Here is a 57,671-nt window from a genome sequence, read left to right as displayed (position 1 = left end):
ACAGCCTGTCCGTGGTCGAGGTGCCGACCCACATGCCGATGATCCGCAAGGACCACGACGACGAGATCTATCGCACCGTGCGCGAGAAATTTGATGCCATCGTGACGCAGATCGAGGACTGCCGAGAGCGCGAGCAGCCGGTGCTCGTCGGTACGACCAGTATCGCCAAGTCTGAAGAGCTTGCGGCAATGCTGAAGAAGCGCAAGATCCCGCATCAGGTGCTTAACGCGCGCTACCACGAACAAGAAGCCTTCATCATCGCCCAGGCCGGCTCGCCGGGCGCCGTCACCATCGCCACCAACATGGCCGGCCGCGGCACCGATATTCAGCTCGGCGGCAACATAGAGATGCGTCTTAGGAATGAGTTGCAAGATATTGAAGATAAACAAAAACAATGTGAGGAAGAAGATAGAATCCGAGGTGAGGTACAGGCTGGACACGACATTGCCATCTCGGGCGGTGGGCTGTTCGTGATCGGCTCCGAGCGCCACGAAAGCCGGCGCATCGACAACCAGCTACGCGGCCGCTCCGGCCGCCAGGGTGACCCCGGCGGTTCCAAGTTCTTCCTTTCGCTCGAAGATGACCTGATGCGCATTTTCGGCTCAGAGCGCATGGACCTGATGCTACGCAAGCTCGGCCTCAAAGACGGCGAAGCGATCATCCATCCGTGGATCAACAAGGCGTTGGAAAAGGCGCAACAAAAGGTCGAGGCACACAACTTCGACATCCGCAAGAACCTGCTGCGCTTCGACGACGTGATGAACGACCAGCGCAAAGTGATCTATGCCGAACGCATTGATTTGATGGCGTCCAACAGCGTTGCCGACGCGGTCACCGAGATGCGCGAGCAGGTGGTCGAGGACATGGTACCGCGCTTCATTCCCGAAAAGGCTTACGCCGAGGCCTGGGACACCAAGGGCCTGCACGACGAAGTGATGCGCCTGTTCGGGTTGGACCTGCCGATCGAGGCCTGGGCCAAGGAGGAAGGCATAGCGGACGAGGAGATCCGTACCCGGATTCTCGACTATGTGGAGCGGCGCATGGCAGAGAAAGCGACGCGCTTCGGCCCCGACCTGATGCGCCAGGCCGAGAAGAGCCTGATGCTGCAATTGCTGGACCAGCAATGGAAGGACCATCTGCTATCGCTTGATCATCTGCGCCAGGGCATCGGCCTGCGCGCGTACGCGCAGCGCGATCCGCTCAACGAGTACAAGCGCGAGGCCTTCGAGCTGTTTGACAACATGCTCTCGCACTTTCGCGAGGTGGTCACCGCCACCCTCTCCCATGTCGAGTTACGTGCAGAGCCCGCCACACTCGCGGCACCGAACGCGGCCCTACCAGAGCGAGAGCTCGCGAAGGCCGCAGCCGGCAGAGACGGCACACCGGCAAGGCGGCACAGTGCCGCGCTCGCCCGCAACCCGCGCGATCCCGCAGGCTGGGGCAAGGTCGGACGCAACGAACCCTGCCCCTGCGGCTCCGGCAAGAAATATAAGCACTGTCACGGCAAGGTTGCCTGAACGCACGAAGCCCATGCCCAGGTTCCTAATCGGCGTCTACGCTTTGCTCGCGCTCGGGGCCATCGGCTATACGGGCTATTGGTTTCATCTGGCGAGCCGCGCCGAGAGCAAGGTCAATGCCACAGTGGCCGATTGGCAAGAAGACGGCTGGGTCACGGCGTTCGACGAGAAGCGCACCTTCGGCTACCCCTATCGTCTCAGCACCGAGTTCAAGGCACCCGTCCTAGCACGGCCGCAGGCATCCCTGCCCTGGCAATGGCAGAGCGAGCTGATGCATATCCATGTCCAGCCATGGGACTTGCGCCATTATATCGCGGTGCTCGAAGGGCCGCATCGCATCACACTGTCGCCGCAAGCGTCGCAGCAGCTAGTCCTGGACGCGGACGCGGAGTCTGCCCGCGTCAGCCTGACACTCAATTCCCGCTACCAACCGGGCCAACTATCGGCCGATATCCGCAATCTGAAAATCGGCTTCGAAGGCACGATTGCCAGCGTTCTGGTCGCCGCCCTGCAGGCCCACGTCCGCACGCCAACAACACCCGGCACGCTGGACACAGTGATGATCGCCGACACCATCCTGCTGCCGGAAGGAGGCGGCGGTGCGTTGGGGCGGGAGATCCGGCTGCTGAGCGCCGATACGACCCTGGCCGGGCCCGTGCCGGAGCGACTTGACGGCGCCTCCGCCGCCCATTGGCGCGATGCCGGCGGCACCATCGAAGCCCATCGGCTGGTGCTCTACTGGGGCGCGCTGGAGATCGAGGCGGCCGGAACTCTGACACTCGACGGCGCGCTGCGGCCCCTAGTCACCTTGCAGTCCGACATTCGCGGCCTCGATGCGCTGATCGAGAGCTTCGAGGCCATCGGCGCCATGGACGGCGATGTCGCAACGGCCGCGAAGATCGCCCTGACCCTGTTCGCCGAGACCACCGCTGACGACCCGCGTCCACTCATCAAGGTGCCGCTCACCATCCGAGACGGTCTTCTCAGCGCCGGGCCGATTCCCCTGGTCAATGTTCCCCCGGTCTTCGAGGCCCCCGGTACATGAGCATCGTCAGCCACCATCGTGTCCGTGACATCGCCGACCGCTTCGACGCCCTTATCCTCGACCTCTGGGGGGTAGTGATGGATGGCACCACGCCATACGACGGCGCCCGCGAATGTCTGACCGAACTGCGTGCCCGCGGCAAGCGCATTATTTTTCTATCCAACGCACCGAGGCGCGAATGGATGGTGGCGGAGCGGCTCGCCGGCATGGGCATCGGAGAAGAGCTTTACGACCGTATCGTTTCCTCGGGCGAAGTTAGCCACCAGGCTCTGAAAGCGCGCGAGGGCGAGTTTGCCAATTTTGGACGCCGCTATCACTATCTCGGCCCCGCCCGCGATGCCAATCTGCTCGACGGTCTGGACTATCGGGCCGTGCCCTTAAACGAAGCGGACTTTCTGCTCAATATCGGCATAGAAGATGATGATGATACGCTCGATAAGTATCAGCTGGTCCTGTCCGATGCGGCGGCACGCGCACTGCCCATGGTCTGCACCAACCCGGACCGCGTGGTTGTGCGCCATTCGGGACAGCGGGTACTATGCGCAGGCGCGCTCGCTGACTCCTATGCGGCACTGGGTGGGCCCGTGCACTATTTTGGCAAGCCCCACGCCGCCGTTTACGTCGCATGCTTCGCTCTGCTTGACGGCACTCCGCGCGAGCGCGTAATGGCCATCGGCGACAGTCTCGAAACTGATATTTCCGGCGCCGCGGCCTTCGACCTCGAGACCGTGCTGGTGCTCGGCGGCATCCTGGCCGAGCCCCTCGGCGTCGCCTGGGGCGAGCTGGCGCCACCCGAACGCATCGAGAGCCTCTGCGCCGAGCGTGGTGTTATGCCCGACTGCGCCATCCCGGCACTCATTTGGTGAGGAGACACACATGAACCAGCCGATTAATCATCAGATCCTTCTTGCCGCACGCCCGCAAGGCCTGCCGAAGCCCGGCGACTGGCAGCATGCGGAGGAGCCTGTGGGCGAGCCAAGCCACGGCGAGGTTCTGGTAAGAAATACCTACATGTCGGTCGATCCCGCCATGCGCGGCTGGATGAATGACCGCCCTTCTTATGTGCCACCGCTCAAGCTCGGCGACGTGATGCGCGCGCTCACCGTGGGCGAGGTGGTGGAGTCTAAGAACCCGAACTTTACCGCCGGCGATCTCGTCGCGGGTATCGGCGGCGTACAGGAATATGCCATCAGCGACGGTGGCGACCTGATGAAGGCCGACCGCGATCTTGGCCCCGATCCACTCTGGCTTAACACGCTAGGCATTGCTGGGCTCACGGCCTATTGTGGGCTGATGGAGGTGGGCCAACCCAAAGCTGGCGAGACGGTTCTAGTTTCTGGTGCGGCAGGCTCGGTCGGTGCCCATGTAGGACAGATTGCGCGTATCCAGGACTGCCGAGTGGTGGGCGTTGCCGGCGGACCTGAGAAATGTCACTACCTCACGGACGAACTTGGCTTCGATGCTGCCATCGACTACAAGGACGAGGCTCTGCATGAGGGGCTTAAGCGCGCCTGCCCAGACGGCATCGACGTGTTCTTCGACAATGTCGGCGGTGAGATGCTCGACGCGACGCTCGCGCATATGAGGGAGTTCGGCCGCCTAGTGCTGTGTGGCGCCATCTCGCAATACAACGCCACCGGCCCGCTCGATGCGCTGCGTAACGTCATTTTTGCCGTGCCGCGACGCCTGCGCATCCAAGGCTTCATATATTTCGACTACCGCGACAAGTGGCCCGCCATGCTTAAGGACATGGCCGCCTGGCGCGCCGCGGGCCGCCTTACATGCCGCGAAGATATCGTCGAAGGCGGTATCGAAAAATTTCCCGAGACCCTGCTGCGCTTATTCAGCGGTGACAATTTGGGAAAATTGATGATCAAGCTGGCGTGACACTATCGATCACTATCATGGATCATATTTTGATGGACCGTGATCAATCTCGTCGCCGACGGCCACCCGGTCATTGCCGAGCGCGCCGACATCACGCGCATCGGTGACAAGCGTCGATCTTCCCTGCGTCGACGTCTTCAAGATACGCGGTAGCAAGATCGGTGTCTGACGCGACTACTTTGATATTGCCACCTACACCAGCGCCTTTCTGAAATAAGGCCTAAACCGTTGCCACCGCCGGCACAGGAGAACCCACGGCACCTGGCAGGCGCAGCGGCGAGGCAGTGAGCAAAAAGCGGGTGCGGCCATGCTCGCGCAGCCAGTGAGCAAGTGGGCCGAGGTGGAAAAGTTCGCCGAGATGCAGGCCGAGCTTGAACAGGCAGTGCTCGTGCAGCGGCAATGATGCATGAACGCCGGGCTCGGCCGGGGGCTTCGCAGGATGACCTTCAACGGCGTAGTTATCGGCGATGAGCACAGCAATGCCGCTGTCACTGACCCATTGCAGCAGCGCCGGGTCGCGACCGTCGAGCACCGCGCAGCTCTGGTGCACACGCTCGTCAGGCTCACCACCCATCTCCAGCAGCATGTCGGCGAAGCCCGTATAAAGGCAAACCATATCGCCGCTCTCGATCTCGACGCCGTCTTCCTCGAGAATCGCCATCAGACGCGCATGGCCGATCCATTCGCGGGCGCGTCCGACATGCTTCTCAAGATCGATTATTACGGCGCGGCCCTGTACGCCGCGCGCAGCCATGTTCTCGATGCCAAGACGCTCGGCCGCCACGCCTTCGATCATACCCTCGTCGGCCGGCGCCAGGATATGCTCGCCGCCACGCCAGCCATTGTAGAAGACGGGCTCAGGCGCACCGTCGCCATCCGCGTCGAACATGCCACCAACATGGGCGAGGCTATCAAACTGGGTCGAATACTGCAGGGTGAGCAGCACCGTGTCGTCGCAGATCACGTCGCTATGCTCGGAATTCTCCAGGCTCAGGGGATAGACGTAGTTTGCCCGGCCCTCGCGCACGGTGGCGGCAAGGCGCGGCGGCTTGCGCCTCGGGTTGAGGACGCTTCCGCCCGGATAGTCGAGCGGCAACGAGAGGCAAAAGGTGATGCCTTCGCGAACCTCATCAACACCCTGGCGCACCTTGACCGGCGTCAGCAAATTGAGCCGGCCGATCTGGTCATCGTCACCGAACTCGCCCCAGTTGGCCCCGTCAGGGCGGTTTCGCCAACGGCTGGTCATGAGCTGCCCCTAACTGAAAGTGACGGAGACCGAACCAAGATCTCCGAAATAGCCTTCGATGCGGTCGGTCGCCTCAGCCCAGCCCAGCGCATCGCAGGTCGAGCCGGTGGATATGATTTGGCCAGCACTGAGCTGACCGCCGCGGCGCGCACAGAGGTTGGCCAGCCAGGCGAGAGCTGCCAGCGGGTGCCCGATCACGGCCGCGCCGGAGCCGATGGTCACGCGCTCGCCGTTCATCCAGAGCTCGGTGCCAACCTCGGCCAGGTCGATACCGCGCCAGGCCTCGACACCTTCACCTAGCACCAAGCTGCCGTGACAGCCGTTGTCAGCGATCAGGCTCGGGGTATCGATGGTCAGCCAGTCGTCGAAATGCGAATCGACCACCTCGATGGCTGGGTGAACCGCGGCCACGGCATCGCCCACACTCTCCTGGTCCCATGGCGCACCACCAGCGTCCAGATCGCGGCCCAGGCGCAACGCGAATTCCACCTCGATGCCGCGCATGAAAAAGCTGTCGGCCGACAGCGTGGCCGGCGCATCGTGTCGCAAGGGCTCGAGCAGGTGGCCAGCGAAGGGCCCGCTGAGCTTGAGCATCTCCTGCGCCAGGGCGCTAGTGCCACCAATTTTCCAACCTGGCGATGGCTGAGCTAGGGCGGCGATGAGTGCGTCCTGGACCGCATAGCCCTCCTCCGGCGTCCGCGGCTGCAAGCCTTTGGGCAAGGCCGCCATGCGCCGATGCGTTGTGCGTGAGCTCAGCAGCGCATCCGCCGCACCTTGGATTTCACTCGCCCCCATGGGCTTCCCCCGGTGTCGATTTGCACCCGCAGTGAACAGCATGCGCGTCGCTGGCGCAATTACTCGTAGAAAAGCGCTGAAATTAACGCGAATCCAAGGCTATCCGCTTGCATTCTGCCCGCACCGACTCTAGGTATGGCTGTAGGCTCATATCGCGGGCACGAACACGGAACAGACATGGCAGCGATCGCCGAAGACACCGACGTTTCGCCGGTACCGACAGAAGAGACGTGGGGGTCAGCAGTAATCCGATTCGCCGGCGACTCCGGTGACGGCATGCAACTTACCGGCAGTCAGTTCATGTTAGCCAGCGCGGTGCAGGGTAACGCCCTTGCGACCTTCCCGGATTTTCCGGCCGAGATACGCGCGCCAGCGGGCACCACCTTTGGCGTCTCCGCCTATCAGATCAACTTCTCCGCCCAGAAGGTGCTCACCGCAGGTGACACGCCCGATGTGCTGGTGGCCATGAACCCGGCGGCCTTAAAGACCAACCTTGCCGACCTACCCAAAGGCAGCATGCTGGTGGTCGACACTGGCTCCTTCACCGAGCGCAACCTGCGCAAGGCAGGTTACAAAACAAACCCCATCGAGGATGACTCGCTGGAGGCCTACCATGTGATGGAAGTCGACATGTCGCAGGCCACCCTCAACGCGGTGGCAGAAAGCGGCCTCGGCCAGAAAGAAGGCCTGCGCTGTAAGAACATGTGGGCGCTCGGCCTGGTGATGTGGCTATTCGAACGCAAACGCGCACCAACGATCGATTGGCTGCGCAATAAGTTCTCCGGCCAGAAGGAGGTTGCCGAAGCGAACATTGCCGCGCTCAATGCCGGCCATGCCTGGGGCGAGACGGCAGAGCTGCCGCACGGCTTCACGCGCCACACCATTCCCCGTGCCGATATCGAGCCCGGCCTCTACCGCGCCGTCAGCGGCAGCGAGGCTCTAGCCTGGGGCCTGGCAATCGGCTGCGACCTGGCTGGGTTGAAGATGATGCTGGGCTCCTACCCCATCACCCCGGCCTCGCAGCTGCTACACATCCTAGCTGGCCTCAAGAGCCAGGGTGTAACGACCTTCCAAGCCGAGGATGAAATCGCCGCCGTCTGCTCGGCCATCGGTGCCTCCTATGCCGGAAAGCTTGGTGTGACCACGAGCTCGGGTCCGGGCGTGGCGCTTAAGACTGAGGCATTGGGTCTCGCTGTCATGGTAGAATTGCCGCTTATACTGGTGAACTCGCAGCGCGCCGGGCCTTCGACCGGTATGCCGACCAAGACTGAGCAATCGGACTTGATGCAAGCCGTCTATGGACGCAATGGCGATACGCCGCTGCCGGTGCTGGCGGCCTATTCGCCCGCCAATTGCTTCGACATGGCGATCGAGGCGGTGCGCATCGCGACGCGCTATATGACGCCGGTCATCCTACTGACCGACGGCTATCTCAGCAATGCGGCGGAGCCGTGGCGCATCCCCGATATCGATACCCTGCCACGCTTCCCAGTGACCTTCCATACCGAGGTGGAAGGCTTCGAGGCTTTTATGCGCGATCCCGAAACCCTGGCGCGGCCCTGGGCGATTCCCGGCACGCTGGGTCTCGAGCATCGCGTCGGCGGAATCGAAAAGGAGTTCGGCACAGGTAATATCTCCTACGATCCGGATAATCATCAACGCATGACCAACATTCGTGCCGCCAAGGTTACCGGTATCGCCAACGGTATCGCGCCGCAGAGCGTGGCCTATGGGCCTTCCGAGGGGGGCGAGTTAGCCGTGGTCGGCTGGGGCTCGACCTTCGGCGCCATCGACCAGGCGGTGCGTGGCGCGAACGATGCGGGAAAATCCGTTGCACATATTCACCTCACGCACCTCAACCCCTTCCCGACCAACCTCGAGAATTTGCTGAAGCGCTTTCGCCACGTGTTAGTGCCCGAGATGAATACCGGACAGCTCAGCCGCATGCTGCGCAGCGAGTTTCTGTTGCCCGTCAAGGAGCTCAACAAGGTGAACGGCCAGCCCTTCAAAGTGGCCGAGATCGCGGCCGCGATCGATGCGGCGCTGGAGAACAACAATGACCGTTGATGCGCCCGCCGCCAAGCTGAAAGCTGCGGATTTTACCTCCGACCAGGAGACCAGATGGTGCCCGGGCTGTGGCGACTACGCCATCCTCAAGGGCATCCAGAAGACCCTCGCCGATATCGGCGCTGAGCGCGCAAAAACAGTATTCGTCTCGGGCATCGGCTGCTCTTCGCGCCTACCCTATTATATGTCGACCTATGGCTTCCACACCATCCATGGCCGAGCGCCCGCTTTCGCCTCCGGCATCAAGCTAGCTAATCCGGAGCTCGATGTCTGGGTGGTTACCGGTGACGGCGACGGGCTATCGATTGGCGGCAACCATTTACTGCACGTGCTCAGACGTAACATCGATCTTCAGATCCTGCTTTTCAACAATGAGATCTATGGCCTGACCAAGGGGCAGTATTCACCCACTTCGCGAGTCGGCACGTGCTCGCCATCCACGCCCATGGGCTCGCTCGAGCTGCCGCTTTCGGCCTGCTCCATGGCACTCGGCTCAGGTGCCCGCTTCGTCGCCCGCGCGGTCGATACCGCTGTCAAGCATCTCGGAGGCGTGTTGAGCGCGGCACATGCTCATCGTGGCGCCTCCTTCATCGAGATCTACCAGAACTGCATCGTCTACAACGACGACGTCTTTGCCGACTTTACTGCCCGCGACGTCGCGGCTGAACGGCAATTGCTTGTGGAGCACGGCAAACCACTGATCTTCGGTGCCAAGCGGGACAAGGGATTGCGTTTCGCCCCGGGCACCATGACGCTTGAGGTCATGGCGGTCGGGAAAGATGGGCGAAGTCTTCCAGGATATCGGCGCCGAGACGACGAGGTGCTAGTGCACGACCAGACCAACCGCTCGCTCGCCATGCTGCTCGCTACCATGGAGGGCCCGAGCTTTCCTGTGGCGCTCGGCGTGCTCTACTGCGATCCACGCCCGACCTATGACAGGGATGTCCATGCCCAACTCGAGGCCACCCGAGGGGATGAGCCAATCGACTGGAACGCTGTTCTCAGGCGCGGCTACACCTGGACCATCTAATACTGCCGATCACGCAAAACTGAATCCAGCTAGCACCGACGGCGGCCCTGCAGCCAGATGTTTTCCTCACCTTTTTCGACGTTCTCGCGCTAAGCTGGCGCGGACGTCAGGATAGATTCTGGCTACGACGTAGAGATGACATAATAATCAGACAACTTAGGCCGGCTTGCGTAAAGCTCTGCCCGCACGTTAGGCTTCGGAACATTTGCATGGCAGTGGAGCCAAATAATGGCGGTAGGGGGATTCAGCGCTAGTAGCTTCACGGTCCGGTGGGCCGTGGCAATGGTGTTGGTGCTTGGCACCTTCAACCCAAGTGCTTTTTCGTACTACCACTGGGCAACCGCTGGCGAGAGTGACAGCATCCCGTTCAAGATTCTGGTCGGCTTGGCGTTGCTAATCATCTACATGGTCTTCCTGCGTGCTACCTGGCGCTCGATCGGCGCCATCGGTGTGACTCTCTCCGTGACCTTTTTCGGTGTCCTTATCTGGCTGATGATCGACAACAACTTACTCGATCTCGAAAGCCGCGAGGCCATGACCTATATCGCCCTCATCGTGTTAGCGACAATCCTCGCCATCGGTGTGTCCTGGTCACACATCCGCCGCCGCATCAGTGGCCAGATGGATACCGACGTCGTCGGCTAATAGCCCGGTGATGTGGCCACACGACAATCTGACCGCGTTTCTGGTCGGAGAGAGTCCGTGGAGCCTGCGGACGTTACGATGAGCGATAGCCGTGTCCCACCGCCGAGCCCGGTCCGCTTCACGCGGGCAGACGGCGTGCTGGCTGAGAGTGTACAAAGCCTGGAAGATACCGAGCAGCCGCCAGGTCTCACCATCGCGCCGCTTCTGGTGGGAGAGGATATGTTATTGATGCGTCTTGAGCGCAAGAAGGGGCTGGTCGATCCGCTGCACAGTCATGTAGACCACGAGTCGATCTGCTATCTGGTAAGCGGCCGGATGCGCATCGAAATCGACGGCGAAAGCTTCGTTGCCGAACCGGGCGATTCCTGGATCCATCCGGCCGGTGTACCCCATCGCCACGAAACGCTCGAAGATAGCGTGCAAATCGAAATAAAGTCGCCCCCGCGCAAGACCTGGAGCTGAGGTTTATCAAGATGAAAAGAGCTTTGTTCCTGTTGGCTCTCGTCTGGGCCCTTCCCGCCGACGCCAGGAGCCTAACGCCTGTCACCCCCGAATCAGTCGGCCTGTCAAGCGAGCGCCTGGCGCTTATTGGTACAACGCTACAAGCGGGCGTCGATGCCGATGAGATTCCTGGCGCCGTGGTGCTGGTAGCCCGGCGCGGCGGCATCGCCTACTACGAGGCCTTCGGCTATCGTGACAAGGCGACCGGAGACGCGATGCGGAAAGACACCATCTTCCGCATCTATTCCATGACCAAGCCCATCGTCAGCGTCGCCGCCATGACCCTGCACGAGGAGGCGAAGCTTTACCTATCGCAACCCATATCGGTTCATCTGCCGGCCTTCAAGGGGATGCGGGTCGGCCCACACTTCGAGCCTGCGGCGCGGGCGATCACGGTGCAGGACCTTTTGCGCCATACCTCCGGCCTGACCTACGCCTTCATCGGCTCAGGCGCAATCAAGAACCTCTACAAGCAAGCGGGCATGGCAGAGTTCGAGCTCGACATGAGCATCGCCGAGTACGCCGAGCGCTTGGCTGAGCTGCCTCTGCTTTACCAGCCGGGCACAGTTTGGGACTACGGCCGCTCCACCGATGTGCTTGGCGCACTCATCGAGGCGGTATCCGGCACGACATTGGATGCCTATATGCGTGAGCGCGTGCTAGTGCCGCTCGGCATGAGCGACAGCGGCTTCTGGGTTCCCGAAAGCGAGCGCCATCGCGTCGCCGAACCCCTCAGTGACACGCTGATAGACATCACGGCGCCGCCGGCCATGCTGGCCGGCGGCCACGGCATAGTCTCAACGGTGATGGACTATGCCCGCTTCTGCCAGATGATGCTGGAAGAGGGCAGCCTGGATGGCGTCCGGATTTTGGGTTCGGAAACGGTCGCCTACATGACCGCTGATCACCTCGGCGATATCAACCGCGACGGCACTGTCTACCTGCCAGGCCCAGGATATGGCTTCGGGTTGGGCTTCGCCGTCCGCACCCATGCCGGCCGCTCACGCTGGCCCGGCTCGGTTGGGGAGTATTTCTGGGGCGGCTATGCCGGAACCTATTTCTGGGTCGACCCAACCAAGGAAATGATAGTCGTCTATATGATGCAAAGCGTAAAGCAGCGCGGCCATTACCGCATGATACTGCGCAACCTGGTCAACCAAGCCATCATGGATTGAGACCATCCTAAACGGCGACTAAACTTGGGAGATCGGCCGTTGTTCGGGATGTCTCTTAATGTGAAACTGGATGGGGTCGATCGCAAACGCATATGGGCTTGACAGAAAGACCTGAAGCGAGCTTCTCGATCGCCCGCGGCACAGAGCGCGAATGCGAGACCAACCTGACCCTCAACCGCCGCAGATGAGCAGCGACATCTTGCTACGGACCTGAGGTGTGGCATACACCAGGACTCCCTTCCGCGTGCTTCCAGGAGTGCCAGATGCCCCGTTTCACTGCCGACGCCCTGCGTGCCATGTGCGCCGCCACGTTCGAGGCCGTGGGCTTTGCGCCGAACGATGCCGGGGTGATCGCGCGGCTGATGGTCGAAGCCAACCTGGTCGGTCATGACAGCCACGGGGTACGCCACATTCCCGTCTACGTGGAGCGTGTGCGCAATGGCCTGATCGTACCGGACGCCACGCTGTCCGTGAAGCAGGAGACAGCGGCCACCGCGGTGCTCGAAGGCGGCAACATCCTCGGCCATGTAGCGGCGGCGCGCGGCATGGAGATGGCGATCAAAAAGGCGCGCCACGGCCACATCGCCGCGGTCGCCGTGCGCCATCAGGAGCACGTCGGGCGAGTTGGCGCCTATCCTGAGCTGGCGGCTCAAGCCGGTCTCGTCGGCGTGACCTTCTGCAACGGTCAGGGCCGCGGAGTGCAGATCGCTCCCTTTGGCGGCATCAGCCGGCGCATGGGCGCCAACCCCATCGCCGCCGCCTTTCCCAACGCCGGCGGCCACCCGGTACTGCTCGACGTCTCGACCTCGCAGGTGGCGGTGAACAAGGTGCGCCAAGCGCGCGACCGCGAGGCGCAACTGCCGGACGGCACGCTAATTAGTCCGAGCGGCGAGCCCAGCGGCGATCCGGAAACCTTTCTGCGCGATGGCGGTGCAGTACTGCCGCTCGGCGGCGTCCTGTTCGGGCACAAGGGCTTTGGCCTCGCCGTCATGGTCGATCTCTTCGCCGGCCTACTCGGCGGCTCCGGCACCGCACTCAATCACGATCCCGAGCGTCTCAACAACGGCACCTTCCATATTGCTATTAACCCGCGAGCCTTTATGGACGAAGTTGAGTACAGCAAGACACTGCTCCAGTTCGCCAACTACTTACGTGACAGCCCGGTTGCCGACGGTGCCCCGGCGGTGCAGATGCCCGGCGATTTCGAGGCCGCCAACAGGGCCGAACGCGTGGCGAGTGGAATTCCTGTCGACGAGGCGGTGTGGGAGCGCATCTGCGCGACTCTTGCCGAGCTTAGCGTGGTCGCACCGAAGCCACTCTAACGCGCGGTATGCGGCTCCTCGGATAGCGAGCCAACATAGCCGTAAAAGATTTCGTTTGCCCAGCCCCTGGCGGCCAGTTTTCCATATTGCGACCCAGCGACTGACATTGGGATAGGTTGGCGAATCGACCTTGTCGGCAAGATCTTTAAGGATAGCCGAATACTCCGTCAGCCAGAAGCCGCCATTCTCTAGCACTGCTATCAGATCATTGGGTTTGACGTCGCCAAAGGTCTGGCCCATGTGCTAAGCGGCCATCAGATCGAAGCCGACGTGCTCCGCCTCGATCCCGTTGTCGGCCATGAACAGCTCGGTCGGCCGCGAAGTGGTGGACACAGGATACATGCAAAGCTTCATCAGTCTCCCTCCTCCGCTGCGTCAACTGCCGCCAGCGCATCACGTGCCACGGCAATCAACGGATGATCCGGCGCCAGCACCGCCACACGGATAGCCAGCGCCCTGGCATAGAGATCACGCGCCTCCCCGCGCTTGCCTTCGCCCTGGCGCGCGACAGCGAGGTTCGAGAGCGCTGTGGCGACATCAGCATGCTGAGCCCCGAGCGCATCTTCGAGAATCATCGCGGCGCGCGCCTGCAAGCTGGCCGCCTCGGCAAAGCGGGAGTCGGCAATATAGAGCTCGGCCAACCTGCCGAGCGTGCCAGCTACCGCCTGACTATCCGGCCCGAGAGCTGTTTCGAGCAGCGTCACCGCCTGGTTAAGCAGGTCTTCCGCTGTGGCCCGATCGCCGGCCTCAAGCTCGAGGCGACCAAGATCGCGCAAGGCCACGCCGACTTCGGGATGGGTTCCGCCGAGCGCCGCACGCTTGGCGGTCAAGCTGCGCTCGTAATAGGTCCGAGCGCGCTCAATATCCTGCTTATCACGATAGAGTGCAGCGAGATTACCGAGCGCCCGCCCAGTCAGCACCGCTTCCGGCCCGTAGGCGGCCTCCACAATGTAGTAGGCGCGCAAATAATAGGACTCGGCCTTGTCGTAAGCACGGACATTGTGGTGAATCAGAGCCAACTCACGCAACCGGTCGGCCACCAGCGGATGGCTTGGACCGAGGTTGACCTCGAACGTACGCAGGGCGACGAGCCCATGCTCTTCAGCCTCGGTAAAGCGGTCCTGCACGCGATAGAGTCGTGACAGCTCATCATGCACCTGGGCGACGGGAAACGTCTTGGGCGCGTGCAACCCCATGCGCAGGTCCAACGCCTCAAGCATCTGCGCTTCAGCATCCGCGTAATGGCCGCGGTTACGGTTCATCTGGCCGAGGGCGAGCAGGCTGTCGGCCACCGCCTCCTCTCCGCCGGGCAGCGCCCGCCGCGCAGCGAGCGCCTGTTTGTGCAGCTGCTCCGCCTCCTCGTAAGCGGTGGTGAGCGAGAGCACGATCGCCAAATTGAAACGCGCGGTCGCGGTCTGCTCGTGCCCGTCACCGAGTTGCGCGACATTGGCCTGTACGGCTTCACGCGCCGCCACCAGCGTGGCCACGGTATCGCCGCTCTCGAATAGTTGCAGAGTGGTCATGTTGCGTGCCTGAGCCAGCATCTCCGCCGGACTTAGCGACGCCTCCTCAGCCTGCCCCGCTGCGACAGATGCGAACATGAACAAGGCAAGTGTTACAATGAGAGGTTTGATCATGGTATTAGGTATAGCCTTCCACGAATCGTTGGTCACGCCAAGGCTAGACGCATGGCAAAGCCTTTTACAATCGAAGACATATCGCTACAGTGCGCGCCGCTTTCACCCTAGGGAGCCGAGTGCAGTGAGTGACACGGTCGAGACCCACAGCATTGCCTGCATCGTCGACAACGAGTTCGGCGTGCTGGCGCGCGTCGTCGGCCTGTTTTCCGGGCGCGGCTACAATATCGAGAGCCTGACCGTTGCCGAGGTAGATCCAGAGGAGAGCCGCTCGCGCATCACGCTCGTGACCTCGGGCACGCCGATGGTGATCGAGCAGATCAAGGCGCAGCTCAACCGTTTAGTGCCGGTCCACTCCGTCACCGACCTGACCGCAGAGGGCCCGCATGTCTCGCGCGAGCTAGCCTTGGTTAAAGTTGTGGGCACCGGCGAGACCCGTGTCGAAAGCCTGCGCACGGCGGACATTTTTCGGGCCCGCGTGGTCGATAGCACCACCGAGTCCTTCGTGTTCGAGATCACCGGCTCGACCGACAAGATCGATGCCTTCATCGCTCTGATGAAGCCGCTCGGGCTTACCGAGGTCTCGCGAACAGGCGCGGCCGCCATCGCGCGCGGCCCCAGCGGCCTCATCTAACGTTACCCAAACCGGCACCGGACCTTGCCCGATGTGCCATCAGCAGTCGAAGGGAAGACGACAATGCGTGTCTATTACGATCGCGATGCAGATGTGAATTTGATCAAGTCGCTGAAGGTGGTGGTCATCGGCTACGGCAGCCAGGGCCACGCCCATGCCGCCAACATGCGCGATTCCGGCGTCGAGGATGTGACCATCGCGCTGCGTCCCGGCTCGGCGTCAGCCGCCAAGGCGGAGGCCGCCGGCTTCAAGGTGATGAGCGTTCCGGAAGCGGCCGCCTGGGCCGACGTAATGATGATGGCCACACCCGACGAGCTGCAGGCCCAGATCTATCGCGACGAGTTGCACGGCAATATGAAGCAGGGGGCGGCGCTGGCCTTCGCCCATGGCCTCAATATCCACTTCAAGCTGATTGAGCCGCGCGAGGATCTCGATATTTTCATGATCGCGCCCAAGGGTCCGGGCCACACGGTGCGTTCGGAATATGTGCGCGGCGGTGGTGTACCGAGCCTAGTCGCTGTAGACCAAGATTCTTCCGGTAATGCGCTCGAGATCGCGCTATCCTACGCTTCGGCCATCGGCGGCGGCCGCGCCGGCGTCATCGAGACAACGTTCCAGGAAGAGTGCGAGACCGACCTGTTCGGCGAACAGGTTGTGCTGTGCGGCGGTCTGACCTCACTGATCACCGCCGGCTTCGAGACCCTAGTCGAGGCGGGCTACGCGCCCGAGATGGCCTATTTCGAATGCCTGCACGAGGTCAAGCTGATCGTCGACCTGATCTATGAGGGCGGCATCGCCAACATGCGCTACTCGATCTCAAACACGGCTGAGTTCGGCGACTATGTCAGCGGCCCGCGCATCATCGACGAGCATGTGCGAGCCGAGATGAAGCGCGTGCTGACGGACATCCAATCAGGGCGCTTCACGCGCGACTGGATGCTCGAATGCAGCGCCAACCAGCCGAGCTTCAAGGCGTTGCGCCGGCGCTCCGGCGAACACCAGATCGAGGAAGTAGGCGAAAAGCTCCGCGCCATGATGCCCTGGATCGCCGAGAACGCGCTGGTAGACAAGACAAAGAACTAAGGCTCTAACTTAAAAAGCAGTCGATTCTATCAGACGCTAGCCAGACGCCCGACGAGCGGCCGTCTGACTTTGAGCTTGGCGGGCGACGTGGCTGTTGATGTGCCCGCTGTGCCTAATGGCGTGACTTGGAGCTGACGCCTATGAAACTGCTCGACAGTATCGCCCTGGTAACCGGCGCCTCGCGCGGGATCGGGCGAGCCATTGCGCTAGCCTTATGCCGCGGAAGGGGCGCATCTGGTGATCGCCGCGCGCTCAGGTGACGCGTTGGCCACGCTCGCCCACAACATCGAGCGCGAGGGTCGCGAGGCGCTTCCCGTGGTCATGGACCTAGCTGACGAGGCAGCGATCGCGGCACTTGCCGAGGCTACGCTCGAACGTTTCGGGCGCCTCGACATTCTCGTCAATAATGCTGCCATTATTCATTCGCCGACACTGCTGATCGACTTTGACCCGGCCCTTTGGCGCGCCGTGGTCGACGTCAACCTAATCGCTCCGGCTCTGCTCACCCGTGCTGTGTTGCCGGCCATGATCGAACAGGGCGAGGGTCGCATCATCAACATCTCCAGCATCGGCGGGCGCAAGGGCAGCCACCGCCGTAGCGCCTACCGTGCAACCAAGGCGGGGCTGATCAACCTAACCGAAAGCGTGGCTGCTGAAGTGCACGAGCACGGCATCGCGGTCACTTGCATCTGTCCTGGCGGGGTCGATACGGAAGGCATGCGCGAAGCCTATGACAGCCGAGGCCGCGCCGATAACCCCGACCTGATGGACCCGACAGAGATCGCGGAAGTAGCCGTATTTCTGGCCTCAGATGCGGCCTCGGCGGTTACCGGCACTGCGGTCGACGCATATGGCGCGACGAACCCGCTTTTTTGCAGGCGACGAACTGCGCTATGATGACCCCCGCTTAGCCAAAGCCCTGCGGCCCCGGAATGGCTGGGGAAATGACGGGGCAGGTGCCGAGGAAGGATAGGTCATGCAGCGTTCCCGCTTATCGCGCCGTCGATTCCTGAAGACCGGAGCAGCCACGGCTGGCCTCGTGGCCGGTGCACCGTATATCAAGGCGGGCTACTCCGCCGGCAGGCTCGTGCTCGGCGTCTGGGACCATTGGGTGCCGGGGGCTAATGAGGTGCTGGAGCGCCTCTGCACCGATTGGGGCAATGCCAATAATGTCGAAGTGCAGGTCGATTTCATCACCTCGATCGGCAACAAGCTGCTGCTCACGGCGCAGGCTGAAACCCGCGCCAAGACCGGCCACGACATCTATTCGGTGCCGCTGTGGATGCCTTCGCTGTTCAGCAACAGCCTGGAGCCGATGGACGATGTCATGGCCGAGATCGTCTCGCGCAACGGCGAGCCAGTGCCGGTGGTGGAGCATCTGACGCGCTTCGACGATGTCTGGCGCGCGGTGCCGGCGCCGACGGGATCGCTGACCTTTGCCCAAGCTTCACGCGTTGATTTGTTCGCCGAGCATGCCGGTATCGACCTCAAGGCCATGTTCCCGGCAGACGGATCCGCGCGCGATGCGGCGCTGGTTGATAGCTGGACCTACGACGCCTTCCTGGCTGCCGCCGGAAAACTACACGCAGCCGGCCACCAGTTCGGCGCGCCGATTGCGGTGACGCCAGACGCAACTCAGTGGCTAGCCATGATATTTACCGGCTTTGGCGCGGTGGTGATAGACGGCGACGGCGAGATCCAGGTCGATTCTGACGAGACGCGCATGGCGCTGGAATACCTCTCCCAGTTAGTGTCCTACATGCCGGAAGGCGTCTATGCCTGGGACGATGCAGGCAACAACCGCTGGCTCATCTCTGGCACGGGCTCGTGTATCTTCAATCCGCCGAGCGCCTGGGCTGTGGCCAAGCGCGACAATCCGGATGTGGCGGCGCAGGTCTGGTATCACGATACGCCGAAGGGCCCGAAAGGCCGCTTCCGCTCTGGCGCGCCGTTTTTCTGGGGCGCCTGGAACTTCTCGGAGAACATGGGCGCTGCCAAGGATCTGCTGCTGCACATGAACAGCGCCGAGGTCGTCTCCGAGATGCTCAAAGCGTCGCAAGGCTTCGACCTACCACTGTACCCCAAGTGGTACACAACCAACGACGTCTGGGACCAGGCAACGCCTCCGGATGGGGTGCTGCACAACTACCCCATCCTCGGCGACGAGGTGCAGATGGTGCCGGGCATTCCGGCGCCGCCATCCATGGCCACGCAGATCACCACGCAGGGCCTGTTCCCGAACTTGGTGGCGCGCGTGACCCAGCGTGGCGAGAGCATGGACGACGCCATCTCCTGGGCAGAGAATGAGTTAGAAGGCTACCTGCGCCGCTAAGGGTATCATGGTCACCACGACCGCAACGGCACCGGAGACTGCAGCCGCGCCACAGAGCAGCGGCTTCAGGCGATTCCTGAAGAAGAAGTCGACCGTCGGCGTGCTGATGTGCGTACCGCTGCTGGCCGTGATCATAGGCTTGGTTGCTTATCCAGCCGCCTATGCCATGTTCCTCGCCACGCTCAACAAGGCCGAGACTAAGTTCGTCGGCTTCGGAAACTTCCTTTTCCTGTTCAAGCGCGACACCTTCTGGATGGTGGTGCAACAGTCGATTACATTCGCCCTCATCGCCGTCTTCTTCAAAGCCCTGATCGGCCTCATTGCGGCGCACGCCATCAACGTCCTGCCGGCCAAGGGCCAGCGTAAATGGCGCGGCATGCTACTGGTGCCGTGGGTGATCCCGCCGGCGCTAGGCACGCTCGGCTGGTGGTGGCTGTTCGAGCCCACCTACAGCGCCATCAACTGGCTACTGCAGCAGTTCGGCGTGTCTGCCATACCGTGGTTGTCCGACATGTTCTGGGCGCGCCTCTCGGTGATCCTGGTCAATGTCTGGTTCGGCGCTCCATTTTTTCTCATCATGTATCTGGCAGCACTAAAGTCTATTCCCGAGGATCTCTATGAAGCCGCGGCGATCGATGGTGCCAATGCCTGGCAGAAGTTGGTCCATATCACCCTACCTATGATGCGTAATATCATCGCCATCACCGTCTTGTTCTCGATCATCGTGACGCTGGCTAATTTCGATATCGTGCGCGTGCTGACGCGTGGCGGGCCGAGCGACTCGACCCACCTGTTCGCGACCTATGCTTTCCGGGTCGGCATCGAGTCTGGCGATATTCCGCTTGGCGCCTCGGTCTCGCTGTTCATGTTCCCGGTGTTGGCAGTGCTTGCCTTCATTATCCTGCGCAACGTGCGCAAGCGAGCGATGGAAATCTGATGACCGACGCCGCCGTAAGCACTCCCAAGTCGAGCCAACGCAACCGCCGCTGGGCGCTCTATGCCGCCTATGGCTCGTTGATCGTTTTCGTCATCTTCTTCCTCTTCCCGCCCTATTACATGCTGATCACCTCACTCAAGACCAACGCGGAGATCGCTGCGCTGTCGACCAACCCCTGGATCATCGAGAAGGGCGTGACCATCGCCCATTACGTCTCGTTACTCTCGGAGACCGCCTTCCCGCGCTATTTTCTCAACACGGCCATCGTCACGCTGTGTGTCGTCAGCCTGACCATGGTGATCAGCGTGCTCGCGGCCTATGCGCTGTCGCGGCTCAAGTTCTGGGGTGCGGGCTTTCTGGCGACGGGAGTGTTCCTGACCTATCTAGTGCCAGATACCCTGTTGTTCATCCCGCTGTTTAAGATCGTTGGCTGGCTCGGTCTGCTCGACAGCTACTGGGTTCTGGTACTGGTCTATCCGACTATTACGGTGCCGTTCTGCACCTGGATCATGATCGGCTATTTTTCATCCATCCCGCGCGAGCTCGACGAGGCGGCGCTGATCGACGGTGCCAACCATATTCAGATGCTGACCAGGGTGTTCATCCCAGTGGCCCTGCCCGGCATCATCGCGGCGATGATCTTCGCCTTCACGGTCTCCTGGGCATCGTTCATCTATCCACTCGCCTATATTTTCAGCGACGACCAGATGGTGCTGACCGTGGGTACGGTGACGACGCTGATCAAAGGTGACGTGTTCCACTGGGGCGGGCTAATGGCGGGCGCGTTGCTCGCCGCGGCGCCACCAGTGATCATCTATGCGTTCCTGATGGACTACTACATTGCCGGCCTCACCTCCGGGGCCACCAAGGGGTAAGGCATGGCGGATGTAAACCTCCAAAATCTCTGGAAGATCTTCGACCGTACCGAGGCCGTGAGCGGCATCGACCTGGAGATCGCCGACAAGGAATTCGTGGTGTTGGTCGGGCCTTCCGGCTGCGGTAAAAGCACGACGCTGCGCATGATCGCCGGGCTTGAGGACATCACCCGCGGCGAAATCCATATCGGCGGCCGCCTAGTCAACGACGTGCCGCCCAAGGACCGCGATATTGCCATGGTGTTCCAGAATTATGCCCTGTATCCGCATATGACGGTGTACGAGAACATGTCGTTCGGACTGCGCCTGCACAAGTTCGCCAAGGCGGAGATCGATCAGCGCGTGACTGACGCGGCGGAAATCCTCGGTATCTCCGAGCTTTTGGGTAGGCGGCCGCGGCAACTCTCGGGCGGCCAACGCCAGCGCGTCGCCATGGGCCGCGCCATCGTGCGCAACCCGCAGGTCTTTCTGTTCGATGAGCCCTTGAGCAATCTCGACGCCAAGCTACGCGGCCAGATGCGCATCGAGATCAAGAAGATCCACCAGCGGATACAGACAACCACCGTCTATGTCACCCACGACCAGGTCGAGGCTATGACGCTCGCCGACCGCGTGGTGGTGATGAAGGATGGTGCCATCGAGCAGGTCGGAAGCCCCGACGAGCTTTACGATGCGCCGCGCACGCGCTTCGTCGCTGGTTTTATCGGTTCCCCTGCTATGAATTTTCTACGCTGCACATTGGATGCTACCAGCAGCGGTCTCGTCGCCCGCATCAACGGCACCGCCACCTTGCCCATTCCTAGTGATCGCGCATCCCGCTATCAGGCCTATGCCGGTAAAGAGATGCTGCTGGGCGTGCGGCCTGAGAACCTGCGCGAACCGCGTGCGGACGACCGCGAAGCGGCCATTCGTTTCTCTGTCGAGCCGGATGTTGTCGAGCCGCTCGGCATGGAGACCATGGTCTACTTCACGGTCAACGACGAAGAGGTCTGCGCCCGCGTCGCACCCGAAGCCAATCCACAAGCCGGCCAAGCGCTGTCGCTAACCATCGACGCCCGCCGCGTCTACCTGATCAATCCGGAAACGGATCTGGTCGTCTAACTTTTCCATAAGGAGAAACCCGAATGACAAACTTCGAAGGCATCTACACGGCATTGATCACGCCCATGATGCCGGACCATACCCTCAACGAGAACGTGCTGCGCCAGGTCGTCGATTTCAATATTAACGCCGGTATCGATGGCTTTTGGGTGGCCGGCGGCAGCGGTGAGAGCGTACTTCTCGAGGATGAGGAGAACACGCGCATCGCACAAATTGTTGTCGAGCAAACCGCCGGACGCGCCAAGATCATCCATCATGTGGGTTCGCCCAACACGCGGCGCTCCGCCACCATGGCCGAAGCAGCGGCGAAGGCGGGCGTCGATGCCATCTGCTGCGTGCCGCCGTTCTTCTATCATTTTGGCGACAGCTCGGTAGTCAACCATTACCACACGGTCGCGGCCGCCACGGACCTGCCCTTCTTCGCCTACAACCTACCCATGATGACCAATTGCGAGATCACGCCCAAGCTCATGGCCAAGATCCAGGACGGCGTGCCTCAACTCACCGGGCTCAAGCATTCTGCGCTTGACTTCGGCCATGTGCGCCCCTTCGTCAAGATGGGGCTTGCCTGCTTCATCGGGCGCTCACCATGGATGCTGCCGGCACTTTCGATGGGCGCCTGCGGTTGCGTCGACGGCTGGCCCGGCATTGCCCCGGAATATTGGGTGGAACTGTGGCGCGCCTGGCAGGCCGGCGACATGGCCACAGCACTCGCGGCCCAGGACAAAGGCATCGCCGTGGCTAACTTGTTCCAGTTTGGTAACATGCATGGCTTACTCAAGGCCGCCATTGGCTATCGCATAGGGCTCGACTGCGGTACCCCGCGCCCGCCGGGCGTGCCGCTTCGCCCCGACCAGGACGCCGCCGTGCGAGAGTACATGGCCGGACTCGATCTGCTGCCCACCGACGCCGTGCACGCCGCGCAATAGGCCGATGCGCTTTCAGCTGAATGAGGACCAGGCAGCGCTACAAGAGGCGGCGAGGCGCTTCGCAGCCGAGCGCCTAGCACCAGACTATATAGCGCGCGAAGCCACTGGCGAGGGCCACATCGATCCGGCGCTAATCCGCGAGATGGGCGCGCTCGGCCTGATCGGCGCCGACCTCCCAGAAGCCCAGGGCGGGCTCGGCGTCGATGGCGTCACCGCAGGCGTGATCATGGAGCAAATCGCCTATGGCGACTTTAACGTCGCCTATATTCAGCTCATGGCCTCTTTAATGGGGCGCATTCTCTGCAACAATGCCAGCGAGGAGATCGTTGCCCACTGGGTGCCGAAGATCATCAGCGGCGAGGGCCTTGTCGCCCTCGGCCTGACCGAGCCGCGTGGCGGCTCCGACGCCGCCAACCTCATCATGCGGGCGGAAAAGGCGGGCAACGGCTACATTTTAAATGGCGAAAAGACCTCGATCACATTCTCAGACCAGATGAGCGCCATCATCGTCTTCGCCCGCACCGGCACGCCCGAGGACGGCGCCCACGGCGTCTCGGCCTTCGTGGTGCCGGCGGATGAGCCGGGGGTGAGCGCCAGCCGCTTTGACGACCTCGGCACGACCATCATCAGCCGTGGCTCGGTGAATTTCGAAAACGTCAAAATTCCCGCCGACCAAATGCTGGGAGACGAGGGCAAGGGCTTCGTACAGATCATGCGCGGCTTTGACTACAGCCGTGCACTCATTGGCCTACAATGCATCGCTCCGGCCCAAGCCTCCCTCGACGAGACCTGGGCCTATGTAGGCGAACGCCATGCCTTCGGTGGTCCCCTCGCCCGCTTCCAGGGCGTTAGCTTTCCACTGGCCGAAGGCGAGACGCTAATAAACGCCGCCCGCTTAGTGTGCTACGAGACCTTGGATAAGCGCGACCGCGACCTTCCCCACACCAAGGAAGCGGCGATGGCCAAATGGTTCGCGCCAAAAACCGCGGTCGACGTGATCCATAATTGCCTGCTCGCCCACGGCCATTCCGGCTACACCAAGGATTTACCCCATCAGCAACGCCTGCGCGACGTCATCGGCTTGGAGATCGGCGACGGCACAGCGCAGGTAATGAAAATGATCATCGCACGGGAGAAAGTGGGACGGATGGCGGTGCAGTATCAGCAGTAGATGGTTGATGCCCTGGCAATAGCAAAGGTTTGAAAGTAGCTAGACGACCTCGACTTCGGCAAATACGCGGACGCCTTCGAAACAGAAAAGGTCAACCTTAAAGTGTTGACGTAACCTGAGGTGTCTGGCCTCAAGGACCTCTGTATTCCCCCCAGCCCACGCAAGAAGATGCTCACGCCGCCGTCATATTGGATCGAGAGTTTTATAGCAAACTCTTGGGTAAGGTAGTTGGTGCCGATAAAAGTAAAATACTGGAAAAATTATGAGTACTCGCTGATTCTCCATCTTTCAATTTGTCCATGGTGGAGTTGGCGGTGATGACTTCACGGGGGACATGGTCTTGGTGTTCTAGAACGTCACCACGCTGCGCAACGTCTCGCCCTTTTGCAGCGCATCATAGGCCTCGTTGATCTCCTCCAGCGGATAGGTGCATGTCAGCAACTCATCAAGCTTGAGCGTACCGGCGCGGTAGAGGTCGATGAGGCGGGGAATCTCCACCTTGGGCGCAGCGGAGCCGTAAAGAGAACCGGTCAGCACGCGTTCCTCGTAGGCCAGGGGCAGCGAAGGGATGGTGACTTCCGCCGTGTTCGGTGTGATGCCAACGACCATAGCCACACCGCGCTTGGCAAGGCTGTCGAAAGCCTGGCGCATGGTTTCTGCCAAGCCCACGACCTCAAATGCGTAGTCGACGCCGCGGCCGTCCGTGAGGTCGCGGATTTGCTCGACCGGATCGCCACCCTTGGCGTTGATCACGTGGGTGGCGCCAAATTCCTCGGCGCGCGCGAGCCGGCTCTCAAAGAGGTCGACGGCGATGATCTTCTCGGCGCCTGCGAGCGCTGCACCTTGCACCACGTTGATACCGACGCCGCCGGTGCCGAAGACGGCGACCGTGCGCCCTGGCTTGACCCCGGCGCCGTTGACCGCTGCGCCGACGCCGGTGATGACGCCACAGCCGAGCAACGCCGCGCGCTCCAGCAGGATATCGTCGGGAATCTTCAGCACCGAGCCCTGGGGCACCACAGTGTAGTTGGAGAAGCTCGAGACGCCCGCGAAATGCTTGATCTCCTGACCCTTGTAGGAGAAGCGGCTGGTGCCGTCCTGCAAGCGCCCCGACCAACGGATCTCGGTACCCGCATTACACAGCGCCGGGCGCCCGCCCGTGCACCATTCGCATTCGCCACAGGATAGACGCCAGATGGGGATAACATGGTCGCCAGGCTTAACGGTGGTCACGCCTGCACCCACATCGGCTACAATGCCGGCACCCTCATGGCCGAGGATGGCCGGGATCGGCGCGTTCATATGGCCTGTCATGACGTGCAAGTCGCTGTGGCAGACGCCGCCCGCCGCCATCTCGATGCGCACCTCACCAGCCTGTGGGTCCTCGACATCAACCTCGCAAATCTCGAATGGTTTGTTGATTTCAAACAGTACCGCAGCCTTGGATTTCATGACCTACCCTCCTTTGTGGTCGCAGCATAATAGCGCAAGATTTCCTTCATGAAATCTCCGAAGTGCCGTCTGTATGTGACGTTAAGCGGAGAAAACCTGAGAGAAAATTATGCCGGTTACAAATCAAAGGTAGCGACCGGTCTCCACATGCACCGCCACCGCAACACTGGCGATGACGGCGGGGTCGTTGGCGTCTGCGTCATCGACATCTAGCCCACCCTTGACCACGCTGACCTCCGCCGTACCGTGGGGCAAGGCCGCACACACACGTTCGGCATCCACTTTGTCCGGCTGCTGCACGCCGATGGTGATGTGCACGCGCATGCTCTCTGGATCGATATGCACACTCCGCAGAAACATCATAGAACTGTGATGCAGGGCGTCGTTGACCGCGCGCAGAGCGGCTTTAGTATAGTTTCCACCATGCAAATCATTGCCCATACCGAGCTCTAGAATAATGCGTCGTGTCGCCATCACGCTATCTCCTACGAAATATCTAGCCACACCGTGGCAGCAGCGTTGGCAATGACGGTCACGTCGGTGCCGCGCTCGTTGCCAACTTGCAGCCCGCCCTCGACCACCTCGACCCTGCCTGAGCCGTGGGGCAGAACCGCGAGCACCGCATCGCGGTCTACGGCCTCGGGTCGGGGTACGCCGATTTTCACCTCGACGACCATCGACTCTACCGGCTGACCGAATGCATCGGCAATGCTCAGAGAATTGTGCCAAAGCGCGTCGTGCAACGCGCGCACCGCCGCTTTGGTGTAGTCGGCACCGCGGATGTCGGTGCCCATGCCGATCTCCATGACCATGCGTTTAAGGGGCATTGCAGCCTCGCTATATCGGGTCTGTTTGGCTCCTTATATCAAGCCACGGTAAATCGTCCTATGCTCCCTGGCGGGAGGCGTGCCATGTCAGGACAACAGGGCCAACGACGGGCAATAGCAGCGGCGGTGGTCGGCAACGTGCTGGAATGGTACGACTTCGCGGTCTACGGCTATTTAGCGATGGTCATCGGCGCGCGCATTTTCCCGGCTGCCGACGAGGGAACCGAATTGCTCGCAGCCTTTGCCGCCTTCGGGCTCGGCTTCGTCGCCCGGCCAGTCGGCGGTATTGTCATCGGCCGTCTTGGCGACAGGAGCGGGCGCAAGGCGGCGCTGATGCTCACTATGACGTTAATGGCCGCCGGCACAGTGATGATCGGGCTGGTACCGGACTATGCCAGCATCGGCCTCGCCGCGCCGGCGTTGGTGGTGCTGGCGCGCCTGATCCAGGGCTTCTCCGCCGGCGGTGAATGGGGCAACTCCACCGCCTTTCTCGTCGAGTGGGCGCCGACGGATCGCCGTGGACTGATTGGCAGTCTGCAACAGGCGAGCGTTGCCGGCGGCCTACTGCTCGGCTCGGGCGCGGCGGCGCTCATCAGCACGTTGCTAAGCGATGCGGCGATGGTGGAATGGGGCTGGCGCGCGCCCTTCCTGCTGGGCGGTGTTATCGCCTTTGTCGGGATGTATCTGCGGCGCAATGTTGAGGAGACGCCCGCTTTCCGTCAGGCCGAGGCTGTGCCGGAAGCAGAGCCGGGCTGGTTGCTTGGAGCGCGCGCCTTTGGTTTCACTATATTATGGACGGTGTCCTACTATATCTTTCTCTCCTACATGCCAACCTTCGCGCAACGCCATCTCGGCATTTCCCGCGCCGATGCCCTATGGTCGAACACGCTTGGCCTACTGGCACTCGTTCTGCTAGTGCCTCTGTTCGGGGCACTCTCGGACCGCATCGGCCGCAAGCCGCTGCTAATCACCTGCTGTGCCGGATTCGTGCTGCTGCCATACCCGTTGTTCAGTCTGATGCTGGATGGCGTGCCCTACGCCACGGTAGTCGCCATCCAGATCGGCTTCGCCACCCTCATCGCTGCCTTCTCCGGTCCCGGCCCGGCGGCAATAGCGGAGATCTTCTCCACCCACGGGCGCACCACCTGGATGTCCGTGGGATACAGCCTGGCAGTCGCCATCTTCGGCGGCTTCGCCCCCTTCCTGGCAACCTGGCTCATCGAGACCACCGGCACACCCATCGCGCCGGTGTTCTACGTTATGGCCGCGGCAGTGTTGAGCCTCACGGTGATCGCTAGTCTGGCAGAAACGGCACATCGGCCGCTGCGCTAAAATCTACTGTATTTAGTATACAATTAGAAAGTGCATTACATTCTGATAATTTCTATGAAATCAATTTCATGATACCCGAGAAAGCGGCGTAGCAGCCGTCGCAGAATAACCAGAGAACGCCGCCTGGCGATGCCCCGAGCAAGCTTAGACTCCCTCGCGCAACACGGCGCCGATCTTCTCGATGGCGCGCTCGGCGTGGGGTAGAAATTTACCCATACCGAGATAGCCGTGGATGGTGCCAGGATCACAGTGGTAGATACACGGCACGCCGGCGGTGGCAAGGCGGTCGGCGTAGCTCTTCGCTTCGTCGCAGAGGGGATCGAGGCCGGCGGTGAGCACCAGCGCGGCGGGCATACGGGTAACGTTCTCGACCAAACCCGGGGCGGCGGCGACCTCGCTATGGCGCGCAGCATCTGGCAAATACTGGGCGTTGAACCAGTCGATGGTAGGCTTGTCGATGGGGAATACATCAGCGCAAGACTTCCGCGTCTCCGTCTCGGCGTTGGGATCCATATAGGGGTAGATCAGCACCTGATAGCGGAGCTGCGCGCACCGCTGCTGAGCAACATAGGCGGCAAGCCCGCCACCAGCACTGTCGCCGCCGACCGCGAGGCGCGTGGGATCACCGCCAACCTCTGCGACATGGGCTGTACACCAGTCAAGAGCAGCAAGCGAATCCTCTACCGCTGCCGGGTACGGCGCCTCGGGCGCTAGACGATAAGCCACCGAAACCACCAGACAGCCCGCGGCCACCGCAATACGCCGGCAGATGCTGTCATGGCTGTCGAGATCGCCGATGACGAAACCGCCGCCGTGGTAGTAGATCAGAACCGGCAGTCTCTCACCCTCGCGCCCGGCATAAATGCGCAGCGGGATCGGTGAGGCCGGTCCGGCAATCGCTCGGTCCTCGATCCATGCCACGGGTACCGCTGAAAGCTCCGAGCGCACGCGCCGCTCCGCATAGGCCGCGCGCGCCTCCAATGCGGTCATGCCATGCAGTGGCGGCGGTTCGGCTTCGGCCACCCATTCCAAGAGGGCGCGAGTCTCGACATCGGTTTCTTCCGGAATTCGCATCGTCGCTTCCTCTCAATTCCTCGCCGGACGCAAAGGCGCTTGCCTCGTGAGGCCAATATCTACCTCCACTAAAATGGGCTATGGTGACAGTCTCAAAGCCTACGACAGGAGCCGGCAGGGCCGTGGATTACGAGACCATTCTTTACGAGGAGGACGGGCCACTCGGCACCATCACCCTCAACCGCCCAGACGACGGCAACATGTTCAACGTCACCATGTGCCACGAATTGCGGGATTGCATCAATGCCATCCGCAGCGAGACGCGCACACGGGTGCTAATCCTGACCGGGGCGGGAGAGCGCTTCTTCTGTATTGGTGGACGCAAGGAGGGCATGGAGAAGACCCAACTCTATGCGGGAGTGCTGCCGACTTTGGAAATCTATGAATCGCTGGATCGCCTGCAGAAACCCGTGATCGCTAGCGTCAACGGCTTCGCGGTCGGCGGTGGCAATGTGCTGCAGATGGCCTGCGATCTGACTATCGCCAAGGAATCCGCCGTCTTTCGCCAGGTCGGACCGATGATGGGCTCGTTTGATGCCGGCTACGGCACCTGGTACCTCGAAGACCTGGTGGGCAAGAAGAAGGCCAAGGAGATGTGGTTCGCCAACCCCAAAATCGGCGCCCGCGAAGCCGAAGCCATGGGTCTGATCAACCGCGTGGTGCCGGACGACGCCCTAGCGGAGAAAACCCGCTCCTGGGCGCTTGAGATCGCTGACCGCGGCGCCCTCGCCCTGGCATCGGTCAAGGCCGCGTTCAATGCGCGCCACGGCGGTGTATCGGGTCTAGCCCGGCTCGCTCACGACCTGTTGCTGCGGCAATATCTGGACGGTGAGGAATCGGCAGAACTGTCTGCCGCATTCGCTGAGAAGCGCAAACCGGATTCCTCGCGCTTCGGCCACTGATGAACAACCTGCACGAGCCTGAGGACCGCACTCGCTACTATGCCCAAGGCCTCTGGCGCGACGAAACCTTTTACGACTTGCTTTGTCGTCAGGCAGACGCACAACCCGAAGCCTTCGCCCTGCGCGACAGCCGGCGGCGCCTGAACTGGCGGAACTTGCACGCTTGGGTCAACGGCATCGCCGCCGATCTAACGGATCGCGGCCTGGGCGCCGGCGATCGCGCCTCCATCTGGCTTGGCAACCGGGCTGAGGTTCTGGCAACCTTTCTCGCCTGCAATCGCCAGAGCATCGCCTGCAACCCCTCGCTCCACCGCACCCATACCGGCGAGGAAGTTGTTGCGTTGCTCGAAAGACTTGGCGCGCGATTGCTCCTTACCGAGAGCGGTCACGGCGAAGGCGACGCTTTTATCGCCGGAAGCCTGCGGCCCGACGGCCTCGACACGGTGCTGACGCCCGAAACCCTGGCCGGCCCAGGCGCACCGCCAGAGACCCCGCGGGCTGATCCAGACGCCACCTGCTATCTTGCCTTCACATCGGGCAGCAGCGGTCCACCCAAATGCGTCGCCCATTCGGCTAACACCATCCTCGCCAATACCCGCGACATGGTGCGCGACTGGGGCCATGGACCGGACACGCGCATGCTCACCTTAAGCCCGTTGTCACACCACATTGCCTGGGTCGCGATGGGGCAATGGCTGAATTGCGGCTGCGAACTCATCGTCAACGACCCACCTAAAGGCACGTCGCAATTTGACTGGCTGTTGGAGACCGGTGCAACCTACGTCATGGGGGTGCCAACGCACGCCATGGACATCCTCGCCGAGCTACAGCGCCGTGGCAAGGACCGCCTCGGAGAGGTGAAGATTTTCTACATGGCGGGCGCGCCTATCCCAGCCGCCGTGGCGGAAGCCTTCAGCGCCCAAGGTATCGTACCGCAGAACGTCTACGGCATGACCGAAAACTCCTCACATCAATACACCCACCCGGACGACAACTTTACCACCATCACCAGCACCTGCGGGCGCGGTGGTCAGGCTTATGAAGTGCGTATTTTCGATGCGGAAGACGCGGACAAGGAAGTGCCCGTCGGCGAACACGGTCAAATCGCCGGGCGCGGGGCGGCGCTCATGCTAGGCTATCTCGGCGATGCGAAAGCCAATCGAAATCGCGACGGCTGGTTTCTCTCGGGCGACCTCGGCGTGCTCGACGACCGCAGCAATCTCCGCATCGTCGGCCGCCTCAAGGACCTGATCATTCGTGGCGGACGCAATATCGCACCGGCGCATATCGAGGATCTTGCCGTGCGCCATGCAGCGGTAGAGAAGGCAGCGGCCTTCCCCATCGCCGACGCCCGGTTGGGCGAAAAGGTCTGCCTCGCCATCCTCGGCCAATCCGAGCCGACGCCGCTGCTCGACCATCTCGCCGAACAAGGTCTCTCTCGCTACGATATGCCAGAATATTTTTTGCAGATGGAGGCGTTTCCCTTGACCCCGAGCGGCAAAATTCTCAAACGCGAGCTGGTCGCCATGGTGGTGCGCGGTGAACTCGCGCCGCAGCCCGTACGCTGGAGCCCGAGCGATGCCTGACGGCGCCGTGATCGTCACCGGTGCGAGCCGCGGTATCGGCGCTGCGACAGCTGCGGCGCTCACAGCGCGCGGCGTCGATGTAGTTGGCCTGTCGCGCGCCGGCACCGTGCCGGCCGGCCGCGCCATGGTCTGCGACATGGCCGAGGAAGAGGCGATCAAGGACGCTATCGCCGAGATTGCCACACAGGGCCCCATCGCAGCCCTTGTCAACAATGCGGGCGTCTACGAAAGCCAGCCGAGTGCCAGCGTGGCCGGAGCGGATTTCGAAGCGCTCATGCGCGTCAACGTGACCGGCGTGATGGTCGCGAGCCGCGAAGTCTACCCCCATATGCGCAGCAGGGGCGGCGGGTGCATCGTCAACATGGGCTCGTTCTTCGACAAGCTGGGTGTCGTCGCTCATGCAGCCTATTGCGCCTCCAAGGCTGCCGTTGGCGCACTGACCCGCTGCCTGGCCGTGGAATGGGCCAAGGATGGCATCACCGTGCTCAACGTGGCACCGGGATATATCGAGACCGACCTCAACAGACAATTTCTGGCAGACGATCGCATCCGCCAATGGCTAGCCCAGCGCATTCCCGGCGGCGAGGTGGGCAAGGCCGAGGATGTAGCCAAACTGGTCACCGCGCTGATCTGTGAGGATCTGCCGTTCCTCACCGGCGAGACCGTCTATCTCGATGGCGGCCAGGGCATGAACCATTGACCCCGCTGTTCGAGCGTATCGAGACGCGCCGGGCGTGGACCGATGACGAGCGCCTGGTGCTCGACAGCGTGCGCCGCTTGGCGGACGAAGTGATCGCGCCGGGTGCCGACACTTACGACCGCTCCGGCGATTTCCCCGCCGACAATATCGCCGCCATCACCGACCTCGGCCTCAACGGCCTCTTCGTGCCCGAAGCGTACGGCGGCAACCCAATCTCCTATCGTTTGTATCTCGCCTGCGTGCGCACCATCTCGGAAGCCTGCGCGTCAACGGGCATCACCTATGCCACTAATTTTCACGGCCTCGGCCCGCTCGTGGAATTCGGCAGCGAAGCGCAGAAGCGGCGTCTCTTGCCGCGCATCGCTGCGGGCGGCCTCGGCGCCCTGGTAATCACCGAGCCGCAAGCGGGCTCGGATGCCGTGGCCATGACCACCCGCTTCACCCCCAACGGCGACGAAATCGTCATCAACGGCGCCAAACATTTCATCACTAGCGGCGATATGGCCGATCTGTTGTTGCTGTTCGGCAAGTGGTCGGAGATCGACGGCGACCGCGCCGCCATCTCTGCCCTGATCGTCGAGAAGGGCGCACCGGGCTTCTCGGTCACCGGGCACGAAGAAAAGATGGGTCTGCACGCATCATCAACGGTCTCGCTCGCCTTCGACGACTGCCGCGTGCCGCGCACCAATCTGCTCGGAGAGCCGGGAGACGGGCTCAACATACTGCTTGCCTCACTCAACAAGTCGCGTCCCAGCATCGCCGCACATGCCCTCGGTATCGCCGACGCGGCGTTCAAGGACATGGTCGACTACATGAATCAGCGCAAGGCGGGCGGCCAGCATATCGTCGAGTTTCAGGGCAACCAGTTCCTTCTCGCCGACCTCGCGGGTGAACTAGCGTTGTGCGAGATATGGCTTGACCATGTCGCTGCACTGGTCGACGCCGGCACGGATGAAATCGGCGTCGAGGCCTCACTCGCCAAGCTGCGCGCCAGTGATCTCGCCATGCGCATGGCCACGGAAGCTGTGCAGATGCATGGTGGCAGCGGCTATATTCGCGGCACCCGTTGCGAGCGCCTGATGCGCGATGCCAAGATCACTCAGATTTGGGAGGGTACCAACCAAATCCATCGCCAACTCATAGGCCGGAGCTTCCGTCAATGAGCGAGACGATCAAGACCGTCGGGGTAGTCGGCGCCGGCGGTACCATGGGCGCCGGCATCGCCATCGTCGCCACGCGCGCGGGCTTTACGACCGTGGGCTACGACCGCAACGCGGACGCGCTCGACGGCGCCTATGCCCAGACGCAAGGCTTCTTCGAGAAATCGGTGGCGCGCGGCAAGCTTTCCGCGGAACAGGCCGAGATGGCGCTTGCTGGCTATCGCCGCAGCACCGATCTCGACGCCTTCGCCGACTGCGATCTCGTGATCGAGGCAGTGTTCGAGGACCTCGCCGTCAAATGCGAGCTTTTGGGCACACTCGATGGTATTTGCCCGCCTCACACCATCTTCGCGTCCAACACCTCGACCTTGTCGATCAGCGAGATCGCTTCGGGCTGCGAACGCCAGGATAAGGTAGTGGGCATGCATTTTTGCCTACCAGCACAGCTGATGAAGTTGATCGAGATATCGCCTGGGCTCAACACCTCCGATGAGACCTTTGCCGCCGCCTGGGCCTGGACCGAGGTCTGCGGTCAAACACCCGTCCGTACCCAGGATAAACCGGGCTTTATCCTCAACGCGCTGCTAGTGCCGTTCAACAACGACGTTATCCGCGCGGTCGAGGCGGGCGTGGCAAGCCCGGCCGATATCGATACGGCCATCAAGACCGCGCTCGGCTACCGCATGGGACCCTGCGAGCTATTAGATCTGATCGGGCTCGACACCCAGATACGCCTTTGCAAGGCCTTTCACCCCATCACGCAAGACCCACGTGCCGCCACGCCGCCACTGCTGCGGCGCATGGTCGCCGCCGGCCATCTCGGGCGCAAGACAGGACGCGGCTTCTATGACTACGATGGCGGCGCTATGTTTGGAGCCTAATGATGCGCTATACACTCATTCAACAAGGAAAATCCCGCTCCTTCCCCACGGACGATCCCTTTCTCCACGGCAACAGAGACGAAGGTGAGGTGGCGATCTACCTTGGCGCGCCACACGTGTTAGACGAGAGCAAGGCGGCGATCCTGGTCGAGCTGGGCACGGAATGTCTCGGCGTTCACACGGGTGAGGCTGAGGGCGAGGAAGGCTCCAACGTGCTGGGGTTCGAGCGCTACCGCAACGGCAACGACCCGCCGTCCCCGCTTATCGAACTGGTGCGCCAGCCGAACACGCCTGAAAGCGCCGTCGCTGCAGCGCGCGCAGTGTTCGAGGGGGCAGGCCTCACGGTCGCCGTCTGTGCGGACCACGCGGGACGCATCATAGACCGCCTGGTGCGGCCCAAATACAACGATGCCTTGCGGCTTCTGGATGAAGGCCTGGCCAGTGCCGCCGATATGGACCTGACCTGCCGACTCGGCCTTGGCTACCGGGACGGCCCCATTGAGCGGGTCGCCCGCGGTGGCCTCGCATATCATCATGATGTCTGCGCCGCCTTGTTCGAAATCACTGGCACAGCCGCCTACGCACCCGCCCGTCGCGCGATCGTGGCCAAGGCTCGGGAGGAGACGGCGCGATAAGCAATACCGGCATCTTCACCGACGAAAACTTATGGATTCTGGCGGTTCTCGGCATCACCTCTGGCCACTCACCGCCGCGAACTGAAGCCGGCGCAAGGTCGGCGTCGCTTAGAGCGGGCTCTTTCTGGCAGCGACCGTCGTGCTGTTCTACACTCTCTCCATGGCCAGCGCGAACCATCGAGTGGTAGCCAAATCCTCTCTAAGATCCGGACGATGGGCAGCGTACCAAGTGGTACGCTACTTTCTCTTACGTGTTCTCCAAACAGCAAATAACCCCCACAGACGAATCACATCCGAACTTCCCTACCCTCTCTCATCCCACCTGGTGATAGAGACAATTTTATTACCGAAACAACTTTATTCGAATATCATTATGACCTGGTCAACCTCTAGGCTGTCGCCCGTCGACGCCTTAACTTCGGCCACCGTTACCTCGCGTTCGGCGCGGAGCACGTTCTCCATCTTCATGGCATCGACCACGCAGAGGGGTTCACCGGCCTTGACCATGTCGCCGGCCGTCACGGCGACCGAGACCACGAGGCCGGGCATGGGCGAGAGTAGAAATTTACTTAGGTCGGGTGGTTCCTTCTTGGGCATGCGCGCGGCCATGGTGGCGGCGCGGGCCGAGCGCACCAGAACGTCGACTGCAGCCCCACCATGCACCAGGCGCCAGGCCTCGCGGGCACCACGGGCGACCTGCACCACCACGTCACGCTCGCCAATACGGCCCCGGAAGACACTGTCTCCGGGGCGCCAGCCATCGTCGCGCACCGCCAGCGTCTTGCTGTCGATCTTCACGTCGCAGCCACTCTCGACTAAGGTCACACCAACCTGCCACTCGCTCTCGCCGACGCTGATCGTCAGATCCTGGCGTGTGCCATCGGGCTCACCACCCAGCGCCGCCGCACGTGCTGCGACACGGCCTTCGATTAGTGCCGCGACGCCCGCCAGAACCTCCGCCACCGTGTCATCGGGCGTGTCCGCCGCGTAGACGCCGCCATATTCCTCAGCAATGAAGTTGGTAGTCAACGTTCCCTTACCGAAGCAGTCGTTTCGGCAGATCGAGGCAAGAAACGGCACGTTGGTGTTGATACCACCGATCAGAAAACCATCGAGTGCCTCGCCCATACGAGCGATCGCCGCGGCTCTATCAGGACCGTAAGTGACTAACTTTGCGATCATTGGATCATAATGCATGCTGATTTCGTCACCCTCACCGACGCCGGTGTCGATGCGCACGCTATTTGTTTCCTCTGGCGTGAGAAAGTGCACCAGACGACCGATTGAGGGTAGGAAGCCGCGCGCCGGATCCTCGGCATAGATCCGGGATTCGACCGCCCAGCCGTCGAGCGCCACATCGTCCTGGGTGATACCAAGAGGCTCGCCGGCGGCGACGCGGATCATCATCTCGACGAGATCGAGCCCAGTGATCATCTCGGTCACCGGATGCTCAACCTGCAATCGCGTGTTCATCTCGAGAAAATAAAAGTTCTTGTCGGCGCCCGTGACAAACTCAACAGTGCCGGCCGAGCGGTATCCAACCGCCTTGGCGAGCGCCACTGCTTGCTCCCCCATGGCACGGCGCATACCGGCATCGACGAAGGGCGACGGCGCCTCCTCGATCACTTTCTGGTGACGACGCTGGATGGAGCACTCGCGCTCGTTCAGATAAACCGCATTACCGTGCGCATCGGCCATGAGCTGGATCTCGATATGGCGCGGCGAGGTGATGAACTTTTCGATCAGCATGCGATCGTCGCCGAAGGAGTTACGCCCCTCGTTCTGGGCGCTAGAGAAGGCCTCCGCCAGATCCTCAGCTCGGTCAACCACGCGCATGCCCTTGCCGCCACCGCCTGCCGACGCCTTAACCATCACCGGATAGCCAATCTTGGTCGCGATCGCTACACCGGCATCAACATCGACAATAGCCTGGTCGTGGCCCGGAATAGTGCTCACCCCAGCCTCGGCCGCAAGTTTCTTGGATTCTATCTTGTCGCCCATGGCAGAGATGGCGTCGGGCCCCGGGCCGATGAAGACGATACCTTCCGCCTCCAAAGCGCGCGCGAAGTCCGCGTTTTCCGAGAGAAAGCCGAAGCCGGGATGTACCGCCTGCGCACCTGTGTCTTTAACCGCGGCAAGGATACGCTCAGCAAGCAGATAGCTTTGCGCCGATGGTGCCGGGCCGATGAGAACGGATTCGTCCGCCATCTCGACATGACGGGAGCCGGCATCGGCCTCGGAATAGACGGCCACGGTTGCTATACCCATGCGGCGCGCCGTGCGCATGACGCGGCAGGCAATCTCGCCGCGGTTCGCGATCAGGATCTTGTCGAACAAACCTATCTCTTATCAGTGTTAGCTCTGCCTAGAGCGGGATGTTGTCGTGCTTTTTCCAGGGATTCTCGAGCTGCTTGGAGCGCAGCAGCGCCAGAGCTCCAGCCAAGCGGCAGCGCGTGTTTTGCGGCAAGATCACGTCGTCGATATAGCCGCGGCTGGCGGCAATAAAGGGATTGGCAAACTTTTCGCGGTATTCCTCGGTGCGGCGCTCCACCTCGGCCGGATCGTCGAGCGAGCCTCGGAAGATGATTTCGACCGCGCCTTTCGGCCCCATGACCGCGATCTCCGCTGCCGGCCAAGCATAGTTAACGTCGCCGCGCAAATGCTTAGAGCTCATCACGTCATAGGCGCCGCCATAAGCCTTGCGCGTGATTACCGTGACCTTTGGCACAGTCGCCTCGGCATAGGCGAAGAGCAGCTTGGCGCCGTGGCTGATGATACCGCCATGTTCCTGGTCGGTGCCCGGCAGAAAGCCCGGCACGTCGACAAAGGTTACGATGGGAATGTTAAAGCAATCGCAAAAGCGCACAAAACGTCCGGCCTTGCGCGACGAATTGATGTCGAGGCAACCTGCCAATACCATCGGCTGATTGGCAACCATACCGACCGTATGCCCGTCGATACGCGCGAAGCCAATAATGATGTTGGCGGCATAGGCCGGCTGCAACTCGAAGAAGTCGCCCTCGTCAACCACCTTCTCGATCAGCTCGTGCATATCATAAGGCTTTTGCGAATCGGCTGGGATAAGCGTGTTGAGGGATGGCTCGGCGCGATCCGTGGCGTCGGTCGTCGGCAGTACCGGCACCGGCTCGCGATTGTTGAGGGGCAGGAAGTCAAAAAAGCGCCGCATGGTCGCCAGCGCTTCGACATCGTTCTCGAAAGCGATATCCGCCACGCCCGACTTGGTGGTGTGACTTACCGCGCCACCGAGTTCTTCCGCACTGACCGTCTCGTGGGTTACAGTCTTCACCACGTCGGGTCCCGTAACAAACAAATAAGATGAGTCCTTCACCATGAAGATGAAGTCGGTCATGGCTGGCGAATAAACCGCGCCGCCCGCGCACGGTCCCATGACTAGGCTGAGCTGCGGCACCACGCCGGAAGCAAGCACGTTGCGCTGAAAGACCTCGGCGTAGCCGCCCAGAGAGGCCACACCTTCCTGGATGCGCGCGCCGCCAGAATCGTTGAGACCGACCATCGGCGCGCCAACCTTCATAGCCAGATCCATGACCTTGCAGATTTTTTCCGCATGCGCCTCACTCAGGGAGCCACCGAAGACCGTGAAATCCTGGCTGAAGACGAACAGCTTGCGGCCATTTATGGTGCCGTGGCCGGTAACGACACCGTCGCCAGGCACGCGCTGCTTATCCATGTCAAAATCGGCGCAGCGGTGCTCGACGAACATGTCGAACTCCTCAAACGAGCCCGGATCCAGCAACAACTCCAGGCGCTCACGCGCTGTCAGCTTGCCTTTATCATGCTGGGAGGCAATGCGACGCTCACCACCCCCGACCCGTGCCGCCTCGCGGCGCTCCTCCAGCTCTCGGATAATCGCGTCCATCGTTTTCTGCACCCCACCGCTTACTGCCGCCACCTATCGAATATCACCCGAGAGCCGGCTTTGCCAGTCGCGACGCGCGCAGGGCCATGCGCTATGGTATCGCGAACGAGCGAAGCGCAGCCGAAAGGAACCCTGCCATTGCCGAACCGTGTCTCCATCCTCGTACCAGGAGACGATCCTGTGCAGATCGTGGGCTCAGCCGCGCTCAACCGCTTGGCACCGCTCGGCGAGTTGACCCTTTACGAGAACCGGCCCAACAGCCACGAGGAAAAACTGGCACGCGCGCAGGACGCCGAGGTCATCATCAACTCCCGCAGCGCCGTTACCTGGCGCCGGATGGAGCTTGAGAAGCTGCCAAAGCTGCGCATGATCACCACCTGCTCCATCGGCACCGACATGATCGATCTCGATGCCGCGACGGAGCATGGCGTGGTCGTCTCCAATCAGCCTGGCCGCACGGCACCAGCCGTAGCTGAGCACATGTTCGGCCTGATGTTCGCTGTCGCCAAGCGCGCCGCGTTTCAAACCGCCGAACTCAAGGCCGGGCGCTGGACCCGCAGGCTCAATGTCGGTTTGCAGGGCAAGACGCTCGGCGTCATCGGCACGGGTGCGGTCGGCGCAGAAATGGCGCGGCTCGCCAGTGCGCTGGGCATGCGGGTCATTGCATGGAGCTATCATCCCTCGGCAGAGCGTAGCGCCGCGCTCGGTGTCACCTATGTGAGGTTCGACGAGTTGCTGGCAACCGCCGATGTGATCAGCCTGCACGTTAAGCTCACCGACGACAGCCATCATCTCATCGATGCCGCGGCGTTGGCAAAGATGAAGGACGAGGCGATTCTTTTAAACGGCGCCCGCGGCGATGTAGTGGACATGGATGCCCTGCATGCGGCGCTAACCGCGGGACGCTTAAATGGGGTGGGGCTCGATGTCTTTCCCGAGGAGCCCTTGCCGGGCGATGCCCCGATCCTCAGCTGCGATCAGGTGGTGCTGACGCCGCACGCTGCCGATTGGACGGCCGAAGCCACGGAACTTCTGAACGAGGGCGCGGTCGACAACGTCATCGCCTTTCTCGAGGGGCAACCGCAAAACGTCGTGACAGGCTGACCTTGTGGTGAACGCCCCGCCAGGTAATCCTTGGGCAGGATCGGGAGCCATCATGATGGGCAACTCCACACCGATAACCCTGAGCAAGAGCGACGCCAAGGATGGCGACGAGGCGGCACTCGGCGGACATGCATTTCGCATCGAGAAACAGTATTGGGTGGCGGATTTCGCTGCGCTCACCGAGCTTACCGCACAAAATATGCAAGGCCGCCTGATCGAGCCGCGCGAAGTGGCTAATACCGAAACCTGGCTTTACCACCCGAATTCCGCCGCCCTCATCGGCCAGGGAATCGCCGCTGCCGGCGGCGAAGCGATGTAGGCGCGACATAAGGAGACCAACAGAATGCCCAGGCACGAATCCCAACCGCCCGGAGGACCGAGCGGCCACCTCGACAACTTTACGCGCGACAATCTGCCGCCCGCACATTTATTGGCACCCTGCGACTACACCGCACTGCCAGCGCTCGCTGCCTATCCCGACCGCTTCAATGCCGCAGCGGCATTGCTAGACGCGCGCATCGCGGCCGGCGATGGTGAGAGAATTGCCATCCTGTTTGGCAACCGCTCGTGGACTTACGTTGCGCTGTCATCGCTCGTCGACCGCATCGCCAAGGCCTTGGTCGAGGACATGGGGCTAGTGACGGGCAATCGCGTGCTGTTACGGGCACCCAACACGCCGATGGCGGCGGCCTGTTGGCTAGGCGTCATCAAGGCCGGCGGCGTTTGCGTCGCCACGATGCCGATGCTACGGGCGCGCGAGCTCACCTACATCAACGAAAAGGCGCAGATCCGCCACGCACTCTGCGACGTCACCCTGGCCGAAGAACTCAACCAGGTCGGGGGCCTTGAGCGCCTCGCCATGATTAGCGCGACGGGCGACGGTGATGCCGATTTCGACAAACTGGTGGCAACAAAAGCGCCGGGCTTCGCCGCCGCCGATACCGCCGCGGACGATGTAGCGCTGATTGGCTTCACGTCAGGTACCACAGGCCAGCCGAAAGGTTGCATGCATTTCCATCGCGACATATTGGCGATATGCGATTGTTTTCCACCGCATGTTTTCGGCGCCCGCTCTGACGATGTGGTGACCGGCTCACCGCCACTAGCCTTCGCTTTCGGCATCGGCGCTTTGCTCTGCTTTCCGTTACGCGTGGGCGCGGCCACGGCCTTGCTCGACAAGCCGACCCCCGATGCGATGCTCGATGCCATCCAACGCCACCACTGCACCGCCCTCTATACCGCGCCAACCGCCTATCGCGCCTTACTCGGGTTGGTTGAGAAGTATGATATCTCCAGCCTCGAGCGTTGTGTGTCAGCCGGTGAGACCCTGCCGCTGCCGACCTGGCAGGCCTGGCGAGATGCTACGGACCTCAAGATTCTCGACGGCATCGGCTCCACCGAGATGCTGCACATCTTCGTATCAGGCCCAGGCGACGCCATCCGACCCGGAGCAACGGGCAAGGCCATCTCCGGCTACCAGGCCCGCGTGCTCACCAACGATGGCAGTGAAGCCGCTGACGATGAAGTCGGCCGCCTCGGAGTGCGGGGTCCCACCGGCTGCAAATACCTAGCTGACGAAGAGCGGCAGGCGACCTATGTCGAGGATGGCTGGAATCTCACCGGCGATCTCTATCGACGGGACGCGGATGGCTATTACTGGTACGTTTCGCGTGCTGACGACCTGATCGTCTCGGCCGGATACAATATTTCCGGCCCCGAGGTGGAGGCCGCCCTACTCGACCACGAGGATGTCAGCGAGTGCGGCGTAGTTGGCCAGCCAGATCTGAAGCGCGGGCAGATTGTCTCAGCGTTCGTGGTGTTGCGCGAGGGAGTGACGGACGACGAAGCTACGGTTAAGAGACTTCAAGACTTCGTGAAGCAACAGATCGCGCCATATAAATATCCACGCGCGATCACCTTTGTTGCCGACTTACCCCGCACCGAGACCGGAAAACTACAACGCTTCCGCTTGCGCAATTAGGAACGAAAAACCGCCAGCCCCAACACGAAACTGACATTTTCAACGCCGGACGGCGGAAAAATCACGGCCGTGTTCCACGCACCTCTTTCACGATGGTGAAACTTACAATCATTGCTCTTCTGCTGTGTCGCCAATAGAGCAAAACGCGACACACAAAGACCATAAGCCAGCTATTGACCAAAAGCAGCAGTGGTCGGCTCAAGGGTCTCTTATTGTTATGGTTACTGTCGGGGGACGCGGAAAAATCGAACAGTTCCCATCGCCAGCTGTAGGATCGGTATCGAGTACGCCAACAGCAGTGCTGGTGTCAAATTGGATCTCAATAAGTGGTTCTTGGTCAATCGTAGTGTAAGATGCTGTCAAAGGGTAGGTGATGATAGCATCCCCGACAGTGTCAGCATCGGTATCTCGAACAGTAATGTTGAGATCTTCCCAGTCACTGTCCACTAGGCCCGTGAAACTGCCTGCATCCGAGGGAACAATGTAATCCTCACTAACCCCGCTTGCCGTCGTATTGTCGCTAATCTCCGCCGTGTTTGCGTCACCATCTTGTGTCGGAGTGGCATCTGTATAGCAGGTTACATCTGCGTCGTCGCTCACTCCACCGCCGGTCATTGTGATGGTCTCGTCGACATAGGCCCTAACATGAGTATAGGTAATCCCAGCCGCCAAACCCCCAACGTCCGCATATGATCCGACTGCTGCCCCAGCGGCAACCGATGCGATATCGAAAACTTTGTTGCCGCTTCCAATTGTCACAAAAGTACTGCATGCGGAGTCGGTACAGAGGTCTACTCGCTTGACCGTAACCTGATACTCAGACGCAGCACGAGCAGCTCCCGGGATCGCAGCAAGAGATGAGGGCGCATAAAGAGCGATACCGGATACCGCGAGAACCGTTAAATATCGAAACATACGGATTAGCTACCCCTCGAAATGACAACACCACTGCTACGGCGTTCCACAATGATCTTATTCTGACGCTGCACCTTATCTAGCCGGCGTTCTGTCATATCCCTCATTAGCCACGGGCTATCTGAGATTGGGCTGACACTCATTGCAACTGGTTTACCAAAGGCCAGAGAGAAACGAACAGCAACGAAGGCCTCTCGCTCATCGCCAGGAATAAAATTATCCGACTTGACTCCGGCCTCAAGTTGCAGGTTTTGCATTAGATCGATTTTGCCACTGAGCGACCATCCTTTGATGTCTTCAGAGGCGTTGATAGTATCCCACCAGTAGCGAGCCGCGCGTACTTTGGCCCATGGAAGATTAAGGGACCTGGGCAGCCAGTCGGATATCATGGCCGTCGAGAGGCTCTTCAGTGACGCTTTCGCCGCTCACACCTCTTGTGTGAGCACTACTAAGTCCCCAGTACTTGTTTGCGTCCAAGTCAAGACCATACCATTTTACCTCTGCGCCAAGGCTTGAGCGCTGATGGTGATAGTCGACTTCGTAATCAAAAAAAGCCATTGACACCAACAAGCACGGTGTCCTCGAGGAACAAACGGCGATAACCAAGACCCGCGTTCACAACATCGCGGTCCAAGGAAAACATTTCGTAGCGACGATAACTCAGCTGGGTAAACACGGTATCTCGAAGGTCGTCGGCCTCCCAAATCGGCTGAACCGTCAGAATAGACCACTCCGGACGATTGTCCTGACGTGTTTGCCACTCAAATTCGAACCGTTTGGCCCAATCTGGAGCGTCTTCGCCGATATTGCCAAAGAGATATTCTGCGGTCTCACCTACAGCGTTGATCGCAGCGCCTTCGATATCGTCCGCCGCAGCTAGTGTAATTGATTCCGTGAGATCCAATTTCGCCGAGATAGGATCGATATCAAGGCTACCCTCTATACTATCTGCAGACGATTAAGGGTATGGTCGGAACGAAACACAGCGAGCCAACTAAGGTCCCGACTAAAAAAATACGAGGATGGCTCACACTTTGTTCCTCAAATGGTACAAAATCCGGGGAATCATATTGAAAACTACAACAATTCGTCAAGTTGAATTCTTCCTAGAAATTGTTCCAAAAACTGAAAAATTGCCTATCCGATTTCCACTACCGCCAACAATTATAAGTTGTTGTTGAGCCAATATGCCGCGCCATCCCCGTACGGAGGTCCTGTCGCGGACGGAGAAATTCACCCCATGCCTCGACGTGCGTATGCTGGCACCACCTGTGGCCGACGCTCTAAAGCACTTTCTAGCTTTACGCGGTCATTTGGTCGCCTGCACCTCCAACGCCTCCTGGGCCTCCAGCCAAGTGACTTCAGCCTTGGCAATAGCACGATCCAGCCGCGCCCGTTCCCGGCTTAGGACAGCTACACGATCCGCTGCATCCTCCCCTTCGTAAAGCATTGGATCACTAACCGCAGCCTCGACGCCGTCGCGCTCTTTCGCAAGTGTCTCCAAGGCTCGTTCCGCCTCGACAACGGCGCCGCGCAGCGATGCGGTCTCGTCACGCCGCCGTGCGGCATCGCGACGGCGCTCGGCCTTGTTTACTGAAGCGCGAGCCTTGCCTTCGCCCTTGCCCCGGCGGCGCTCCAGCAGGCTCTGTTCGTAGTCATCGAGATCGCCATCATAGGCGCGGCAAGTGCCATCGGCGACAAGCCACAGCCGCTCTGCGCATAGCTCGATGAGGCGGCGGTCATGGGTGATCAAGACCACCGCGCCAGCATAGGCATTGAGACCTTCGACCAACGCCTCGCGGGCATCAATATCAAGGTGGTTAGTGGGCTCGTCAAGCAACAGCAAATGCGGCGCCTCACAACAGACGAGGGCCAGAACCAGACGCACGCGCTCGCCACCCGAGAGCGTGCTTACCAACTGATCGGCAAGCGGTCCTGACAGCCCGAAGCGGCCGAGATGGGCACGGCGTGCGGTTTCGTCCGCCTTCGGCAGTCTCTCAGCGACGTGCTGATTGGCTGTACACTCCGCTAACAGGACTTCTTCCTGATCCTGGGCGTAATAGCCGACGTTGAGCTTGCGCGACGGGTGACGTTCGCCCTCCATGGTAGGCATTCTGCCGGCAAGCAGGCGCATGAGTGTGGTCTTGCCGTTGCCGTTCGCGCCCAGCAGAGCAATGCGATCGTCCATGTCGATACGCAGATCCAGGCGTGAAAGCACCGGCGTCCCGTCATAACCCACACCGGCCCCGTCAAGAGCTAGCAGGGGCGGCGCTAGCTCGCTTGGCTCGGGAAAAGTGAATACCACCTCGTTATCGGCAATCGGCGCCTCCGGTTCGCCCAATCGCTCGAGCGCCTTCAGGCGACTCTGGGCCTGGCGCGCCTTGTTGGCTTGGTAGCGAAAACGATCGACGAAGGCCTGCATATGCTTGCGCCGCGCCGCGAGGTTGGCTTGTACCGCCGCCTCGCGCTCGCGCGCTTCGCGGCGGGCCCGGAGAAAGGCGTCGAAACCGCCGCGATAGGTCTTAGTTCGTCCACCATCGAGGTGGATGGTCTCGCCCACAACCTGGTTGATTAGGCTACGATCGTGGCTCGCCAAGAGAAGCATGCGTGGCCATTTGGCGAGAAATTCTCCCAACCAGAAGCTCGCTTCCAGATCAAGGTGGTTCGTCGGCTCGTCGAGCAGCAGAAGATCGGGTTGCGCGAAAAGTACTGCCGCCAACGCCACGCGCATGCGCCAGCCGCCGGACAGCGTCGCGAGCGGGCGGCTTTGACCTTCGGCGTCGAGACCGAGGCCATGTAGGATCGAGGCTGCCCGCGCCGGCGCCGCATGCGCGCCAATCGCAACCAGGCGCTCGTGCACGGCGGCGAGCCGCCCACCGTCCGGCGATGCATCACTTTCCAGCCGCTCGGCCTCCTCCAGTAACGCCAGCCGCTCACTGTCGGCGGCCAGAACGAACTCCAGCGGCGAGCGCTCACCTGAGGGCGCTCTTTGCGCAACCGTCCCGACCCGGGTATTCGACGCCAAGACGATATCGCCCGATTCCGGGTGCAACTCGCCTGTGATCAAACGCAGCAAGGTGGTCTTGCCGCCGCCATTAGACCCCACCAAGGCTGCGCGATGGCCTGCCGCGAGCGTTAGACTGGCGCCATCGATGATTATCCGCCCGCCGATGCGATAGGTTAGTTTCTCGATACGCAGCACGCCCTGATGCCTTTTTGCGATGCGCGGTTGCTGGTGCTCGCCACCATCGCTATAAGGCCCCTTCTCGACACCGATGACGGATATGAACATGGCGATCGAACGTACTCTCTCGATCATCAAGCCGGACGCCACGCGGCGAAATCTTACCGGCAAGATCAACGCCCGACTCGAGGAAGCGGGATTGTGCATCGTCGCGCAGCGGCGCATACGCTTGTCCCGCGAGATGGCGGAGGCGTTCTATGCTGTGCACAGTGAGCGCTCCTTTTTCAGCGACCTTTGCGATTTCATGTGCTCAGGCCCTGTGGTGGCGCAGATCCTCGAAGGCGAAAATGCTATCGAGCGCAACCGCGAGATCATGGGCGCAACCAACCCCACCAACGCAGACGAAGGCACCATCCGCCGCGATTTCGCCGAATCCATTGAGGCGAACTCGGTACATGGCTCTGACAGCCGGGAAAACGCGGTCACCGAGATCCGTTTCTTCTTCGCCGAGATCGATATTACTCCCTAATACCAACGTGCACTGACAACGAACCCATTTAACCACACGCTTTTCGCCGCCGGCTTAAGAGTGGGCCGCACCGTCATGCGCCCCACGCCGAACGGCGCGCAACCCCACCAGAGCGGCGAAAAGCGTGCGGCTTGAGGCGGCTCTACGGATGCGCCGCGGCGCTTAAACGATGTCTCCGCATCGGCCAGCGCACCGCTCACTCACCCTCCCTGAGTATCGGGTGCTCCATCATGAAGCTCTCGATGAAATCGGCCGCGCCCTGATTCACGGGATTGTACTCGGCGCGGTTCGCATCTGCTGCCTCCTGCAGAAATGCGCGAAGCTCCTTGCCGTCTTCGAAAATGCCGGACTCGCGCAGCTTTTGCAGGAGTTGGAAGACGATAGTGATCAAGGCAGACTGAATCTGCATCGGGTTGATATCTTTCGTCATGGCGCTCTCCTAGGACGAGATCGGATTTATGAGGGTCTCGACCGCCGCAGCGGCGCCGGCAACGGAGACCCTGTTGTCGTATAGCGATACCCGGTCCTCGGCGATCCAGCGCACGGCGAGCGGATAGATGCGGTGCTCCTGTGCGAGCACGCGGGCCGCCAGGCTCTCAGCGGTATCGTCCGCCAGCACAGGCACCGCAGCCTGCACAATGATCGGTCCCGCATCCATGGCCGGGCGCACGAAATGCACGGTGCAGCCGGCAAAGCGCGCACCGTCGGCTAAGACTCGCTCATGAGTATCGAGCCCCTTGTAGGCCGGCAGCAACGAGGGATGGATGTTGATCAGCCGGTTATCTCGGCGGTCGACAAAATCCGCTCCGAGCAAACGCATGAAGCCCGCCAGACAAACCAGTTCCGCGCCGCTCTCGTCGATGGCTGTGTCAAGCGCCAATTCAAATGTCTCACGATCCGCAAACCCCTTGTGATCGACGACGGCCGTGGCAATGCCGTGGCTCGCAGCAGTAGCCAGACCAGCAGCATCCGAACGGTTGGAAATGACCGTCGCGACACGCGCAGGAAAGCCAGGCTCGGCGCAGGCCTCGACCAGCGCCTGCATGTTGCTGCCGCGACCGGATATCAGGATCGCGAGGGATAGCTCACTCACCGCCGCCAGTACTCCCCGCCGACGATCGTCACACCCCCATCCCCACGCTGGATAGATCCGATAGAAAACACCGTCTCACCAGCTGCCGTGAGGCTCTCAGTCACGGCATCGGTGTCGGCCGCGGCCACGACCGCCGCCATGCCGACGCCGCAGTTGAAAGTGCGCAGCATTTCGTCGTCTGGCACACCCGCATTGCGGTGCAACCAGGCGAAGACCGGCGGCAGGTCCCAGGTCGTTTCGATCGCCGCAGCCGTGCCATCCGGCAGCACCCGCGGCAGATTTTCCGGCAAGCCTCCGCCGGTGATGTGCGCAAGCGCCTTGATGCCACAGGGAATCGCCGCGAGCAGGTTTTTGACGTAGATTCGAGTCGGCGTGAGCAGGGCCTTGCCCAGGCTGGTACCGGCATCAAACGGCGCCGGCTCGAAATAATCCATCCCCTCGCCTTCGACGACCCGTCGGACCAGCGAATAGCCGTTTGAATGGATGCCGCTCGAGGCAATACCCAGAATCACATCACCCACGGCTACATGCTCACCCGTCAGCAAGCCGTCGCGCTCAACGGCACCTACGGCGAAACCTGCAAGATCGTAGTCCCCGGGCCGGTAAAGACCGGGAAGCTCCGCTGTCTCGCCGCCGATCAAAGCACAACCGGCCTGGCGGCAGCCATCGGCGATGCCCGACAGCACGGTCGCGGCAGCCTCCACATCAAGCGCCGAAGTAGCAAAATAATCTAGGAAAAACAATGGCTCAGCACCCTGTACCACCAAATCATTCACGCACATGGCGACAAGGTCTATGCCGATGGTATCGTGGCACCCAACAGCGTTCGCAACCAGCAGCTTAGTGCCGACACCATCTGTCGCCGCCAACAGGATCGGGTCACGAAAGTCGCAGGCCGCAAGGTCGAACACCGCGCCGAAACCGCCCAAGGACCCGTCACCGCCACACCGGGCGGTGCCGTGCGCCATGGGCTTGATACGCTCGACCAGAGCCGCGCCGGCATCAATATCGACGCCTGCATCACGGTAGCGGTAAGGGTGGTCGGGGGTATCGCTCATGTTATGATGCCCGGCGGTTGGTTCCAAAACTGTTCCGAGGCTGAAATGGTGACACACTGGGTGTTATCACTGGTAAATGGGTGCTTTGCAATGGGCGCAGGGCGCTTTTCGCTGTGCCCTGCAATCACCGTGGCGATCGGCGCCGGGCTATCACTCTCGGCCATGGCAGGGCCCTTTACCGTGGGCGACGTCAGTGTCGATGCAAGCGGCTCCAGCGCCCAGCAAGCCCAGGCGCGCGCCCTGGCAACAGGTCAAAGTATCGCCCTGAGCCGGCTTTACAAGAAGCTCACGCTAGAAAGCGATCACGCCCAGCTGCCGGCCGTCGAAGCGGGTGACCTGGAGCGCTTAGTGCGCAGTTACGAAGTTGCCCGCGAGCGCCACTCATCGCAGCGCTACATTGCCGATCTGACCGTGCATTTCGACCCGGACGGCGTTCGCCGGGCGCTGCGCTCGGCACACATTCCCTTTGCCGAGACCGAGAGCCCGTCACGCCTCGTGCTACCACTGCTTGAAAGCGATGGGGCGTTACGGCTTTGGGAGGAACCCAATCCGTGGCGTGACGCTTGGCACGGCATCGGCTGGCGTCACCATCTGGTCAATCTGGTACTCCCCTATGGTGAGCTGGAGGATTTGACTACCGTATCTGCCGAGCAGGCGCGCAATGGCGATGCGAATGCCTTGTCCGCTGTCGCCGATCGCTACAGCGCACGGGAAACGCTGGTCGCCCTGGCCCGCCTGGAATCCGGTGGTGGCGTTGGCGTCACAGCAACGCGTCATGTCGGCGATGAGTCGACGATCGTCTTCAGCCGGCACATCGCGGCGGTGCCAAACACGGCCACGACGCTGCATCATGTCGGTGATGAGTCGACGATTGCCTTCAGCCGGCACACCGCGGCGGTGCCAAACACAGCCGCGACGCTGCGTCAGGCTGCTCTGACCATGGCCGAGACACTGGAGAGCGATTGGAAACTTGCCAATCTGGTCGATTTCAGCAGCCTGTCGACGCTCGATGTCAGCACCAAGCTGACCGGACTGGAGAATTGGCTGAGCATTCGTCAGCGTTTCGACAGCATGTCGCAACTGGCCGGCACGCAGATTGTGTCGCTAAGCCGCAGCGAAGCGCAATTGACGCTGCGGTATTATGGCGCGCTGGGATCGCTGAGCGATGCTTTGGACAGCCGTGGACTGTCGCTGATCGATGATGGCGGCGGCGGTTGGCGCATCGAGACCAAGGACGTGGCCACACCACTGCCTGAGCCGGACCAGGATTTGCCGGAACAGGCGAGCGTGCCTACGGCCATGGACCGCCCCGCAGCTGCCGTATCCGCGGCGGACGGCGAAACGGATCCGGAAGAGGACTTGCTCTTCGAGTGACCAGGTGCCGGCATAGCAGAGAATGGCGCGAGCGCTCATGAGCCCGGCGCGACAAGGCCTGTATTGGCTGGCAGCATTTCTGGTCCTAGTGCTGCTGCTCGTTTTGCTGCGCGACATTCTGTTACCGTTTATCGTCGGCCTCGCGATCGCCTATTTTCTCGATCCAGTGATCGACCGGCTGGAAGCGCGCAAGCTCTCGCGGCCCTCGGCTGCCACCGCAGTTACGGTGCTCTTTTTCTTGCTGCTCACGGTCCTGGTGCTCCTGGTCGCGCCGTTGCTGCAGACGCAGATCACCAGCCTACTGAAGGAGCTGCCGGGGATGGTATTGTCGCTGACAGAGCGCATTACCAGCTTGGTCGAGGCCGCTTCCTCTCAGATCGACGAGCAGCAGATGGAGGACGTCCGCATCGCCCTGCGCGACGTCGCCGGCAAGCTCGCCTCCTGGTCGTTCGAAGCCTTGGGGAAGCTCTTCCTGTCTGGCCTAGCCTTGCTCAACTTGGCCGGCCTGCTAATCATCACTCCCGTGGTCACTTGGTATCTGCTGCGTGATTGGGATCTGATTGTTGCCAAGGTCGACGGCTATCTGCCGCATCGCCACGCCGATGTGGTGCGCCAGCAGCTGCAGAAGATTGATCGCACGTTGTCCGCCTTTGTGCGCGGCCAAGCCATCGTCTGCGTCGTGCTGGGCACGAGCTATGCGATCGCGCTCGAGATCATTGGGCTCAATTACGGCCTGGTGGTGGGGCTCATCGTCGGCGTGATCTCGATAATCCCCTTCATCGGAGCTATCGTCGGGCTACTGCTCAGCCTGACCTTCGGCTACTTGCAATTCGGCGCCACTGGAGAGCTCGTTGCGGTGATCGCAGTCTTCGTCATTGGCCAGATGATCGAGGGCAATATCCTTACGCCCAAGCTCGTAGGCGACAGGGTGGGTCTGCATGCCGTCTGGGTTATGTTCGCGCTGCTTGCCGGCGGCTCTCTTTTTGGCTTTGTCGGCGTTTTGCTGGCCGTCCCGATTGCGGCGGTGATCGGCGTATTGGTGCGTTTTGCCCTCTCACATTACCTGGAAAGCCCCGCCTACGACAGCGACGATCCACCATGAGCGCTGAGACAGCAGTACAGCTTCCTCTTAATTTGGATCACCGTCCGGCGCTCGGCGCCGACGACTTCCTGGTGGCGCCAAGCAACACCGAGGCTGTTGGCTGGATAGATCGCTGGCCCGATTGGAACGCGCCCGGCCTTACCATTCATGGCCCGGCGGGCTGCGGTAAGAGCCATTTGCTGAACGTATGGCGCAGCCGAAGCCGCGCCGCGATGGTAAACATTGCGGAGCTCTGTCGCGGCCTCGACCCAACAGAATTGCTCGGTTCCTCCAGCGCCGCAGCCGTGGATTGCGGCAGCGCCGACGAGGCGGCGGATGAGACGACTATGTTTCATCTCTACAACACCGTTGCCGAGCGCGGCGGCGGTCTGCTATTAGCGGCACGCGAGCCGCCGGCACGCTGGCCGATCGCTCTCGCCGATTTGGCTTCCCGTCTTAGCGCATTGCCCGCGATCAGCCTGCAAGCGCCCGACGACCGCCTATTGGCGGCCGTGCTCATCAAGCAATTCAGCGACCGCCAGCTTGCTGTGGGAGAGGAAGTAATCGACTATCTGATGGCGCGCATCGAGCGCTCTTTCGCTGCCGCTCGCGAACTGGTTCAGGCACTTGACCAGGCCGCACTCGCGGGACACAGACGCGTCACCATCCCGCTGGCGCGGGACGTACTGCAAAGATAAAGACGCATAATCGGCGTCACAGGAGACAACGGATGGATCTGGGAATTGCCGGCCGTAAGGCTATTGTGTGTGCATCGAGCCGCGGCCTCGGGCGGGCCTGCGCGACGTCACTTGCCGGCGAGGGTGTCGCAGTGACAATCAACGGGCGCGACCAGACGGTCCTCGACGCCGCCGCGGTAGCCATTCGCGAGATGAGCGGCAGCGAGGTGACGGCAGTTGCCGCCGACGTGACCACCGAAGAGGGCCGGCAGGCCCTGCTCACCGCCTGCCCCGAGCCCGACATTCTGATTAACAATGCGGGCGGGCCACCACCAGGTGATTTTCGTAAGTGGAGCCGCGAGGACTGGATCGATGGTCTGACCGCCAACATGCTCACCCCCATAGAACTCATCAAGGCAACCGTCGATCCGATGATCCAGCGCGGCTTCGGGCGCATCGTCAACATCACCTCAAGTTCCACCAAAACCCCTATTCCAGAACTCGGCATCTCTAATGGTGCGCGCACCGGCCTTGCCGGCTTTCTGGCCGGCATCGCACGGCAGACCGTGCGCCATAACGTGACCATAAACTGCTTGCTGCCGGGCCCCTTCGATACAGATCGCTTGCGCGGCAATATCACTTTTCGAGCCAAGCAGGCAGGCAAGACTGAGGAGGCCATGGCAGCTGCCATGGCCGACCTCAATCCAGCAGGACGCTTCGGCGATCCAGCCGAGTTCGGCGATGCCTGCGCCTTCCTTTGCTCAGCGCAAGCAGGTTTCGTCACCGGCCAGCATTTCCTCATGGATGGCGGCAACCATCGCGCTACGTTCTAAGGAGAAGTTCGATGGCACGGCAAAAGACTGCTGACACGCCGGCGGCGTCCAAAGCGACAGCCGCGGCACCATCGGCACCGCGGGAGCGGTACTTCAATCGCGAATTGTCTTGGCTGGCGTTCAATTGGCGTGTGTTGGCCGAGGCTGAGAACACGGCCCACCCGCTGTTGGAGCGGCTGCGCTTTCTGTCCATTTCGGCGAGCAACCTTGACGAATTTTTCATGGTGCGGGTCGCCGGCCTCAAGGGCCAGGTGCGCAACGGCCTGACCCACCGCAGCCTCGACGGCCGTACGCCTGTCCAGCAATTAGAAGAAGTCATGGCGAACGCCAACCGTCTAATGGCGGCACAACTGGACAGCTGGAGGGAATTGCTGATCGAGCTAAAGACCGCAGGCGTCGCGGTCGTTGGGCCCAATGACCTTACCGACGTCGATGTCGACTGGCTGCGCGATTACTTTCTCGAGCAGGTCTTTCCCGTGCTGACGCCACTGGCGATCGATCCGGCACATCCCTTTCCCTTCATAGCCAATCGCGGCTTCGCGCTCGCCATGCAACTTGTGAACGACGACGACGGCCGCACCTTGCGCGCGCTTGTCCCATTACCTGAACAGACGCGGCGCTTTGTTCGGTTACCTGGTCATAATATCCGCTATTTGCCACTCGAATCTTTGGTTGAGCTCTTCATCGACCAACTGTTCCCCGGCTACCGGGTGACAGGGCGTGGCTGCTTCCGCCTGATTCGCGACAGCGATATCGAATATGAAGAAGAGGCAGAGGACCTGGTGCTCCTGTTCGAGACGGCGCTACGGCAACGGCGGCGGGGCGGCATCGTCCGGCTCAAGATTGGCGCCGACATGCCTGCCGAGCTACGCCAGATGGTAATCAACGAGCTTCACGCGGAAGTCAGCGATATCACCGTCGTGGACGGTATCCTTGGCATGGCACAAACTGCCGAACTTGTGGATTGCGACCGTCCCAACCTGTATTTTCAGCCCTACACACCACGCTTTCCGGAACGGGTTAGAGAGTACGATAACGATTGCTTCGCTGCGATACGCGCCAAGGACTTCATCGTCCATCACCCCTATGAGAGCTTCGACGTGGTCGTGCAGTTTTTGCAGCAAGCCGCAACAGATCCAAACGTCATCGCCATCAAACAAATCTTGTATCGCACCAGCGCCGAGTCACCGATTGTGAAGGCGTTGATCGCCGCGGCCGAATCTGGCAAGACCGTGACCGCCCTTGTCGAGCTCAAGGCGCGCTTTGACGAAGAGAGCAATCTCAAGCTTTCGCGAAGCCTTGAGCGTGCGGGCGTGCACGTGGTCTACGGCTTCATGAACATGAAGACCCATGCCAAGATCTCCAATGTGGTGCGCCGTGAAGGGCAAATGCTGCGCTCCTACGTGCATTTCGGCACCGGCAATTATCATCCCGTAACCGCCCGCATTTACGAGGATCTCTCGTTCTTCACCTGCGACGAGGAGTTGGCACGCGATGCCGCGAGGATCTTCAACTTTACAACCGGCTATGCGGTGCCGGAACAATTCTCCCGCGTCGACGTCGCGCCGATGACCCTGCGAACGACATTGATCGAGCATATCGATAAGGAGATCACAAACGCCAAAGCCGGACGCCCCGCGATGATCTGGGCCAAGATGAATTCTCTGGTCGACAGCATAATTATCGACAAGCTCTACGAAGCCAGCATGGCCGGCGTGGAGATCGATCTGATCGTGCGTGGTGTCTGCTGTCTGCGCCCTGGTGTGACGGGCATGAGCGAGACCATTCGCGTAAAAAGCATTGTCGGTCGCTTTCTCGAGCACGCGCGCATCATCTGTTTCGGCAATGGTGAGCCACTGCCGTCGCCGAACGCCAAGCTATTCATATCGTCAGCCGATTGGATGCCGCGAAATTTCGACCGCCGTTGTGAGGTCTTGGTTCCGATCACCAACGCGACCGTGCATCGGCAGGTGCTCAACCAGGTCATGCTGGCAAATCTAAAGGACGAGGCGCAGAGCTCGGTCCTCGGCTCAGATGGGGTCTATCGTAAGGTGCCTGCAAGCGCCGACCCATTCTCGGCCCATACTTATTTCATGACGAATCCCAGCCTGTCAGGGCGCGGTAAGGCGCTGCAACATGGCGGTGCCCCGGCACCGTTGCGGATCGGGCCACAGGACTGAACCCCCGACCATGGAAGGATACGCCGGCGTGCGTCGCGCGGTGGTCGACATCGGCTCCAACTCCATCCGTCTGGTTGTCTTTGGCGGACCGGCACGGGTTCCTGTCGCTGTTTTCAACGAGAAGGTGTTGAGCGGTCTTGGCAGCACACTGCATGACAACGACCGACTCGATCCGGCCGGTGCGGCCCTGGCCTTGACCAACCTCGAGCGCTTCGCGACCTTACTGAAAATCATGGCCGTCGAGCAAGTGGACGTGGTAGCCACAGCGGCCGTGCGCGACGCCCGCGACGGCGAGAGTTTCGTGAGGGATTTGTATCGGCGGACGGGTCTTGATGCACGCATCCTTACGGGTGCCGAGGAGGCCGCGCTGTCCGCGCTCGGGGTCATTGCGGGCATTCCCAAGGTCGACGGCATCATGGGTGACCTGGGGGGTGGCAGCCTAGAATTGGCCCAAATCGCCGCCGGCAAGACGACCGAAAGAACAACCTTGCCGCTGGGTCCCCTGCGCCTGCAGACGCCGGTCATCAAGGCCAAGGCGCAAATCGATGCGGCCTTTGCCGGGCTCGACTGGCTAAAGACCGCACGTGATGGAATGCTGTATCTCGTCGGCGGCAGTTGGCGTGCCCTCGCCCGCATTCACATGGCTCAGACAGATTACCCCTTGCGGCTCGTCCATCGTTACCGCCTGCGCCGCCACGATATGCTGAGCCTCACCGATCTGGTGGCAAGGCAAAGTCCGGAATCTCTGCGCCGCCTACCCGGTGTGCCGCCACGACGCCGCGGTGTATTGCCGCACGCGTCGTTGCTGCTAAACAGATTGCTGCGACACATACAGCCCCATTCCGTAGAGTTTTGCGCCTACGGTCTACGCGAAGGCCTCCTCTATGCCGATCTGCCGCCTGAGGTTCAGTCGGAAGACAGCCTGCTCGCCGCCTGCGGCGATATCAACGCACAAGCCTCGCGATTCCCCGGCTTAGCTCCCGCGCTACACCGCTGGACGGCCAACCTTGTCGATGGTGAAGGCAAACACGGTACCTTGCTCCGCGAGGCAGCCGGTTTGCTCAGCGATATTGCCTGGCGCGCCCATCCCGACCACCGCGCGAATGATGCCTTTCGCCAAGTGTTCACGCATCCCGGCTTGCTGGTGGAACACCGCGATCGTGCCTTTCTGGCACTTGCCGTTTACCACCGCTATACAGGCAAAGAGATGCCACAAGTTCTCGATCAACTGCATGGCTTGATCCGAGGTGAAGAAGTGCAAAGGGCACGTATTCTCGGCCTGGCATTTCGCCTTGGCGAAACGATTTCCGGGGGTGATCCCACCACCCTCGACCGCTTTGCGTTGCTCCGCCGGAAAGACGAGGGTCGTCTCTGCTTACGTCATACTGCGGCCGACCGCGCTTTGCTCGGAGAGGTCGTGGTCAAGCGGCTCAACGGCCTCGCGACCACCATGGCGCTTCGCCCGGCGATCGAGGAAGGCCACGGTCCAGGCTCCGAATAACCACAGAGAGGCATTGCTTGGCTGGACCGTCGACTTCGCTGTCGAGACCACGCCACGAGACATCGTTACCATGATCGCAACACACGCCCTGACCCGCGACGAAACCTGGCCCCCCATGAAAGGCGGCGAGTTCAAGGTTTTTTGTGGCGGCCTGTCGCGATCGTTAGGACAATGACTGACAACAAGGAGAGCTTTTTATGGACGACGCCCCTGCTATCGATCTTGTCATCCGCGGCGCGCAACTGATTGACGGCACGGGAAGCGCCGCCCGGCAAGCCGATGTCGCGATCGCGGACGACCGGATTATGGCAGTCGGAACTGTGGCAGAGGACGCGGGCGGGCGTGAGATCGACGCCGCAGGGCTGACGCTCACGCCCGGGTTCATCGACGTCCATACCCACGACGATCGGGCCGTGCTCTCCAACCCGACTATGGATTGCAAAATCAGCCAAGGCGTGACCACGGTCGTGACCGGTAATTGCGGGATCAGCCTCGCGCCCCTCTCGCCAAGCGGGCCACCGCCCGCACCCGCCAACCTCATCGGCGACCGGCCGGAGCATTATTTTGCGCGTTTCGGCGACTATCTTGATGCTCTCGATACCGATCCGGCCTCGGTCAACGTGGTTGCCCAAGTCGGCCACAGCACCTTGCGCATGGGAGCGATGGACACGCTCGACCGCGCAGCCACCGCAAATGAGATCGCCATCATGCGTGCCCGCCTCGAAGAGGCCCTTGATGATGGTGCCGTGGGCATGAGCACCGGTTTGTTCTATCGCCCAGCCAATGCCGCACCCACCGGAGAGGTGATTGAGCTCGCTAAGACGCTGGCGCCTGCTGGCGCCATGCACAGCACCCATATGCGAGACGAGACCGAGCATGTATTGGATTCCATCGACGAGACCTGCACCATCGGCCGCGAGGCCGGCGTCCCTATTGTGATCTCGCACCACAAATGTGCCGGCCAGGCCAATCACGGCCGCACCCGAGTGACCCTGCCGCGCATCGCCGCAGCGCATGAGCGCCAACCGCTGGCACTCGACGTGTATCCATATGTCGCCGGGTCCACCGTACTCGATGCGCGTCGCATGATGAATGCGAGCCGCGTCATCGTCAGCTGGTCAAAGCCACATCCCGAGGTGGTCGGGCGTGATTTCGATGATATCGCCAAGGATTGGAACCTTAGCGCCGAGGACACCGCCGAGCGTCTCAATCCGGCTGGGGCCATCTATTTCATCATGGACGAGGCCGACGTGCGCCGCGTGCTTGCCTTCCCCCGCGCGATGATTGGCTCCGACGGCCTACCGCACGACTCGCACCCGCACCCGCGCCTCTGGGGTACATTTCCGCGCGTGCTCGGCCATTACGCCCGCGACCTGGGTCTGTTTCCATTAGAAGAGGCCGTGCGGCGCATGAGCGGCTTCCCCGCCGCTCAGTTCGGCCTTACCGGACGCGGCGTCGTCCGCGAGGGCGCTTATGCCGATCTGGTCCTTTTCAACGCCGAGCAGATCATCGACCGCGCAACTTTCGAGGATCCCGTCCAACCGGCGGCGGGCATAGCTATGGTTATGGTAAACGGCCGCCTTACCTGGCAGGACGGTGAACATGTGGGTTCTTGCGCCGGACGTGCGCTGCGTTTAGCAAACCTAGGACCCACAGGGCTCGACTCATGATGCGCCATTTTCTGCTCAGCCTAACGATTTGCCTCATCGGCACGTCATCGGCGTGGTCGGAGACAGTTCTGAAAGTGGTGCCGCATGCGGACCTGAAGAACATCGATCCGATCTG

The 57,671-nt window shown here is 61.4% G+C and carries 53 protein-coding genes and 1 pseudogene (1 of these 54 running past the window's edge); 38 read left to right on the top strand and 16 right to left on the bottom strand.

All coding sequences use genetic code 11. The annotated features are described in order from the left end of the window. The 4 genes in view from secA to QF629_08420 are tightly spaced (at most 13 nt apart) and all read left to right on the top strand, a layout consistent with a single transcriptional unit that may run on beyond the window. Window positions 1–1,517 carry the 3' portion of a preprotein translocase subunit SecA gene (gene secA, locus QF629_08435; GenBank protein MDP6013554.1) on the top strand. It extends 1,174 nt beyond the left edge of the window, so the window shows 1,517 of its 2,691 coding nt (coding positions 1,175–2,691); its start codon lies off the left edge, out of view; it ends in the stop codon at window positions 1,515–1,517. Window positions 1,518–1,530: 13 nt separating this feature from the next. Continuing rightward, window positions 1,531–2,562 (top strand): DUF2125 domain-containing protein, encoded by a 1,032-nt coding sequence (locus QF629_08430; GenBank protein MDP6013553.1) that lies wholly within the window; start codon window positions 1,531–1,533, stop codon window positions 2,560–2,562. Next, on the top strand, window positions 2,559–3,428 hold the full coding sequence (locus QF629_08425) for a TIGR01459 family HAD-type hydrolase (protein MDP6013552.1): 870 nt from the start codon (window positions 2,559–2,561) through the stop codon (window positions 3,426–3,428). The genes QF629_08430 and QF629_08425 overlap by 4 nt, the downstream gene beginning before the upstream one ends. Window positions 3,429–3,438: 10 nt before the next feature. Then, complete coding sequence (locus tag QF629_08420; GenBank protein ID MDP6013551.1) at window positions 3,439–4,449, top strand: NADP-dependent oxidoreductase; 1,011 nt, start codon at window positions 3,439–3,441, stop codon at window positions 4,447–4,449. Between the two features lie 220 nt (window positions 4,450–4,669). Here QF629_08420 and QF629_08415 read toward each other — a convergent pair whose 3' ends face one another. Next, window positions 4,670–5,695 (bottom strand): cyclase family protein, encoded by a 1,026-nt coding sequence (locus QF629_08415; protein ID MDP6013550.1) that lies wholly within the window; start codon window positions 5,693–5,695, stop codon window positions 4,670–4,672. Window positions 5,696–5,704: 9 nt separating this feature from the next. Beyond that, window positions 5,705–6,490, bottom strand: a complete 786-nt coding sequence (locus QF629_08410; GenBank protein MDP6013549.1) for a fumarylacetoacetate hydrolase family protein — start codon at window positions 6,488–6,490, stop codon at window positions 5,705–5,707. Between the two features lie 177 nt (window positions 6,491–6,667). On the opposite strand from QF629_08410, the gene QF629_08405 reads away from it, so the two are divergent. The 6 genes from QF629_08405 (at window position 6,668) to QF629_08380 (ending at window position 13,230) form a co-directional block, all read left to right on the top strand. Then, a complete protein-coding gene (locus tag QF629_08405) occupies window positions 6,668–8,557 on the top strand; it encodes a 2-oxoacid:acceptor oxidoreductase subunit alpha (GenBank protein ID MDP6013548.1) in 1,890 nt (629 codons plus the stop codon). Continuing rightward, entirely contained in the window at window positions 8,547–9,587 is a 1,041-nt protein-coding gene (locus tag QF629_08400; protein ID MDP6013547.1) for a 2-oxoacid:ferredoxin oxidoreductase subunit beta, read from the top strand. Before QF629_08405 ends, QF629_08400 begins: the two co-directional genes overlap by 11 nt. Before the next feature lie 228 nt (window positions 9,588–9,815). After that, window positions 9,816–10,232, top strand: a complete 417-nt coding sequence (locus QF629_08395) for a DUF6524 family protein (GenBank protein MDP6013546.1) — start codon at window positions 9,816–9,818, stop codon at window positions 10,230–10,232. A 78-nt stretch (window positions 10,233–10,310) separates the two neighbouring features. Next, window positions 10,311–10,694 carry a cupin domain-containing protein gene (locus tag QF629_08390; GenBank protein MDP6013545.1) on the top strand — a complete coding sequence of 128 codons (384 nt, stop codon included), beginning with the start codon at window positions 10,311–10,313 and terminating at the stop codon, window positions 10,692–10,694. Window positions 10,695–10,705: 11 nt separating this feature from the next. Then, a complete protein-coding gene (locus QF629_08385) occupies window positions 10,706–11,908 on the top strand; it encodes a serine hydrolase domain-containing protein (protein MDP6013544.1) in 1,203 nt (400 codons plus the stop codon). A gap of 263 nt (window positions 11,909–12,171) precedes the next feature. Further along, window positions 12,172–13,230, top strand: a complete 1,059-nt coding sequence (locus QF629_08380) for an Ldh family oxidoreductase (protein ID MDP6013543.1) — start codon at window positions 12,172–12,174, stop codon at window positions 13,228–13,230. A 353-nt stretch (window positions 13,231–13,583) separates the two neighbouring features. Here the strand turns inward: QF629_08380 and QF629_08375 are convergent, their stop codons facing one another. Further along, the gene (locus QF629_08375; GenBank protein MDP6013542.1) at window positions 13,584–14,867 is read right to left on the bottom strand and encodes a tetratricopeptide repeat protein; all 1,284 of its coding nucleotides are present in this window, start codon (window positions 14,865–14,867) and stop codon (window positions 13,584–13,586) included. A 124-nt stretch (window positions 14,868–14,991) separates the two neighbouring features. Here QF629_08375 and ilvN point away from each other — a divergent pair, with 124 nt between their 5' ends. The 9 genes and pseudogenes from ilvN to QF629_08330 all read left to right on the top strand — a co-directional run bounded on the left by ilvN (window position 14,992) and on the right by QF629_08330 (window position 23,929). Further along, entirely contained in the window at window positions 14,992–15,501 is a 510-nt protein-coding gene (gene ilvN / locus QF629_08370; GenBank protein MDP6013541.1) for an acetolactate synthase small subunit, read from the top strand. Window positions 15,502–15,564: 63 nt separating this feature from the next. Next, window positions 15,565–16,584 carry a ketol-acid reductoisomerase gene (ilvC, locus tag QF629_08365; GenBank protein MDP6013540.1) on the top strand — a complete coding sequence of 340 codons (1,020 nt, stop codon included), beginning with the start codon at window positions 15,565–15,567 and terminating at the stop codon, window positions 16,582–16,584. A 225-nt stretch (window positions 16,585–16,809) separates the two neighbouring features. Next, window positions 16,810–17,481 (top strand): annotated as a pseudogene (locus tag QF629_08360) (SDR family oxidoreductase). A gap of 79 nt (window positions 17,482–17,560) precedes the next feature. Continuing rightward, the gene (locus QF629_08355) at window positions 17,561–18,916 is read left to right on the top strand and encodes an ABC transporter substrate-binding protein (protein ID MDP6013539.1); all 1,356 of its coding nucleotides are present in this window, start codon (window positions 17,561–17,563) and stop codon (window positions 18,914–18,916) included. Between the two features lie 7 nt (window positions 18,917–18,923). Continuing rightward, window positions 18,924–19,853, top strand: a complete 930-nt coding sequence (locus QF629_08350; GenBank protein ID MDP6013538.1) for a sugar ABC transporter permease — start codon at window positions 18,924–18,926, stop codon at window positions 19,851–19,853. Then, window positions 19,853–20,728 carry a carbohydrate ABC transporter permease gene (locus QF629_08345; GenBank protein MDP6013537.1) on the top strand — a complete coding sequence of 292 codons (876 nt, stop codon included), beginning with the start codon at window positions 19,853–19,855 and terminating at the stop codon, window positions 20,726–20,728. The genes QF629_08350 and QF629_08345 overlap by 1 nt, the downstream gene beginning before the upstream one ends. Window positions 20,729–20,731: 3 nt before the next feature. Next, entirely contained in the window at window positions 20,732–21,829 is a 1,098-nt protein-coding gene (ugpC, locus tag QF629_08340) for a sn-glycerol-3-phosphate ABC transporter ATP-binding protein UgpC (protein ID MDP6013536.1), read from the top strand. Window positions 21,830–21,852: 23 nt separating this feature from the next. Then, a complete protein-coding gene (locus tag QF629_08335; GenBank protein MDP6013535.1) occupies window positions 21,853–22,758 on the top strand; it encodes a dihydrodipicolinate synthase family protein in 906 nt (301 codons plus the stop codon). Window positions 22,759–22,762: 4 nt separating this feature from the next. After that, window positions 22,763–23,929 carry an acyl-CoA dehydrogenase family protein gene (locus QF629_08330; protein MDP6013534.1) on the top strand — a complete coding sequence of 389 codons (1,167 nt, stop codon included), beginning with the start codon at window positions 22,763–22,765 and terminating at the stop codon, window positions 23,927–23,929. A 348-nt stretch (window positions 23,930–24,277) separates the two neighbouring features. Here the strand turns inward: QF629_08330 and QF629_08325 are convergent, their stop codons facing one another. From QF629_08325 to QF629_08315, 3 genes are all read right to left on the bottom strand, one after another. Further along, a complete protein-coding gene (locus tag QF629_08325) occupies window positions 24,278–25,381 on the bottom strand; it encodes a Zn-dependent alcohol dehydrogenase (GenBank protein ID MDP6013533.1) in 1,104 nt (367 codons plus the stop codon). Window positions 25,382–25,504: 123 nt separating this feature from the next. Further along, a complete protein-coding gene (locus tag QF629_08320) occupies window positions 25,505–25,855 on the bottom strand; it encodes a Lin0512 family protein (GenBank protein MDP6013532.1) in 351 nt (116 codons plus the stop codon). Between the two features lie 11 nt (window positions 25,856–25,866). After that, a complete protein-coding gene (locus QF629_08315; protein ID MDP6013531.1) occupies window positions 25,867–26,208 on the bottom strand; it encodes a Lin0512 family protein in 342 nt (113 codons plus the stop codon). A gap of 84 nt (window positions 26,209–26,292) precedes the next feature. On the opposite strand from QF629_08315, the gene QF629_08310 reads away from it, so the two are divergent. After that, the gene (locus tag QF629_08310; protein ID MDP6013530.1) at window positions 26,293–27,540 is read left to right on the top strand and encodes an MFS transporter; all 1,248 of its coding nucleotides are present in this window, start codon (window positions 26,293–26,295) and stop codon (window positions 27,538–27,540) included. Between the two features lie 144 nt (window positions 27,541–27,684). On the opposite strand, the gene QF629_08305 is transcribed toward QF629_08310, so the two are convergent. Then, window positions 27,685–28,614: an alpha/beta hydrolase gene (locus tag QF629_08305; protein ID MDP6013529.1), complete on the bottom strand. Its 930-nt coding sequence runs from the start codon at window positions 28,612–28,614 to the stop codon at window positions 27,685–27,687. Window positions 28,615–28,736: 122 nt separating this feature from the next. On the opposite strand from QF629_08305, the gene QF629_08300 reads away from it, so the two are divergent. Genes QF629_08300 through QF629_08275 form a run of 6 tightly spaced genes read left to right on the top strand, consistent with a single transcriptional unit; the run spans window position 28,737 to window position 34,478 of the window. After that, window positions 28,737–29,516: an enoyl-CoA hydratase-related protein gene (locus QF629_08300; protein MDP6013528.1), complete on the top strand. Its 780-nt coding sequence runs from the start codon at window positions 28,737–28,739 to the stop codon at window positions 29,514–29,516. Next, window positions 29,516–31,102: a class I adenylate-forming enzyme family protein gene (locus QF629_08295; protein MDP6013527.1), complete on the top strand. Its 1,587-nt coding sequence runs from the start codon at window positions 29,516–29,518 to the stop codon at window positions 31,100–31,102. The genes QF629_08300 and QF629_08295 overlap by 1 nt, the downstream gene beginning before the upstream one ends. Next, window positions 31,095–31,802, top strand: a complete 708-nt coding sequence (locus QF629_08290) for an SDR family oxidoreductase (GenBank protein ID MDP6013526.1) — start codon at window positions 31,095–31,097, stop codon at window positions 31,800–31,802. Before QF629_08295 ends, QF629_08290 begins: the two co-directional genes overlap by 8 nt. Further along, window positions 31,799–32,965, top strand: coding sequence for an acyl-CoA dehydrogenase family protein (locus tag QF629_08285; GenBank protein ID MDP6013525.1), 1,167 nt, complete (start codon window positions 31,799–31,801; stop codon window positions 32,963–32,965). Before QF629_08290 ends, QF629_08285 begins: the two co-directional genes overlap by 4 nt. Continuing rightward, window positions 32,962–33,843, top strand: coding sequence for a 3-hydroxyacyl-CoA dehydrogenase family protein (locus tag QF629_08280; protein MDP6013524.1), 882 nt, complete (start codon window positions 32,962–32,964; stop codon window positions 33,841–33,843). Before QF629_08285 ends, QF629_08280 begins: the two co-directional genes overlap by 4 nt. A gap of 2 nt (window positions 33,844–33,845) precedes the next feature. After that, window positions 33,846–34,478: a 3-hydroxyacyl-CoA dehydrogenase family protein gene (locus tag QF629_08275; GenBank protein MDP6013523.1), complete on the top strand. Its 633-nt coding sequence runs from the start codon at window positions 33,846–33,848 to the stop codon at window positions 34,476–34,478. A 357-nt stretch (window positions 34,479–34,835) separates the two neighbouring features. Here the strand turns inward: QF629_08275 and QF629_08270 are convergent, their stop codons facing one another. Both QF629_08270 and QF629_08265 read right to left on the bottom strand, forming a co-directional pair. Continuing rightward, entirely contained in the window at window positions 34,836–36,815 is a 1,980-nt protein-coding gene (locus tag QF629_08270) for an acetyl/propionyl/methylcrotonyl-CoA carboxylase subunit alpha (protein MDP6013522.1), read from the bottom strand. 28 nt (window positions 36,816–36,843) lie between these two features. Continuing rightward, the gene (locus QF629_08265; GenBank protein MDP6013521.1) at window positions 36,844–38,376 is read right to left on the bottom strand and encodes an acyl-CoA carboxylase subunit beta; all 1,533 of its coding nucleotides are present in this window, start codon (window positions 38,374–38,376) and stop codon (window positions 36,844–36,846) included. Between the two features lie 93 nt (window positions 38,377–38,469). Between QF629_08265 and QF629_08260 the strand changes: the two genes are divergently transcribed. Genes QF629_08260 through QF629_08250 form a run of 3 tightly spaced genes read left to right on the top strand, consistent with a single transcriptional unit; the run spans window position 38,470 to window position 41,461 of the window. Further along, on the top strand, window positions 38,470–39,480 hold the full coding sequence (locus tag QF629_08260; protein MDP6013520.1) for an NAD(P)-dependent oxidoreductase: 1,011 nt from the start codon (window positions 38,470–38,472) through the stop codon (window positions 39,478–39,480). Window positions 39,481–39,532: 52 nt separating this feature from the next. Further along, the gene (locus QF629_08255) at window positions 39,533–39,799 is read left to right on the top strand and encodes a hypothetical protein (protein MDP6013519.1); all 267 of its coding nucleotides are present in this window, start codon (window positions 39,533–39,535) and stop codon (window positions 39,797–39,799) included. Window positions 39,800–39,823: 24 nt separating this feature from the next. Beyond that, on the top strand, window positions 39,824–41,461 hold the full coding sequence (locus tag QF629_08250) for a benzoate-CoA ligase family protein (GenBank protein ID MDP6013518.1): 1,638 nt from the start codon (window positions 39,824–39,826) through the stop codon (window positions 41,459–41,461). A gap of 198 nt (window positions 41,462–41,659) precedes the next feature. Here QF629_08250 and QF629_08245 read toward each other — a convergent pair whose 3' ends face one another. The 4 genes from QF629_08245 to QF629_08230 all read right to left on the bottom strand — a co-directional run bounded on the left by QF629_08245 (window position 41,660) and on the right by QF629_08230 (window position 45,695). Next, window positions 41,660–42,220: a hypothetical protein gene (locus QF629_08245; protein ID MDP6013517.1), complete on the bottom strand. Its 561-nt coding sequence runs from the start codon at window positions 42,218–42,220 to the stop codon at window positions 41,660–41,662. Window positions 42,221–42,381: 161 nt separating this feature from the next. Continuing rightward, the gene (locus QF629_08240; GenBank protein MDP6013516.1) at window positions 42,382–42,765 is read right to left on the bottom strand and encodes a hypothetical protein; all 384 of its coding nucleotides are present in this window, start codon (window positions 42,763–42,765) and stop codon (window positions 42,382–42,384) included. Between the two features lie 155 nt (window positions 42,766–42,920). Next, a complete protein-coding gene (locus tag QF629_08235; protein MDP6013515.1) occupies window positions 42,921–43,280 on the bottom strand; it encodes an inverse autotransporter beta domain-containing protein in 360 nt (119 codons plus the stop codon). 405 nt (window positions 43,281–43,685) lie between these two features. Further along, window positions 43,686–45,695 (bottom strand): ABC-F family ATP-binding cassette domain-containing protein, encoded by a 2,010-nt coding sequence (locus QF629_08230; protein MDP6013514.1) that lies wholly within the window; start codon window positions 45,693–45,695, stop codon window positions 43,686–43,688. Between QF629_08230 and ndk the strand changes: the two genes are divergently transcribed. Continuing rightward, window positions 45,667–46,089 carry a nucleoside-diphosphate kinase gene (ndk, locus tag QF629_08225; protein ID MDP6013513.1) on the top strand — a complete coding sequence of 141 codons (423 nt, stop codon included), beginning with the start codon at window positions 45,667–45,669 and terminating at the stop codon, window positions 46,087–46,089. The two genes, QF629_08230 and ndk, sit on opposite strands and share 29 nt — an antisense overlap. A gap of 196 nt (window positions 46,090–46,285) precedes the next feature. On the opposite strand, the gene QF629_08220 is transcribed toward ndk, so the two are convergent. Genes QF629_08220 through purM form a run of 3 tightly spaced genes read right to left on the bottom strand, consistent with a single transcriptional unit; the run spans window position 46,286 to window position 48,240 of the window. Beyond that, window positions 46,286–46,519, bottom strand: coding sequence for a hypothetical protein (locus tag QF629_08220; GenBank protein MDP6013512.1), 234 nt, complete (start codon window positions 46,517–46,519; stop codon window positions 46,286–46,288). Window positions 46,520–46,528: 9 nt separating this feature from the next. Then, the gene (purN, locus tag QF629_08215; protein ID MDP6013511.1) at window positions 46,529–47,182 is read right to left on the bottom strand and encodes a phosphoribosylglycinamide formyltransferase; all 654 of its coding nucleotides are present in this window, start codon (window positions 47,180–47,182) and stop codon (window positions 46,529–46,531) included. Further along, window positions 47,179–48,240: a phosphoribosylformylglycinamidine cyclo-ligase gene (gene purM, locus QF629_08210; protein ID MDP6013510.1), complete on the bottom strand. Its 1,062-nt coding sequence runs from the start codon at window positions 48,238–48,240 to the stop codon at window positions 47,179–47,181. The genes purN and purM overlap by 4 nt, the downstream gene beginning before the upstream one ends. Before the next feature lie 90 nt (window positions 48,241–48,330). On the opposite strand from purM, the gene QF629_08205 reads away from it, so the two are divergent. Genes QF629_08205 through QF629_08170 form a run of 8 tightly spaced genes read left to right on the top strand, consistent with a single transcriptional unit; the run spans window position 48,331 to window position 57,556 of the window. Further along, complete coding sequence (locus tag QF629_08205) at window positions 48,331–49,614, top strand: DUF2066 domain-containing protein (GenBank protein MDP6013509.1); 1,284 nt, start codon at window positions 48,331–48,333, stop codon at window positions 49,612–49,614. Window positions 49,615–49,651: 37 nt separating this feature from the next. Next, window positions 49,652–50,716: an AI-2E family transporter gene (locus QF629_08200; GenBank protein MDP6013508.1), complete on the top strand. Its 1,065-nt coding sequence runs from the start codon at window positions 49,652–49,654 to the stop codon at window positions 50,714–50,716. Next, window positions 50,713–51,393: a DnaA/Hda family protein gene (locus QF629_08195; protein MDP6013507.1), complete on the top strand. Its 681-nt coding sequence runs from the start codon at window positions 50,713–50,715 to the stop codon at window positions 51,391–51,393. The genes QF629_08200 and QF629_08195 overlap by 4 nt, the downstream gene beginning before the upstream one ends. Window positions 51,394–51,425: 32 nt before the next feature. Continuing rightward, the gene (locus tag QF629_08190; GenBank protein MDP6013506.1) at window positions 51,426–52,205 is read left to right on the top strand and encodes an SDR family oxidoreductase; all 780 of its coding nucleotides are present in this window, start codon (window positions 51,426–51,428) and stop codon (window positions 52,203–52,205) included. An 11-nt stretch (window positions 52,206–52,216) separates the two neighbouring features. After that, window positions 52,217–54,385 carry an RNA degradosome polyphosphate kinase gene (locus QF629_08185; GenBank protein ID MDP6013505.1) on the top strand — a complete coding sequence of 723 codons (2,169 nt, stop codon included), beginning with the start codon at window positions 52,217–52,219 and terminating at the stop codon, window positions 54,383–54,385. A gap of 10 nt (window positions 54,386–54,395) precedes the next feature. Next, on the top strand, window positions 54,396–55,886 hold the full coding sequence (locus QF629_08180) for a Ppx/GppA family phosphatase (GenBank protein MDP6013504.1): 1,491 nt from the start codon (window positions 54,396–54,398) through the stop codon (window positions 55,884–55,886). A 13-nt stretch (window positions 55,887–55,899) separates the two neighbouring features. Then, window positions 55,900–56,061 (top strand): class II glutamine amidotransferase, encoded by a 162-nt coding sequence (locus tag QF629_08175; GenBank protein MDP6013503.1) that lies wholly within the window; start codon window positions 55,900–55,902, stop codon window positions 56,059–56,061. Between the two features lie 22 nt (window positions 56,062–56,083). After that, window positions 56,084–57,556 (top strand): D-aminoacylase, encoded by a 1,473-nt coding sequence (locus QF629_08170; GenBank protein MDP6013502.1) that lies wholly within the window; start codon window positions 56,084–56,086, stop codon window positions 57,554–57,556. Window positions 57,557–57,671 lie beyond the last annotated feature (115 nt).

Source organism: Alphaproteobacteria bacterium (assembly GCA_030739735.1).
Classification (GTDB): domain Bacteria; phylum Pseudomonadota; class Alphaproteobacteria; order UBA7887; family UBA7887; genus UBA7887.
The sequence above is the reverse complement of the archived record's forward strand: the minus strand, read 5'-3'. Positions and strand labels throughout refer to the sequence as shown.

Bases quoted from the DNA above. Each gene is read 5' to 3' on its own strand.
- QF629_08405 (MDP6013548.1), top strand. From the start codon at position 6,668: ATGGCAGCGATCGCCGAAGACACCGACGTTTCGCCGGTACCGACAGAA.
- QF629_08220 (MDP6013512.1), bottom strand. From the start codon at position 46,519: ATGACGAAAGATATCAACCCGATGCAGATTCAGTCTGCCTTGATCACT.
- QF629_08410 (MDP6013549.1), bottom strand. From the start codon at position 6,490: ATGGGGGCGAGTGAAATCCAAGGTGCGGCGGATGCGCTGCTGAGCTCA.
- QF629_08230 (MDP6013514.1), bottom strand. From the start codon at position 45,695: ATGATCGAGAGAGTACGTTCGATCGCCATGTTCATATCCGTCATCGGT.
- QF629_08375 (MDP6013542.1), bottom strand. From the start codon at position 14,867: ATGATCAAACCTCTCATTGTAACACTTGCCTTGTTCATGTTCGCATCT.
- QF629_08315 (MDP6013531.1), bottom strand. From the start codon at position 26,208: ATGCCCCTTAAACGCATGGTCATGGAGATCGGCATGGGCACCGACATC.
- QF629_08430 (MDP6013553.1), top strand. From the start codon at position 1,531: ATGCCCAGGTTCCTAATCGGCGTCTACGCTTTGCTCGCGCTCGGGGCC.
- ugpC (MDP6013536.1), top strand. From the start codon at position 20,732: ATGGCGGATGTAAACCTCCAAAATCTCTGGAAGATCTTCGACCGTACC.
- QF629_08395 (MDP6013546.1), top strand. From the start codon at position 9,816: ATGGCGGTAGGGGGATTCAGCGCTAGTAGCTTCACGGTCCGGTGGGCC.
- QF629_08380 (MDP6013543.1), top strand. From the start codon at position 12,172: ATGCCCCGTTTCACTGCCGACGCCCTGCGTGCCATGTGCGCCGCCACG.
- QF629_08335 (MDP6013535.1), top strand. From the start codon at position 21,853: ATGACAAACTTCGAAGGCATCTACACGGCATTGATCACGCCCATGATG.
- QF629_08400 (MDP6013547.1), top strand. From the start codon at position 8,547: ATGACCGTTGATGCGCCCGCCGCCAAGCTGAAAGCTGCGGATTTTACC.
- ndk (MDP6013513.1), top strand. From the start codon at position 45,667: ATGGCGATCGAACGTACTCTCTCGATCATCAAGCCGGACGCCACGCGG.
- QF629_08250 (MDP6013518.1), top strand. From the start codon at position 39,824: ATGCCCAGGCACGAATCCCAACCGCCCGGAGGACCGAGCGGCCACCTC.
- QF629_08325 (MDP6013533.1), bottom strand. From the start codon at position 25,381: ATGAAATCCAAGGCTGCGGTACTGTTTGAAATCAACAAACCATTCGAG.
- QF629_08180 (MDP6013504.1), top strand. From the start codon at position 54,396: ATGGAAGGATACGCCGGCGTGCGTCGCGCGGTGGTCGACATCGGCTCC.
- purM (MDP6013510.1), bottom strand. From the start codon at position 48,240: ATGAGCGATACCCCCGACCACCCTTACCGCTACCGTGATGCAGGCGTC.
- QF629_08275 (MDP6013523.1), top strand. From the start codon at position 33,846: ATGCGCTATACACTCATTCAACAAGGAAAATCCCGCTCCTTCCCCACG.
- QF629_08345 (MDP6013537.1), top strand. From the start codon at position 19,853: ATGACCGACGCCGCCGTAAGCACTCCCAAGTCGAGCCAACGCAACCGC.
- QF629_08205 (MDP6013509.1), top strand. From the start codon at position 48,331: ATGGGCGCAGGGCGCTTTTCGCTGTGCCCTGCAATCACCGTGGCGATC.
- QF629_08280 (MDP6013524.1), top strand. From the start codon at position 32,962: ATGAGCGAGACGATCAAGACCGTCGGGGTAGTCGGCGCCGGCGGTACC.
- QF629_08425 (MDP6013552.1), top strand. From the start codon at position 2,559: ATGAGCATCGTCAGCCACCATCGTGTCCGTGACATCGCCGACCGCTTC.
- QF629_08240 (MDP6013516.1), bottom strand. From the start codon at position 42,765: ATGATATCCGACTGGCTGCCCAGGTCCCTTAATCTTCCATGGGCCAAA.
- QF629_08310 (MDP6013530.1), top strand. From the start codon at position 26,293: ATGTCAGGACAACAGGGCCAACGACGGGCAATAGCAGCGGCGGTGGTC.
- ilvC (MDP6013540.1), top strand. From the start codon at position 15,565: ATGCGTGTCTATTACGATCGCGATGCAGATGTGAATTTGATCAAGTCG.
- QF629_08350 (MDP6013538.1), top strand. From the start codon at position 18,924: ATGGTCACCACGACCGCAACGGCACCGGAGACTGCAGCCGCGCCACAG.
- QF629_08190 (MDP6013506.1), top strand. From the start codon at position 51,426: ATGGATCTGGGAATTGCCGGCCGTAAGGCTATTGTGTGTGCATCGAGC.
- QF629_08195 (MDP6013507.1), top strand. From the start codon at position 50,713: ATGAGCGCTGAGACAGCAGTACAGCTTCCTCTTAATTTGGATCACCGT.
- QF629_08355 (MDP6013539.1), top strand. From the start codon at position 17,561: ATGCAGCGTTCCCGCTTATCGCGCCGTCGATTCCTGAAGACCGGAGCA.
- QF629_08260 (MDP6013520.1), top strand. From the start codon at position 38,470: ATGGTATCGCGAACGAGCGAAGCGCAGCCGAAAGGAACCCTGCCATTG.
- QF629_08170 (MDP6013502.1), top strand. From the start codon at position 56,084: ATGGACGACGCCCCTGCTATCGATCTTGTCATCCGCGGCGCGCAACTG.
- QF629_08290 (MDP6013526.1), top strand. From the start codon at position 31,095: ATGCCTGACGGCGCCGTGATCGTCACCGGTGCGAGCCGCGGTATCGGC.
- QF629_08420 (MDP6013551.1), top strand. From the start codon at position 3,439: ATGAACCAGCCGATTAATCATCAGATCCTTCTTGCCGCACGCCCGCAA.
- QF629_08255 (MDP6013519.1), top strand. From the start codon at position 39,533: ATGATGGGCAACTCCACACCGATAACCCTGAGCAAGAGCGACGCCAAG.
- QF629_08415 (MDP6013550.1), bottom strand. From the start codon at position 5,695: ATGACCAGCCGTTGGCGAAACCGCCCTGACGGGGCCAACTGGGGCGAG.
- QF629_08295 (MDP6013527.1), top strand. From the start codon at position 29,516: ATGAACAACCTGCACGAGCCTGAGGACCGCACTCGCTACTATGCCCAA.
- QF629_08305 (MDP6013529.1), bottom strand. From the start codon at position 28,614: ATGCGAATTCCGGAAGAAACCGATGTCGAGACTCGCGCCCTCTTGGAA.
- QF629_08385 (MDP6013544.1), top strand. From the start codon at position 10,706: ATGAAAAGAGCTTTGTTCCTGTTGGCTCTCGTCTGGGCCCTTCCCGCC.
- QF629_08265 (MDP6013521.1), bottom strand. From the start codon at position 38,376: ATGGACGCGATTATCCGAGAGCTGGAGGAGCGCCGCGAGGCGGCACGG.
- QF629_08330 (MDP6013534.1), top strand. From the start codon at position 22,763: ATGCGCTTTCAGCTGAATGAGGACCAGGCAGCGCTACAAGAGGCGGCG.
- QF629_08200 (MDP6013508.1), top strand. From the start codon at position 49,652: ATGAGCCCGGCGCGACAAGGCCTGTATTGGCTGGCAGCATTTCTGGTC.
- QF629_08320 (MDP6013532.1), bottom strand. From the start codon at position 25,855: ATGGCGACACGACGCATTATTCTAGAGCTCGGTATGGGCAATGATTTG.
- QF629_08185 (MDP6013505.1), top strand. From the start codon at position 52,217: ATGGCACGGCAAAAGACTGCTGACACGCCGGCGGCGTCCAAAGCGACA.
- QF629_08390 (MDP6013545.1), top strand. From the start codon at position 10,311: ATGAGCGATAGCCGTGTCCCACCGCCGAGCCCGGTCCGCTTCACGCGG.